This window comes from Monashia sp. NPDC004114 (assembly GCF_053603855.1).
In genome coordinates this window covers 140868-197850 of sequence record NZ_JBSGGK010000005.1, presented here as the reverse complement: position 1 = coordinate 197850, position 56983 = coordinate 140868, and the positions used below count along the sequence as shown (strand labels likewise).

The window sequence follows — 56983 nt, the reverse complement described above, 5'->3', positions numbered from 1 at the left end:
CTGCCGTTCCCGAAGCCGCCCGCGCCGGGGCCTGCGCCGCCGGGGCCACCGAAGCCACGGCCACCGGCCAGGCCGTTCGTCTCGCAGGTGCCGTTCGTCGCGGGGAAGATCTCGACCGTCGCGGCGGCCACGGTCGTGGCATCGGCAGAGCTGGCGCTCGGCGTGCTCGTGGGGGTCGAGCCAGCTGTTCCGGCCGGTCGGGCGGGTCGGGCCGACACGCAGTCACCCACGCGCAGGCTGGACGCGGTGGTCGCGGTCTGGGCGGTGAACTGGGTGCTCTTGGTCCACGTGACGGCGGTCTGTGACTGGGTGCTCTGCACCTGGGCCGTGTCGCCCGTGACGTCCGCGACGAGCCCGGACGTGCCGGGGAAGCCTCGCCCGCCCTGCCCGCCGCCGAACTGGCCCTGCCCACCGGCGGAACCACCTTGGGCGCTGCCCTGGGCCGGTGCGGTGGCAGCGCCGGCGGTTGGAGTGGCACCGCTGCCACACGCGGCGAGGGCGAGCACAGAGGCGAGCGTGGCAGCGGCGGCCAGGACGGGGCGGGTGCGTCGGTCGACGGCGTGGATCATCTCAGTACTCACTTCTGGTCAGGACGGGGTCGTCGGGTGGGTCTAGACGGGGACTGCGCGCGGTCATTCGCTGCGGAGTGCGTCGATGGGCGCGAGTCGGGCGGCTCGGTTGGCGGGGTAGACGCCGGCGGCCACCCCGATGACGAGAGAGACGAGCAGCGCGGCGGCCGCGGCCTCGATCGAGAGCGATACGGGCTGGCTGATGAGGCTGGGAAGCACGAGGGCTCCCACCAGCCCCAGAGCGAGCCCGAGCACACCGCCGACGAGCCCGAGCAGGCTTGCCTCGACAAGGAACTGGCGCAGGATCACCCTCGGCGTGGCGCCGAGCGCCTTGCGCAGACCGATCTCCCGGATCCGCTCGGTGACGGAGACGAGCATGATGTTCATGACGCCGATGCCGCCGACGAGCAGGGAGATGGCCGCGATACCGGCGAGCAGTACGGTGAGGATGTGCGCGGTGTTCGTGGCCGTCTGCACGAGCGACTCCTGGCTGCTCAGCGTGAAGTCCGCCGTGGCGGCGGTGACTCCGTGCGCGGTGAGCAGGGCGTTGTTCGCCTCCTGGTATGCCGCCGACAGGGTGTCCTGCCCCGCGGCCTCGAGGTAGATGGTCGAGACTGCCGTGCCTCCGCTCGAGAAGGAGTTGGCGTACGTCGTCGCGGGCACGACCACCTGGTCGTCCTGGTCGCCGCCGATGGTCGATCCGGCGGTGTTGAGCACGCCGACGACGGTGAGCTCGACTCCGCCGACCGTCATCGTCTCGCCCACCGGTGACCGGGGGCCCCAGAGCTCCTGGGCCGTGGTCGAGCCGATGACGGCGACCCGTCCAGCAGCTGACTGCTCGGCCTCGGTGAAGAACCGGCCGGTCTGCACGGTCCGCGCTCGTACGCCCAGCCACGACGGTGTCGTGCCGACGATGCTCGTGGTCCAGTTGGTGCCGTTGGCGACGACGGCCTGCTGCGAGGACGTCACGGGGGCCACCGCGGCGATGTCTGGGGCGACCGAGCGGTCTTCGAGCACGGCGACGTCGGCGCTCGTCAGCGTGGTCGCCGAGCCGAAGCCGCCCCGTATGCCGCTGGTGCTCGTCGAGCTGCCCGGCGAGACGATGAGCAGGTTCGAGCCGAGCGAGTTGATCTGGTTCGCGACCTGCGCCTGGGCGCCCTGCCCGAGGCCGACGGTGAGGATGACGGCGGCGATGCCGATGAGGATGCCGAGCACCGTCAGGGCCGAGCGCATCCGCCGGGTCCGGATCGCGTCGAGTGCGGTGCGCAGGGTCTCGACCCAGCTCATCGCAGCACCCCCCGGGCCGCCATGCGGGAGCTGTCGCCCGTGACCTGGCCGTCGAGGATGTCGAACCGCCGCTCGGCACGCTCGGCCACGTCGTGCTCGTGGGTGATGAGCATGATCGTGCGTCCCTGGGCGTGCAGCTCCTCGAACAGCATCAGGACGTCGGACGAGGACGCGGTGTCGAGGTTGCCCGTCGGCTCGTCGGCGAGGATGAGGTCCGGGTTCGTCACGAGGGCACGCGCGACGGAGACCCGCTGCTGCTGGCCGCCGCTGAGCTCGCCCGGCTTGTGGTCGACGCGCTTGGCGAGGCCGACGCGCCCGAGAGCCTCGAGCGCACGCGTACGGCGCTCGTCACGGGGCACACCGGCATACGTCAGCGGGAGCTCGACATTGCGCCAGGCGCTGAGCGTCGGCAGCAGGTTGAACTGCTGGAAGACGAAGCCGATTCGCCGGTTGCGCACGTCCGCGAGCTGGCGCTCGCCCATCGCGCTGACGTCCTCGCCCGCGAGGTGGTAGCTGCCAGAAGTGGGCACATCGAGGCAGCCCACGATGTGCATGAGCGTCGACTTGCCAGACCCGGACGGGCCCATGACCGCGACGTACTCACCCTCGTCCACCGAGAGCGAGACGCCGCGTAGCGCCTCGACGCTGATGCTGCCGGTGCTGTAGCTCTTGCGCACCTCGTGGAGCTCGATGATGCGTGGTCGTGTCATCACCGGCCCTGGCCACCTCCCGGAGCACCGCCCGGAGGTGCCCCGAAGCCGCCGCCGAAGCCGCCGCCGCCGAAGCCACCGCCGAGTCCGGTGCCGCCGAAGCCGCCGGTCCCGGTACGTCCCCCATTGGTGCCCGTACCGGTCCCGGCCCCCCGCTGGAAGGTGGCGACGTTCATCTCGACCTGGTCGCCCTCGGCCAGGCCCTTGGTGATCTGGGTCTGGGCGCCGAACACCTGGCCGACGGTGACCGGTGTCGTCACCGTGGCGCCGTTCTTCACGAGTGAGACGACGGTCTGCCCGTTCTCGGTGCGCACGGCGAGGGTGGGCACGGTGAGGACGTCGTTGAGCTGCTTGACGACGATCGACACGGACACCGACGTGCCCGCGTAGAGCCCGGTGGGCTTGCCGGTCACCGCGATGGTCACCGGGAACTGCGCGACGCCGCTCGAGCTCGATGACGCGACGATGCCGACGGTCTTGACCGTGCCGAACACGGGCGTCGCGGATCCGGTGGGGATGATCGTGGCCTGCAGGCCGGCCTTGATGCTCGGCAGGTCCGCGTTGGTGACCGAAGCCGTCACGATCCACGAGTTGGTCGAGATCACGGTGACTGCCGCTGTCGAGGAGGACTGGGAGCTCGAGCCGTTGGCGCCGCTGGAGCCGTTGCCCGCGCCGCCGTTGCCGCCCGAGCCTCCGGAACTACCTGTGCCGGAAGAGGATCCGCTGACACGATCGCCCACCTGGGTGTTCACGCTGGCGATCACCCCGTCGAACGGCGCGGTGAGGGTGGCGCCGGCCAGCGCCTCTTGCGCCGAAGAGAGCTTCGCCTTCGCCGAGGCGAGCTGTGCGTTGGCGGCGGCGATCTGAGCCGTGGTTCCTGAAGAGCTGTCGTCGACCTGGGTCTGCGCCTGGTCGACCTGGGACTGGGCGAGCTCGACCTGGCTCTGCAGCGACGTGTCGTCGATCGTCGCGAGGCGCTGACCCTTGGTCACCTTCTGCCCGACGGTCGCGTCGAGGGTGGTCACCGTCCCGGCTGCACTGAACGACAGGTCCGCCTCGTTCGAGGGCTCCAGAGTGCCCGTGGACGAGACGGTCTGCTGCAGCGTCGTGCGAGACGCCGTGACGGTCCGCGTCTGAGCGGCCGCGGCGTTCGGGTCCTGGCGCCGGCTCAGGGCGAACGCACCAGCAGCCCCTGCCACGAGTACGGCTACCGCGACGACGACCATCCATCGGCGCAGTCGCCGGCGCCCTCGCGGGCGCCGCCCGCTCGCGGCCGTCTCCGCCGCCTCGTCCATCTCGGCTGGGTCGGCGGCTGCTTCAGGCCCGGGTATCCCGGCCCCGCCTGGCTGGAGTGGCTCGTCCATGTGCGGCGGACGTTCGGGTGGGGCAGTCGTCACGGGTAGTCCTCCGAAAAGTCCCCTAGGTTGAGTTGTTCTCAGGACGCTAGAAACCGCGGCTTGAAACCAGCGATGGAATTGCTGTGCTGAGGCTGTGGGACCGGACACTTGGGGCGTTTGGCACCAAGCCCGAATCCCGTGTTGCGGAAGGGGACCCATCGTGCGGGCGAGCCTGCGCGCCCGGCCCGTCACGACAAGTCCGGACCTGTCCTCGAGAGTTTTCGAAACTCCTGCCGCGCGACTCGCGCGGGTCTACGTTGGCCTGGTCCGACAGGGTCAACGGCGACCCTCTCGGGGTCGCCCAGCCGAGGAGCGACATGAAGAGCACAGGAATGCGCGCGCGGCTGGTCTTGGCAGTGGTGGCCGTGGGGTCACTGCTGATCGGGGGGCAAGCCGCAGCAGCGCCGGGGGGAACAGGTTGGAACTCTGCCGGGGGTGACCGGCAGAACACGAGATACGCGGCGAACGAGTCGAAGATCTCGCCTGAGACAGTTCGGAACGGCGGCCTCACCGAAAAGTGGGAGGTCACGACCGGGGGTGACGTCTCGGCGACGCCGGCGGTCGACGGACAGCAGGTGTACTTCCCGGACTGGTCCGGCAACCTGTACGCCGTCAACCGCGCCAGCGGTGCGGTGGTGTGGCAGAAGAAGATGTCCGACTACACCGGGGTGCCCGGCGACAAGGCCCGGGCGACGCCCGCCCTGTCCGACACGGCCCTCGTCATCGGCAACCAGGGTCCCTTCGGCGGTGGAGGCGCCGTCGTCGCCGTCGACAAGGCGACGGGCGCCTTGCTGTGGAAGACCCAGCTCGAGAGCCACCCGACTGCGGTCATCACGCAGTCGGCGACGATCTTCGACGGCGTCGTCTACGTGGGGACGTCCTCGCAGGAGGAGGCGTACTCGGTGATCCAGGGCTATGTGTGCTGCACCTTCCGGGGCAGCATGGCAGCGCTCGACCTCCGGACCGGCAAGATCCTGTGGAAGACGTACATGACGCCTCCGGGCTACCCCGGCGGAGCGGTCTGGGGCAGCTCGCCGGCGGTCGACACGAAACGCGGGTCCGTCTACATCGCGACCGGCAACAACTACAACCTTCCTCAGAGCGTCCTGGACTGTGTCGCTGCGGCGCCCCCGGCGGACAAGAAGGCCTGTCTGCCCGCCAACGACTACTTCGACTCGATCCTCGCGCTCGACCTGCGCACCGGTGTGGTCAAGTGGGCGACCTCCGCGATCTCCTTCGATGCGTGGACGGCCGACTGCATCCCCGGCATTGGAGACGGGTCCAACTGCCCGGAGCCTCAGGGCCCTGACTACGACTTCGCCCAGGCGCCGGCGCTGTTCAAGACCACGACTGGGCGTGAGCTCGTCGGCGTGGGCCAGAAGAGCGGACAGTACTGGGCGCTCGACCCGAGCACAGGGCAGGTGGTCTGGATGACCGTGGCCGGACCGGGTGGCACGGCCGGCGGCCTCCAGTGGGGATCAGCCGTCGATGGCAAGCGGGTCTACACCGCCAACGCGAACAGCAACGTCAAGCCGTGGACGCTGCCCGATGGGTCGGTCACCACTACGGGTGTCTGGTCCGCGCTCGACGCAGCGACGGGACAGCTCCTGTGGCAGACCGTGCCAAAGCACGGCGGCGGTACGTCCGGACCAGTGACGACAGCCAACGGCGTCGTTTTCGGGTGCTCCCTCGACGATAACGGTTACATGTATGCCCTTGATGCGGCCACCGGGGCGCAACTCTGGGAGTTCGCCAGCGGTGGGTCGTGCCTGTCCGGCGCGGCGATCTCGAACGGCACGGTCTACTGGGGCTCGGGCTACAGCAACTTCGGCTTCGGGACGCCGAACAACAAGCTGTATGCCTTCAGTGTGAAGTGACTTCGAGCCGGGGCTCGGCTCAGGGGGGAGGGGAGGGATCGGCGACGCGGGGGGCGGCCCCGCGTCGCCGACCCTCGTTCGTGACGGTGGGTCGCGGCATACCTCAGCGAGGCTGGTGGCTCAGAAGACGATGGTGCGTCGACCCGAGAGGAACACGCGCGACTCCGCGTGGTCACGCACCGCCCGTGAGAGCACCCGCCGCTCGACATCACGGCCGATCGCGACGAGCCGCTCGGGCGACTCCGCGTGGGTCACGCGGACGACGTCCTGCTCGATGATCGGGCCCTCGTCCAGGTCCGCGGTGACGTAGTGGGCGGAGGCGCCGATCAGCTTCACGCCGCGGTCGTGCGCCTGGTGGTACGGCTTGGCGCCCTTGAAGCCCGGGAGGAACGAGTGGTGGATGTTGATGGCCCGACCCTCGAGATCCGCGCACAGGCTGTCGCTGAGGATCTGCATGTAGCGAGCTAGGACGACGAGGCCGACATCGTCGGCATCGACCATGCGCAGCAGCTCTGCCTCCGCTTCGGCCTTCGTGTCCGAGGTGACCGGGATGACCGTGAACGGCAGCCCGTAGTACTCGACGAGGCCCCGGCAGTCCTCGTGGTTGGACACGACGCCGACGATGTCGATCGGCAGGTCGCCCGACCTCCAGCGGTAGAGGAGGTCGAGCAGGCAGTGGTCGAACTTGCTGACGAGGATGATGGTCCGGCAGTGCTCGTCAGCGGGCCGGACGGCCAGGTGCTGGTGGGCGACGGCCGGGCTCTGCCGGATCGCCTCGAGCACCGCGTCGACATCGGCGGCATCGGCGTCGAACACGGTGCGCATGAAGAACAGGCCGGTGGCCTCGTCGGAGTACTGCTGGTTCTCGACGATGTTGGCCGAGACCGCAAGCAGGGCCGACGATACGGCCGCGACGATCCCCGGCCGGTCGTCGCACGTGAGCGTCATGATGTGCCTGGCCATTGGAGCAGTCTGGACCAGTCGCGCCCGGAGGCCGAAATCGGGACTGGCGCCGTCTCGTGCTGTGACCGCTCGGGGACCCGTCCGCCGTCGCCCCGCAGGTGGCGTCCACACCCCCTTGCCCGCGTATGCCGTTGTCCCCAGGTCGAGCTCGCGTGGCGGCGCGTGGGACGCCCCGTTCTTAACGTCGCCGTATGCCGTTCCGCCGCCTTCGCCCACCGACCGACCTGGAGCGCGTCGCGCGGATCCTTCGGGATCATCCGGTTGGTTCGGTCGCGGGTGAAGCAGCGGCAGTCGCTCGACCCGGCTCGGACATCGGCGGGCCTGTCGCACCCGGGCGAGACGGTGCTCCGGACGGGGGTGCTGCCGACGACGGCGACTCGGACCCGGCCTGGGTCGCCGACCTTCCAGAAGGGCCACGTGCCGCGCTCGCCGGCCGGCTGAGTCGCGCCATCGACGAGACCGGACCGAGGTCCGACGACGCCACCCGCCTCGACGCCGCCCTCAGACGGGCTCGGCGGCCAGCGTTCCTCACGGTGCCCGACAGCGTGCGCGACGGTCGCCGGTCGCTGTCGAGCACGGCGATCGTGGCCCTGGTCGCGCTCGCCGTCGCTGTCGGCTGTGCCTTCGTGCTCCGGGTGCTCTGGGCCGAGCGATCGGTCGGCCCGGCCGTCGCCCCCGGCGGCACCGGCTCCGTCGTCGTCGGAGGTACGCCGGTCGGTGCCGCGGCAGGTTCGAGCGCGCTCGGTCCCACGTCCGACGACATCCGTGCGACGGATCGCTTTGCGGTCAGTGCCTCGGCCCAGCCGTCGTCGTCCGGGCTGCCGTCGGCCGGTCCTGCCGGAGAGGTGGTGGTCGACGTCGTGGGGAGGGTTGCCCGCCCAGGTCTGGTCCGGCTGAGGCAGGGCGCTCGCGTTGCCGACGCGATCACGAGTGCTGGTGGCGCGAGCCGCGGGGCGGACCTCGGCGCGCTGAACCTGGCTCGTCTTCTGGTCGACGGCGAGCAGGTCCGGGTCCCGAAGGTCGGTGATGCCTCTGTGGCGGCCACCGGCTCAGCACCCGGTGGCTCGTCGCCGGGGCCCGGGGCCGCCGGGACCGCAGACGCGCCGGCCGTGAGCCTGAACTCCGCTGACCTGGCATCGCTCGACTCCCTGCCTGGAGTGGGTCCCGTTCTGGCGCAGCGCATCCTCGACTGGCGTGCAGCGCACGGTCGGTTCACGTCGATCGACGAGCTCGGCGAGGTCAGCGGGATCGGCGACAAGCTGATGGCACGGCTCCGGCCGCGGGTCACCCTGTGAGCAGCCGTCGCGCGATCCGCCGCTCCGTGGTCGAGCGCCGCTCCGTGGTCGAGCTGGCAGGTCGTGACCCCGTCCCGCGAGTGCGGCCGAAGGTCGACCGGAGGCTCGACCTTCGGCTGCTGCTCCCGGTCCTGGTCGCCTGGCCGGTACTTGGGTTCTGGGGTCTGCTCGCGCCGATCCCGCTCGTTGGCGCAGCGGGGCTGTGCGCGCTCGCGGCGGCATCGGCCATCCTGCTCACTGCCGGACGTGGAGTGCGGGGCGGTCGCTCAGGTCGTCGACGTCCACATGGTGCGGGTGCCGAACCGCAGGCGCGTCGACGGGTGGCCCGTATATCGGCCGTTGCGTCGTGGCTGCGTCCGGCCGCCGCGGTCCTCGCCGTCGTCGCCCTCCTGCTGGTGGCCGCGGTCGGCCACCGTTTGCTGCGATCCGTCGGCCCCGTGGAGGCGCTGGCGGAACAGCGGGCGGTGGTGACGATCGCCGCACACGTCGCTGGGCAGCCCCGGCCGGTCGCCCAGGGAGCCGGATCGGCCAGGCGGGCAACGTCGGTCGTCGTGCTCGAGGTCGAGCAGGTGCAGGGCCGCGGTGATCGCATGTCAGTCCAGACACCGGTGCTCGTCGTCGCCTCGGGCGAGCAGTGGGCCGCGCTCCGCTGGGACGAGCAGGTAGCGGCGGTCGTGCGGCTGGAGCCGGCCCAGCCGGGCGACGACGTCGTCGCGGTCGCACGACCGAAGGGAGCGATGCGAGTCACGAGCGCTCCGGGTGCTTTGTTCGCCGCGGCCGAGCTCGTCCGGAGCAGGTTCCTCGCCGCGACCGGCGCTGTCTGGTCCGACGCACGCGGCCTCGTCCCGGCTCTTGTCGTCGGTGACACGACGCGAACCCCTCCGGATCTGACCGAGGCGATGCAGGCGACCGGGCTCAGTCACCTCAGCGCCGTGTCTGGGAGCAACGTGACGCTCGTGCACGCGGCCGCGGTCGGGCTCTGTGGGCTCGTCGGGATCCGCAGGCGGTGGCGCGCACTCGTGTCTGTTGTCGTCCTGGCGGCCTTCGTCGTGCTGGCTCGCCCGGAGCCGAGCGTGGTGCGTGCCGCGGTGATGGGAGCCGTCGGCCTGGCCGGCCTGTCCATGTCCCGTCGACGGGCGGGCGTGCCCGCGCTGGCCGGGGCTGTGACCACCCTGCTCGTGTGGGATCCATGGCTGTCGCGGTCCTATGGCTTCGCACTCTCGAGCGTGGCGACGCTCGGGTTGCTCGTGTTCGCGAGGCCCTGGGGCCTGACGCTGGCCAGCTGGCTCCCGCGCCGTCTGGGCTGGCTGGGACCGGTGATCGCGGTGCCCGTGGCGGCGCAGGTGGTGTGTGCTCCGATCGTCGCGCCACTGCAGGGTTCGGTCTCGCTGGTCGCGATCATCGCGAACCTGCTGGCAGCGCCGTTCGTTGCGCCGGCCACGGTCCTCGGCGTCGCGGTCGCAGCCCTGTCCGTCGTCTCCGTCACCGCCGCCGGCTGGCTGGCGTGGGCCGCGGCCGCACCCGCCCAGGCCATCGCCGCCGTGGCGAGGTGGTGCGCGCAGGCGCCAGGCGGTGTCATCGGGTGGGGAGACTCCGCATGGGCCGCAGTCGCTCTCGCGCTCGTGACGACGGCGGTGATTGCGCTCGCACCCTGGGCCTGGCACCGCAGCCGGCACCGTCCGACCGTGGCGACCGCTGTCGTGCTCCTCACAGTCGGGTTCCTCGCGCCCACTGCTGCCATCGCCTGGCCGCCGCCCGGATGGGTGCTCATCGCGTGCGACGTCGGCCAGGGCGACGCACTGGTGGTGGACCTTGGGCAGGGACACGTCATCGTGGTCGACACCGGCCCCGAGCCCCGGCTCATCCGTGGATGTCTTGACCGAGTCGGGGCGACGTCGGTCGATCTCGTCGTCCTCACGCACTACCACGCCGATCATGCCGAGGGGTTTGCGGGCTTGCTGGATCGGCGTGTCGGCGAGGTCCTCGCATCACCGGTCCGCGACCCGCCCGCGGAAGCGGTGCACGTGGCGCGCCTCGCGGCCCAGGCACACGTGCGGGTCTCCGACCTCAGGGCTGGGCAGAGCTTCTCGGTCAGGGGAGTCACCGCCGACGTGTGGTGGCCCGCTCGTCGCATCGACGCCGGATCGGTGCCCAACAACGCGTCCATCGTGCTGACCATGCACGTCCGTGGTGTGACGCTGCTGCTCGCGGGTGACATCGAGCGAGAGGCGGCCGCGGAGGTTCTGCACGAGGTGGCGCTCGAGCCGGCCAGATGGGGGCATATCGATGTCCTCAAGGTCCCGCACCACGGGTCGAGCAACCGCGATGACCGGCTTCTCGACAGGGTGGAAGGCCGCCTGGCCCTCATCAGTGTCGGCAAGAACAACGACTACGGCCATCCGGCGCCGTCGACGCTGCACGCCCTCGAGTCACGGGGTTTCGAGGTTCACCGCACCGACCTCGAAGGCGACGTCGCTGTCGTCGAGGACGCCTCCGGCATACGTGCGCTGTCGCGGTGACGCACCGTGAACCGGCAGGCCGCACGCTCACCCCGCTCGACCGCGTTTGTGAGGGCGCTCACTCGACCGAGCGGGCTCGCTCTCCTGGTCGAGTGGGCGCTCCGTCCCACCCGGCCCAACCCGTCGGGCCGAGGTATGCCGCATGTCAGGGACCCCCGGCCCGCTCGCGTCGTGGAGGCCAGGGGACGAAACCGCTCGTCCGACGGACATAGTCGGCGTAACCGGGGCGCCGGTCGCCGATGTCCTTCTCCAGCAGCTTCTTCCCCGTCCCGCTGTAGAGGTTCCACGTCATGACGACGGGCGACAGGATCGTCAGCACGCCGGGCCAGGCGCTCGCGGCCACCAGGAAGAGTCCCGTCCACACGCAGGCGTCGCCGAAGTAGTTCGGGTGTCTCGTGTATCTCCACAGTCCCGTGTTCAGCACCGTGCCCGCCGTCGTCGGGTCGCCGCGGAATCGCGTGAGCTGAAGGTCGCCGATGGTCTCGAAGAGGAAGCCGACCACCCAGATCGCGACCCCGAGCCAGAGCACCCAACCGATCCCGCCCCGCTCGAACATGGCAACCTGCACCGGCATCGACACGAACCACATGACCGCACCTTGCGGCACATAGATGTGCCTGACGGCATAGGCCGTGCGGCCCTGCGGAGCGCGGGCCAGCATCGCCTCGTACCTCGGGTCCTCGCCTCGACCGCGCGAACGCAGCCAGACGTGCGCTGCCAGGCGCAGCCCCCAGACCGCGGTCAACAACAGGCTCGTCCACCGGCGCAGACCGTCGCCCGATCCCGACGACGTGCCGAAGGCGGTCACGGCGATGGCGACGAAGCCGAGCCCCCAGGCAACGTCGACGACGGCGTGCCGGCCGACCCGCAACGCGATGCCAAGGGTCACGCCCAGGACCACAGCCACAGCCAGCACCGTCAAGGGCAGCGTCCGACTGAACCCGCCCATATCGAACCCGGCACCGAGGCCCCCGCCATCGGCCGTGCTCAAGATGGCTCTGGGGACGGCGCCCGTACCGGCAGGAAAGGTCATCTGGACCGGACCATGGCCATGGCGCTGCGCCCGTCGCCGGTCGGGCGAATGGCGAGGATCTGGTCCACACCCATCCGACCCTCCTCGAAGGCCAGGGCGCCGCCGACGAGGTAGAGCCGCCAGACCCGCGCCACCTCGGGGCCCACGAGACTGACCACGCGGTCGAAGCAGCTCTCGAACGTCGCGTACCACGCCGAGACGGTCCGCACATAGTGCTCGCGCAGCGCATGCACGTCTCGCACCTCGAGGCCGGCGCGCTCGATCATCGCCACGGTGTCGCCGACCGGGCGCATCGACATGTCCGGGGCGATGAACGCCTCGATGAACGGACCGCCTCCCGGGCGGGTCGAACGCGACATCTGCTGCACCAGCACGCGACCGCCAGGACGCAACAGGCGACCGATCTGGCGTGAGAACTCGGGATAGTTGGCGTCGCCCACGTGCTCGCCCATCTCGATCGCGGACACGGTGTCGAACGGCCCGTCGGGCACTTCCCGGTAGTCCTGCAGGCGGATCTCCACCCGGCCTTCGAGCCCCCGCTCCCGGATGCGCCGGTCGGCGAACGCCTTCTGCTCGCTGGACACGGTCACCCCAACGACCGTCGCGCCGTAGCGTTCGGCCGCGTGCACGGCCAACGCCCCCCATCCGCAGCCGATGTCGAGGTGGCGGCTCCCGGGGCGCAGGTCGAGCTTGCGGCAGACCAGGTCGAGCTTGTCGTGCTGGGCGTCCACGAGCGTGTAGCCCGGGTCGTCGCTCGTCCAGTACGCGCACGAGTAGACGAGATCGGGGTCGAGGATGAGCGCGTAGAACTCGTTCGACAGGTTGTAGTGGTGCTCGATCGCCCTGCGGTCACGGGTGAGCGTGTGCAGGCGGCCCCGGAGACGTGCCTGTGACACCGGCGGTGGCGGAGGCCAGCCGAGGCCGCCGAGGTCGGCCGCTGTCCGCAGCGATCGCGCGACATCGGGCACCGACCTGGCGGCACGCGCCGCACGAGCGATCCCGCTCGCCGGGCGACGGCTCACGGGCGCAGACTCCCGCACGGCGCGACGGATCCGGCGGAAGCCGTCGAGCAGGTCTCCCTCGACGTCGAGCTCGCCGGTGACGTAGGCCTGCGCGATGCCCAGCTCCCCGGGGTGGCGCAGCACGCGCCGGAGCGCGGCCGGGTCTCGCACCACGACGGTCGGCGCGTCATCCGGCCCGGTGGCGCTGCCGTCCCAAGCACGGACGCGTACTGGCAGCGGATCGAGCCACGGGCTCACGAGCTCGGCGAGCCGCTCGGCGGCACTGGCTCGGTCGGCGGCAGCAGTGGACGCCCGGCCTTCGGTGGTGGTCATGGTTTCTCCGTCCGCAGTCCGACCACTCCGTCACGCCGACAAGCCGACTGCGGCCTCGCGGCGCGCATCGCCTGCGGCGACGAGTCCACGCTCCGCCAGCTCAGCCGCACCGACACCACCGAAATACATGTGCGGGCTCGGATAGACGTGTGAGACAAGGCCGCTCGCCTCGACGGCGGCTTCGAGCTCGTCCGACGGCTCGAGCTCGACTCGCGGCGAGCCGTCTTCGAGGAACCGCACATGGAGCCTCGGCGCGTCGACCGCTGCCTGAAGCGGTTCGCCCCGCAGCAGCACGCGAGCCAGCACCTGGAAGAGCGCGGTCGTGATCCGGTCCGCGCCCGGCGAGCCGATCGCGAGGGCGCCACCGGACGCGCTTCGAGCGGTCGTCGGCGCCATGTTCGACGCGAGTCGGGTCCCCGGCGGGACGGCGTGCAGGCCGAGGCGGTTGAGCTCCGGCTCACCGAGCGAGTTGTTGAGCAGGATGCCGGTACCGGGTATGACCATGCCGGCTCCGTACCCGCTCGACATCGTCACGGCACAGGCCGTGCCGTGTTCGTCGACCGCAGACACGTGGGCGGTCGATGCCGAGCTCGGCAGGCCAGCGAGTCCGTACCTCTCGACCGAGGTCAGCAGCGCGTGCCCGTCGGCGTGCAGGTCGCGCGACCGGTCATGCACGCCGAGGCGATAGGAGAGCACTCGCCGCTGGACGTCGATGACGTCCCTCCACGACCATTCGTCGCGCTTGGCCAGCTCGCCGAGCATGACCGCGAGCATGGGTCCACCTACCGACGGCGGAGGGTTGAAGGCCACGGTCCAGTCGCCGATGGCTCGCTTCGTCGGGGTGCGCAGGACCGCCTCGTATGCCGTCAGGTCGGCATGAGTGATCAGCCCCCCGTTCGCGGCCATGTCGTCAACGAGGACATGCGCCACGGCTCCGGTCGTGACGAGCGAGATCCCTTGTGCCGCAAGGAGGTCGAGAACGTCGGCGAGATCGATGTTGGTTGACGTCTCGCCGGGCTGGAGCGCACCGCCATCGGCTCCGGTCACGAGCGCGTGGGCCTCCGGGTCGTCGCCGAACAGGCTGTCGCGGACGATGCCGAGGTAGAGCGCTGCGGCGGCGCCGACCGGGTAACCCCGCCGGCATGCTCGGGCCGCGGGCTCCACCAAACGTCGCCAAGGAAGCCTCGCGTAGCGCTGGTGGGTGATCGAAAGGGCTTGCAGCGCACCCGAGTTCGCCACAGATCCGTGTCCGGCTCCAAGGTCGACACCGCCGCCGTAGTCGGTGTGGACCCGGCGTACACCGCGGCCGAAGGCGGCCTGATCCAGGCCGCGGCCGGGCATCTCGACGTTGCCGTCGATGACGACCGGGTCGGCGCCGGCCGGCCAGATGTTGACGAAGGCGCCACCCATGAGGCTGACGACACCGGGCTCGGTGCTCATCGCGGCGATGGCCGCCGCCACGGCGGCGTCCACGGCGTTGCCGCCCTCGGCAGCTGTCTCCAGCCCGGCCTCCAGCGCGACGGTTCCGGTGGCGGCGAGCGCGACCCGTGTCATGACGGCATTCTGGCCGAGATCGGCCCGCACGGCACGGACCGGCGGCGGGGACGGCATACGTCGTCGGAGCGAGCGCGACCTGCGGATCACCCGTCATCGGTCCCTGCGAGCGGCCCTACAGCGATCCGCCCCAGCCCTTGGGGGCGGCGGGCGAAACGCCCTCAGGCGCGCGCGGCGACGAGCTCGGCCGCCGAGACCCGCGGGTCGGCACCCGCGGCCTGGCAGAGCGCGTCGAGCGCGGCAGCGACGGCTGGCACCCGCTGCAGGTCCGGCGTGGTGACTGCGAGGATCTGCCGGCGGGAGGCGGGGGACAGGGGCAGCGTGGCGACGTGGTCGTGCTTGGCCGCGTTGAGGATGAGGTCGGGAACCAGCGCCACCCCGAGGCCGGCGGTCACGAGACCGAGCTGGGCGACGTAGTCCTCGGTCTCGAACGCGACGTTGGGTCGGAAACCCTCGTGGTCGGCCAGGGACAGGAGGTGGCCGCGGCATCGCGGACAGCCGGCGATCCACTCCTCGCCCGAGAAGTCGGAGAGCCGGGCTGTCCCAGCGTCCGCGAGCGGATGGGTCGCGGGGACGACGAGCCGCACCTCGTCGTCCATCAGACGGCGGGTGACGAGCAGAGACAGGTCCTCCTCGAGCTCGCCGAGGTCGGCGCCCTCGTAGGCGAACGCGACCGCGACGTCGCAGTCGCCGTTGCGCAGCGCCGCGAGCGACTCGGGCGGCTCAGCCTCGGTGAAGGTGACGGTGATGTCGGGGTGCTTGGCCTTGAGGATCGCCAGGGTCTTCGGCACGAGCGTGGCCGAGGAGCTGGGGAAGGCCTGGAGCCGCACGCGGCCGGCGCGCAGGCCGGCGATCGCGGTGATCTCCTCCTCGGCAGCGTCGAGCGCAGCGAGCACACCGACGGCGTGGCGGGCGAGGACCTGGCCGGCCTCGGTGAGTCGGACCTGCCGGCCGTAGCGCTCGACGAGCACGGTGCCCGTGCGCTGCTCGAGCCGGCGGACCATCTGCGAGATGGCGGGCTGGGTGAAGCCGAGCGCGTTGGCGGCGCTCGTGAAGCTTCCCTCGTCGGCAATGGCCTTCATGACCCTCAGGCCGGCAGCGTCGATCATGGACTCATCATAACCGATGATTATGCATTTCCCTGGTTCTCACACGTGGAGTGAGCGGAGACCGCGCCCTGAGGCGCGCTCAGTCCATCCGGAACCGCTCGGAGAGTGCGTAGCGGAGCAGGACGACGTCACCGATCTGGCGCACCTGGGCCAGGGTCGCCCGCCGGTCGGGGTTCCACGGGAAGCGCCCGTCGCCGACGAACCGACGGGCGCCCGAGTCGCCCACGAAGAAGGGCGCCACGACGAGCTGCAGCTCGTCCGCGAGGTCCGCGGTGAGCAGCTGCGTGTGCACCGTCCCGCCGCCCTCGACCATGAGCCGACGCACTCCACGGCGGTGCAGGTCCTCGCAGACATGCTTCATCCTTACGGGCTGTCCGCCGTCGACGACTGTTGCGACCGCCCCGAGGTCCTGCCGTGCCTCGGACAGTGAGCCCGTCGCGCAGTAGACCAGCCTGTCGACATCGCCTGCGGTGAAGAACCGTGCGGTGCATTCGAGACGCCCCGAGCCGGTGACGGTCACCTTGGTCGGCGAGGCCGGAAGCCCTCGCGCCACGCGGTCTGCCCGTCGGTCGGCCGACCGGACGAGCAGCCGAGGGTTGTCCTTCCGGATCGTCGTGGCGCCCACGAGGATCGCGTCGGACGCGGCCCGCTCGGCGTCGACCCGGTCGAAGTCCTCGTCGTTCGACAGCAGCAGACGCGTGGACGAGCACGTGTCGAGGTACCCGTCGATGGACATGCCACAGCTGAGCAGGGTGTAGGGGCGCTCAGCCATGCGCCGCCCTGGGGTGGTCGGGTGCTGCCGCGGCCTCGGAGGCCAGCGCGGGCACCCTGACCGCCTCGCGGCCTCGGCGTCTCCACCGGCCTGCAAGAAGCAGCCCGGCCCCCGGCAGGCTGGCCACGAGCACCATCACACCGTAGATCACCGCCACCGCGACGCCCTGGTTCACGCCCAGCCCGGCGGCACCGAACGCCCATGCCGTGGCCCCCTCACGGGGTCCCCAGCCGGCCAGGCTGAGCGGCACAGCCATCGCGAGCATGACCACAAGTCCGAGCGGCAGCAGGCGCGCCGGCGACACCGCGACCCCAGCGCTGTGCGCGGCGATCCCGAAGGTCATGACGTTCCCGGCCACTGCCCCGACCGACGCGAGGACAACGAGCACGGTATGCCGCCCGACCACCCCAGCGCGCAGGTCATCGACCACCGTGCGCACGATGCGCGAGAGCGCGGGGTGGCCCAGCTTGCTGCCGGCGAGCGCTGCGACCGCGAGCACGATCGCGGCCACGGCAAGGAGAAGGGCAGCGATCTGGACCGGGGCCCGCATGGGCGACGGCAGCCAGAGCACGGCGCCCAGGGCGACGATGACGAGGACGACCTGTCCGGCGGTCCGTTCCCAGACGACCGAGCGGAGCCCGCGCCCGAGATCGCCGGCGTCGCGGCCGTGGCGGACCCCTCGGCGAACGTCGCCGACGACGCCGCCGGGCAGCGTCACGTTGAGGAACTGGGAGCGGTAATACTCCGCGACGGCCGAGCGCAGGGGCAGGGACACGCCGAGCCCGCGGGCCACCAGCGCCCACCGCCAGGCGCAGCACAGGGTGGTCAGCGCTGCCAGGACGGCCGCCGCCGCCAGCGACCAGCCGTCCACGCGGCGCAGGGCATCGAGGAAGGGACCCGTGCCGATCCGCCAGGCCAGCACGCCGAGGATCGCGGCACCAGCCAGGGGCCGCAGCCACCACATCTCGCGACGCATGCTCCTCCGGCCTTCCGCTGTGGACGTCCCACCCGGAGGACGTCTACGACCCGCCACGGGTTCAGCACCCGCCGCGGGTTCAGCTGCGGCGGCGGCAGCCGCCACGCGCGCAGCCGCACACGTGTGCATCTCAGCCTGCCAGGCGCGCCAGGACGCTGGACACGCGATGAGCCGTGACGGTCCAGTCGGGCAGCATGCTTCGCCGCTCCCTGGCAGCCATGCGCAGCCGCTCTCGCAGAGCGGCGTCCGTCAACCACCACCGGACTCCGCGAGCGAGTGCTTCGGAGTCCTCCGGTCGCACGAGCAGTCCCGGCGTGGAGTCCGAGTCGGCGTGCGGGTCCGCGTGCGGGTTGACGTGGAGAGATCCCGGGCCACCGTCGAGCGGGGCGAGGTCCCGCCGCGCGCCGAGGGCCTCGGGCAGTCCACCCACGGCAGTTGCCAGCACAGGAAGCCCCCTCGCCAGCGCCTCGGTGACCACCATCCCGTATGTCTCGGCGCGCGAGGCGAGCACGACCAGGTCGGCGGCGGCATAGGCCCGGTCGAGGTCGACGCGGGAGAGGGGCCCGACGAGGCGCACTCGGTCGTCGAGGCCGAGTCTCGCTGCCTGCTGCCGAAGACCCGCGACGAAAAGCGGCTCGATCTCGAGCGAACCGGCGCACATGCAGCTCCAGGGCAGGTCGTCCACCCGGCCGAGTGCATCCACGAGCAGGTCGTGCCCCTTTCCCGGCGTGACGGCCGCGACGCAGAGCAGGCGACCGCCGCTGTCCGTGCCCGGCGCCACGTCGGCGCGGTCGACTCCGGGCACGGCGACATGCAGACGGTCGGCGTCGATCGCATAGAGCTCCTGCAGCCGCGCTCGGGTCCACTCGCTGGTGGTCACGATCCCCGCGGCCGTCGTGAGCACCTGACGCTCTCCGTCGTCGCTCGTGCCCTGCTGGCCGAACGGCATATGAACCAGGATCACGAGTCGTAGCCGATGTGCTTGCGGCACAAGCACATCCGAGCAACCTGACGCGACGAGGCCATCGACGAGGACAACTGCTCCCGTGGGCACCGCATCCAGCACACGGGCGAGCGCGGCGCGGGCCGCCTGGTCCGGGTGGGGCCACGTGCCCCCGACCAGGTGCTCTCGGACGGTCCAGCCGAGCGTGGCCAGCGCGTCACAGAGCCGACGGTCGTAGACGTTGCCGCCGCTGGGCCGGTCGGCGCGGTGGACCGTGTCCGGGAGGACGGCGTGAACGTCGGTCACAGCGGGCGGTCGTACGACGCCCACGCGACGTGCGACTCGTGGAGGGTCACGGCGATCTCGGTGACGTGATCCGCGGCCCGGCCCAGTCGGCCTCCGTGGACACGCTCTGCGAGCCGGTCGGCGACGAAGCGGGCCAGTGCCTCCGTCGTCGTGTTCGTGCCGGAGAGCTCGGGCAGCTCGTCGAGGTTGCGGTACGACAGGCCGGCCATGACCTCGTTCACCTGCTGGGTGGCAAGCCCGATGTCGACGAGGATGTTGTCGGGGTCGAGCTCGGAGCCGCGGAACGTCGCGTCGACGACGTATGTGGCGCCGTGGAGCTGTTGTGCGGGTCCGAAGACCTCCCCGCGGAAGCTGTGGGCGATCATCATGTGATCACGTACGGTCACGCTGAACATCCGTATTACCCCTGTTCGTAGCTGATGGTGTGACAGATCGCCGCCATGGAACCGTCCGCGAGGCCGGCCATCACCTCCGGCAGGTCCTCGAACCGTGACCGGCCGGTGAGGAGGGTGTCGAAGGCCGGGTCGCGGAGCAGGTCGAGTGCCAGTGCCAGCCGGTCGGCGGGCGTCCGCCGGACCCGCCGTGACGTGGCGACCATCCCGACCTGGCTGGCCCGGACGGCGAGGCGGGAAGAGTGGAACGATCCACCCAGGCGGAGCTGCACGGGCGAGTCCCCGTACCAGCTGAGGTCGATCACCTTGCCTTCCATACCCAGCAGGTCCAGGGAAAGCTGCAGCCCTGCCGACGACGCGCTTGTGTGCACCACGAGGTCGTGATCCGGCACCCAACCCGCTGCGTCGTCGGGCCGGGCGAAGTCGACCCCGAGCCGCCGTGCGACCTCCGCGCGGGATTCGTCGATGTCGACGAGGGTCACGCGCACCCCGGGATAGCGCGCAAGCAGCCTGGCGACGGAGCAGCCCACCATGCCGGCGCCGACAACGGCTACGCGGTCCCCCACGAGGGGTGCGGCGTCCCAGAGCGCGTTCACCGCCGTCTCGACCGTGCCCGCGAGGACCGCGCGTGCCGCGGGCACGTCGTCAGGGACGACGACGACCGACTCCGACCCGACGACGTATGCCGTCTGGTGTGGGTAGAGGCTGAACACCGTGCGCCCCGTGAGGTGGCTCGGGCCCTGCTCGACGATGCCCACGTTGAGGTACCCGTACTTCACCGGAGCGGGAAACTCGCCCTCCTGGTGCGGAGCTCGCATCGCGGCATACTGGCTCGGCGGTACCCGACCGAGGAAGACGAGCGACTCGGTGCCTCGGCTGATCCCCGTGAACAGAGTGCGAACGAGCACCTCACCCGGCGCCGGGTCGGGCAGGTCGGCCAGGCGGATCTCACCCCGGCCCGGCTCAGTGAGCCAGAACGCACGCGCACCCCTCGTCACGGGCCTAGCGTAGAGCCCGGGTGAACTCCGGCACCGGGCTCGTCGTCCTTGGTGCAAATCCCGAAGTGGCGGAGGCAGGATGCGTGCGGTAGTCCCCGGCGGGGCGGTGATCGGCTTCATCGGCGCCGCAGGCCTCCTCGGCACGCTCCACGCAACAGTGGGTCTCGGCACGGCGGGTTGGGCCGTAGGGCTCGCCTCCAGCGTCGCGCTGTGTCTCCTGCTGGCAGCCGGCCTCATGCGACGGGCCCAGCCTCGGCTGGGCCCGGCAGACCGCATCACGCTGACCCGCGCGGTGCTGGCGTGCGCCGTGGCTGCCCTCACCGCCGACTCGTTCGAAGGGCCGCCTCGTGTCGCGACTCTGGTCGGGCTCGCCGCGCTGGCACTCGTCCTCGATGTGGTGGACGGCCGAGTTGCCCGGCGCACCGGGACTGCGAGCCCACTCGGCGCGCGTTTCGACATGGAGTCGGACGCCTTCCTCATCCTCGTGCTGAGCGTTTTCGTGTCCCAGCAGCTCGGCTGGTGGGTGCTGATGGCCGGCGCGGCCAGGTACGCCCTGCTCGTCGCAGCGTGGCTGGCTCCGTGGCTGTCCCGGCCGATCCCCCCGAAGCACTGGCGCAAGGCCGTGGCAGGCGTCCAGGGTGTCGTCCTCACGGTCGCTGCTGCCGGGGTACTGGCTCCGAACGTCACAGCTCTGGTGCTCCTGACCGGACTCGGCCTCCTCGCTGCCTCGTTCGGCACCCAGGTCGCCACCCTGTGGCGCACGCGGTCGCACTACGCAGTCGACGATGTCCAGGTCGGGGCGCCGGACATCGTCCCGGGCGCCGCCCCGGACTTCGCCCTGGGCGCCGCCCCGCACGTCGCACCGCACGTCGCACCCGGCGCCGCGCTGGCGGCCGCCCAGGTGAAGGCCTCATGACGGACGTGACGTCAGCGGAAACCCCCGAGCCTGGCACCGCCGAGCCGGCCGCCCCAGCAGCCGGGCCGGCGCGCGCCAGGACCGTCGTGAGCTGGGTCGCGACGGTCCTCGCGGGCCTGCTCGTCTGGTTCGCGCTCGTCGCGCCTGAGGGTGGCAGGCCGCTGACTCCGTTGGCCTTCCTTCGTGTTCCCGTCGAGGCGATCGTGCTGATCGGACTCGCAGTCGTCCTGCCGCGCGCACCACGACGCTGGCTCGAAGTGGTCGCGGGTGTCGTCCTCGGGCTGCTCGTCCTGGTGCGGATCCTCGACCTGGCTTTCCTGGCCGCGCTCTACCGTCGCTTCAACCCCGTGACCGACTGGCGGTACGCCGGCTCCGCGAAAGACCTCCTCGGCGACTCGGCCGGCCCCGGCGTCGCGGTGCTCGCGACCGCGGGGATCGGCCTGCTTGTCCTCGCACTGCTCGTCCTCACGCCGCTGGCGATGGTGCGCCTCGGGACCGTCGTCGACCGCCATCGCGCCGGTGCTGTTCGCGTGGCGGCGGCCCTCACGGCCGTCTGGGTCGCGGCTGCGGTCCTGAGCCTCCACCTGGTTCCGAACTCGCCGGTGGCGTCCTCGAGCGCGGCGGCACTGGTCGCCGACGAGGTCGGCACGGTGCGGGCCAACCTGCATGACCGCGAGGTCTTTGCCCGGGCGATTCCGGTCGACCGCTTCCACGACGCCGCGGGCCCGGACCTGTTGACGGCCCTGCACGGCAAGGATGTCGTGTTCGTGTTCGTCGAGAGCTACGGCAAGGTGGCGGTCGACAGGTCGCCGGACGTGGCTGCTGCGCTCGACGCCGGGAACAGCGCGCTGAGAGGCGCGGGATACGCGTCGGCGAGCGCCTGGCTGACCTCGCCGACGTTCGGCGGCATCAGCTGGCTCGCGCACTCCACGTTCCAGTCCGGTCTGTGGGTCAGCAGCCAGCAGCGCTACGACCAGCTCCTCGACGCGCAGCGGTTCACCCTGAGCAGGGCCTTCGCCCGCGCCGGCTGGCGGACCGTCGACGTCATCCCTGCCAACCGCAGCGACTGGCCGGAGGGCAAGGCCTTCTACGGCTACGACCAGGTCTACGACTCGCGCACCCTCGGATATGCCGGGGAGGGCTGGGGCTACGCCCCGATGCCCGACCAGTTCACCCTCTCGGCGTTCGACCGCCTCGAGCTGGCCCGTCGGGACCGGCCGCCCGTCATGGCCGAGATCGACCTCGTGTCGAGCCACATCCCCTGGGCACCGCTGCCCCGGATGGTCGCCTGGAACGCCATCGGCGACGGCTCGATCTTCTGGCAGCAGGCCGGCAAGGCCACACCACGTGAGGTGGTCTGGCAGACCCCCGCCGGCGTGCGGACGGCATACGGGCAGAGCATCGCCTACTCGCTCGACAGCGTCGTGTCGTTCCTCGAGGGGACGCGTGACCGCAACCTCGTTGCCGTCGTCCTCGGCGACCATCAGCCCGTGAGCATCGTCTCGGGTGACGGAGCGAGCCACGACGTGCCGGTCTCGATCATCTCCCGCGACCCCTCCGTGCTCGACCGGATCTCCTCCTGGGGCTGGGCGGCGGGCGTGCGGCCCGGGCCGGACGCTCCGGTCTGGCCGATGGACCGGTTCCGTGACCGGTTCCTGACAACCTTCGGCCGCACCCCGCCCACCACCGTGGCGACGCCCGCCTCGAGCACACAACCGACCCCGGTCACTGAACCGTCGAGCCCCGCGGCTCGTCTTCCTCGGCAGGTGGTCCAACGCCGTGACGTCACACGTCGCCGCGGTGCGACCCGGACGATGGGAACATCATGAGAAGCCTCCGATATCTCGGTGCAGCAGCACTGCTCGTGTCCGCAGCGGTGCACCTGTACCTGTGGTTCAACGGTGTGCGCAACCAGTCGGTGGGGCCGATGTTCCTCATCAACGTCGTGGCGGGCGTCGTGATCGCGGTCCTGCTCGTGCGGTGGACGCACTGGATTCCGGCGTTCCTCACCCTCGGGTTCGGCGTGGCGACCCTGGGCGCATTCATCATCGCGGCGACCGTCGGGCTGCTCGGTGTGCACACGACGTGGCAGGGGTGGGACGTGTTCACCGCCGCGGCGGCGGAGGTCGTCTGCATCGTCGTCGGTGGTGTCCTGCTCGTCGGCGAGCTCGGCGGCGCCAGGGCGCCGGCGCAGGGGGCGCAGACGCGCGGGCGCCACGCGGGCTGACCCGCCCGGCCGGGGCCAGCCGCGGTCCGAGGACCCCAGGTCCGCGCGAGGCGCCACGTAGGCTGTCCGAGTGCGGTCGCTGAGTGTCAACCGGGTCCTCCCGGAGCCTGTCGACCTCGGGACGTTCGACGACCTCGTCGACCTCGTCTCGGGGGGCGGGGTCCTCGTCCTGTCCGGCGCGGGGCTCTCCACCGAGTCAGGGATCCCCGACTACCGCGGACCCGACGGCACGCGACGCGTCCAGCCGATGACTTTCGGGGAGTTCAAAGGGTCGAGCGAGGCCCGTCGTCGGTACTGGGCGCGCAGCTACATCGGATGGCAGCGCTTCAAGGCGGCGGAGCCCAACGACGGGCATCGGGTCGTGGCCGACCTCCAGCGGGCCGGCTACGTCGGTCCCGTCATCACCCAGAACGTCGACGGCCTGCACCAGGCTGCGGGTGCCCGGGACGTCGTCGAGCTGCACGGGTCGCTCGAGCGTGCGGTCTGTCTCATCTGCGGCGAGATCACGACCCGGCTGGGTCTCCATGAGCGGATGACCGAGGCCAACCCCGGCTTCATGGCACGCTTCGCCGAGGCCGCGGCTCGCGTCGGGTCCCAGTGGGGCGAGCAGGTGCGCCCCGACGGCGACATCGTGCTGGCCGACGAGCTGGTCGACTCCTTCCACACACCCCGATGCCTGGTCTGCGGCAACGACACCGTCAAGCCGGACGTCGTCTTCTTCGGGGAGTCCGTGCCAAAGGCGTTGGTGGACAGGTGTTTCCGACTCGTCGACGACGCGGGTGCCGTGTTGGTGCTCGGCTCTTCGTTGTCGGTCATGAGCGGCTACCGCTTCGTCCGGCATGCCCATCACCGCGGCATACCCGTGGCGATCGTCACGCGGTCGGCCACCCGTGGGGACGCCCAGGCCACCACGAGGGTCCACGCGCCGCTCGGACCGACGCTGCGCCGCCTCTGGAGTGCTCTTGAGCACTGACCCGCGGTGGTATGCCGCCCTGCCGGAGTCGGGCCCCGGCCCGTCCGAGCGATGGACGTCCGCCGACTTCGCGACCGAGCTGCACGCGTGGGTGGGCGGCGCGCTCGGATCTCTCGGGCACGAGCTCGTCGCTCTCGAGCCGGTGCACCAGCGACCCTGGTCGACGGTGTGGCGCGCCCGGGCCGGCGACGGCGGACTGTTCTGGGCCAAGCAGAACTGCGCACACCAGAGCTTCGAGGCGCACCTGCTCATCGTGCTCGACCGCCTGGCAGGGGATCGGGTGGTTCCGGTGGCCGCGGCGGACATCCACCGCGGTCTGCACCTCGTGCCCGACCAAGGGCCGGTCTATGCCGAAACGGTGCCGGCGGACGACATCGACGCATGGTGCACGGTCGCCGTCGAGGCGATGCACCTGCAGCGCGAGCTCTTGGGACGCGAGGCTGAGCTCGCCGCTGCCGGGCTCACGAGGATCCGCACAGCGGAGGTCGCCGAGTACGTGACCGCCCGGGCGTCGTCGCTCGCGGGCCTGCCGGCCGATGACCCTCGACGGATGCCTGCGGACGAAGCCGCCAAGGTGTGCGCACTCGATCCGGTGATCCGTGGCTGGGCGGCCCAGGTCGAGGCGCTCGACCTCCCGGACACGTTGGTGCACAACGACCTTCACGGGCACAACGTCTTTGCTACGGACGGGCAGATGCGCTTCTTCGACTTCGGAGACGCCGTGCTCGCGAACCCGCTCTGGTCACTGCTCATCCCCCTGCGGGTGATGTCGAGCCGGCTGGAGGCCGGGGTGGACGACCCACGGTTGCGTCGGGTGGCGGACGCCGCAACGGAGGTGTGGGGAGACCTTCGGCCCGTCGGTGAGCTCCGGGCCGCCCTGCCGGCGGCCCTGCAGCTGGCACGACTGGGCCGGGTGGAGGCGTGGCTTCGGGTCGTGGCGACGATGACGCCGTCCGAGCTGGCCGACTTCGGTGACTCGCCCAGCTGGTGGCTGGCGTCGCTGCAGGAGGAACCACCGCTCCGCTGAGCGGTGCCGGCTCAGACGCGGCGCAGGACGGCGGTGACCTTGCCGAGGATCGTCGCGTCGTCGCCGTCGATCGGCTCGAAAGCCTGGTTGTGGGGGAGCAGCCAGACGTGGCCGTCCTTGCGCTTGAACGTCTTGACCGTGGCTTCGTTGTCGAGCAGGGCCGCGACGATGTCGCCGTTGTCGGCTGTCTGCTGTCGTGACACCACCACCCAGTCGCCGTCGCAGATGGCGGCGTCGATCATCGAGTCCCCGACGACCTTGAGCAGGAAGAGCTCGCCCTCGCCGACGATCTGCTTCGGCAGCGGGAAGACGTCGTCGACGAGCTCCTCCGCAGTGATCGGCACTCCGGCGGCGATCCGACCCAGGACCGGGACGTATGCCGCCTGGGGACGCGAGTCGCCGCTGTCGGTCTCCAGGTCGTGCTGCTGCACGCCGAGGTCGATGTCGCCACGGCGCCGCGACGGGCGGGCGTCGGGCGAGACGACCTCGATCGCGCGCGGACGGTTGGGGTCGCGACGGAGGTAGCCCTTCGTCACGAGGGCGTTGAGCTGGTGCGAGACGCTGGACGGGCTGGCCAGGCCGACGGCGTCACCGATCTCACGCATGCTCGGCGGGTATCCACGCCGGTCCACAGAGTTGCGGATGACCTCGAGCACACGCCGCTGGCGCACGGTCAGGCCGTCGCCCTTGTCGCGGTCGGGAAACTCGGTCACGCCCATGATGTCCCCTTCGTCGTGCTCGTCAGACCCCGATGTCTGGCTTGCGGTGAGCGCCGCTCGGGCGCTCGTGAGGGCCAGTGTCAGTGGTGACTGGTGTGGTTGGTGGTGTGAGAACAGCGTACGAGGTTCGAACACAGTTGCCAAACACCTGTTCGATGCGTGTCTCGACTTCGTCGAACAGACGTGCTACAACTCGTACAGACGTTCTATCGAACACCTGTTCGTTCGGCCATCAGCAAGGGGAGGTCATCATGAGCGCCATCGTCGTCGAGGCAGCGCACCGGCAGCAGGCTCAGGGGGCCCCGTGCGACCCGCTCCCGGCCCCTCGCGGGCGTGGCCATCTCGTGCTCGTGCCCACCGGTCCGGATGCGCTCGGTCCGGCGTCGACGCCACGCCCACGTCTTCGTCTGACCCGGCGCGGGCGGCTCGTCGTCGCGCTCCTCGTCGCCGCCGTCGTTGCCGTGCTCGGCGTGGCAGCCGCCGTCCAGCGCGCCGGCGCCGTCAGCGAGCCGCGTGTCATCACCGTCCAGCCGGGCCAGACCCTGTGGGGCATCGCCTCGCGGGAGCTGCCGGACCTGCCGGTCACCAGCGGCATCGTCGAGCTCCAGCTCGCCAACAGCCTGTCGACCTCGCAGATCCACATCGGTCAGCGGCTCGTCATCCCGACGCCCTGACACCGCGCCGCCGGGCCCTCGTCTGGTGACGGGCCCGGCTCCATGGCAGCCGCGTTGGCTCCACCTTCAGCGGCTGGCGGTAGCGGCGCTTCGACCCCGCCGCTCTCGCCCGGACGCCGCACCCCAAGATCGGGGTGCGGCGTTCTGCCACGCCTGGGCGGTGTCGAGGGGCGCGCCGCCCCGCCTGTCACACGACGGGCCGGGCTGGTGCACGGGCCGTTGATCGGTGACGCGCGGGACGGAGCGCTCACTCGGCCGGAACTCAGCCCGACGGCATACCTCGCCGGCTGTGGTGCCTCGCCCTGTGGACGGCCTCCTGTGCCGTGCGCATCCCTGTGGATGACGCGATGCGACCGATCCCCTTGCCTCCATAGCCTGTTCGCTCCGACGAAGGGAGTGCAGGTATGCGGTATGCGGTGGACACGGACGCGCTGCACGACAGCGCCGACGCCGTGGACCTGGCGCTGTCGCGACTCGAACGGCTGGGCATCGTGCCAGTGATGGGCTCGGTCGCGACGGGTCTGCCCGGAGGCCGCGTGGCCGGTGCTGTGGCACGGCTCGCCTCGGTGTGGGAGTCGCGGGTGTCCGACACGAGGTGGATGCTGCGAAGCCTGGGAGGCGAGCTCGTCGCGGCCGCCGAGTCGTACGACGCGGTCGAGCGGGCTGTGGGGCGCGCCGTGGCCGACCGCGTTGTGGCCGACCCAGGAGCTGTGGACGACCAAGGAGCTGTGGTCGACCGGGGACGGGTTGCTGGCCCATGACGATCAGTGTGGGTGCCATCAGGTCCAGCCGGCCCGAGCAGCTCTCGGCCACGAGCCGCCGGCTGGAGGAGCAGCGCGAGCAGGTGCGCCAGATCATCCAGACGGTCCTGCTCGGCGGCCGACAAGAACGCCGTTGGTCCGGCCTTGCCTCGACCGCGGCCACCAACCGGTCAGCCCTGGTCGTCGGCAGGCTGGCCGGGCTCGCAGCCAGCATCGGGGCAAGCGGTCAGGCACTGAGCCATGCCGCGCTGCGGCTCGCGGCGGCGGCCGAGCTGGTCCACCAGGCCGACCGCCGAGCGGCGGCTGCGGGCGCCTGGGTGGACCACGACGGGCAGATCTTCCTGCCCGTGCGTGGCACGTCGGGCGATCCCGTGCTCGACGCCCACGTGGCGCGTGAGGACGAGCTGATGCGCGCGGAGGTCATGGCCGCCCTCGCCGAGGCGGTGCGCGTCGCGGCGCTGACCGACCTGGAGCTGGCGCTGGGCCTGCTGGCAGCAGCGCTGGAGAGCCCGGCGAGCACGCCGCGGACGCGACAGACACCACGGACGCAGGGCGGCCCCAACGGGGCGTCCGTGATGTCGGGCACCGGCGTGCTCTCGGTGGTGCCACCCCCGCCGCCGGGGCGCGACGCCAGGAGCGTCTACGCATCCTCGGCGTGGTGGCGGTCGCTGACGGACGAGGAGTCTGGTCGCGTCATCGCCGACCATCCCCAGTGGGTGGGTCCGCGAGACGGGATCCCAGCATCGGATCGACACGCCGCCAACCTGGTCCTGCTCGCCCGGGCGGAGCGAGATGCGCAGGATGGGGCGCGCCGAGCAGAGGGCGCCCCCCTGTGGGACGGGAGCGAGCGGACGCGCGCCCACGACCGGCTCGAGGATCTTCGGGCCATCAGAGAGGTGCTCAGCCGGCGCGACGGCGTGCAGCGCCGGCTGCTCCTCGTCGATGCGACCGACACCAACGTCAAGGTCGTGGTCGCGTTGGGTGACCCGGACCGGGCCCGCCACGTCGTCACCTACGTCGGTGGCCTTTCCACGACGGCCCGAGGGGATCTTCGCCGGTACGACGACGACCTCGAACGGCTGCGTGCGCAGGCGCTGACGGTCGCACGCGGGGATGACGTCGCCGCCGTGACCTGGATGGGGTACAACGCGCCCCAGGTCAGCGAGATCGTCACCTCGATCGACCGGAACGTCCTGAACGCCAAGCTTGCTCGCGACAATGCCGACGCGCTGGCCGACTTCGTAACCGGACTCGACGCGGCCCGGGACCGACCCGCCCACCAGGTCGTCTGGGCGCACTCGTACGATGCGGTGCTCGCCGGCTTCGCCGTGCTGCGCACGAGCGCCATCGACGACGTGGCGATCTTCGGTGCCCCTGGGCTGCCCTTCTCCAGCGTGGCAGAGACGGGCCTCAAGCCGGGCGCTCTCAACGTCCTGCACGCGATCGGCGACGATGTCGCCGACTACGGCTGGATCGTCCACGGCACCAAGGCCGCCGACGTGCTCGGGGCGACTCGACTCTCGACGTTCGCCCTCAAGAAGCCCGGCTCGGGGTGCAACCACTGGCTGCGGCCACGGTCCGACTTCGTCGACCTGCGGCGGACCGCGGTGGGCCATTCGGACTACATGCGCGACGGCACCGACAGCGCCCGCAACCTCGTGGCCGTCCTTGCAGGTCGGCCCGACCTGCTCTCCCCGGAGAGCAGCGACGAGCGGGCGTGCACCACGATCGGGCCCGGCTCGGGGCCGTTCGACCCGATGCGGTGGCCGGTGCTGGTCCCCGAACGCTGAGAGACCCCCCTTTGGGGCCATTGCCCTCCCGTTCGCGGGCTGCGAGGTCTACCGTCTGGGGCAGCGCCTCAACGTGGCGGACAGGAGGAGAGACGGATGAGTCTCAAGGAATCGCTCTGCGCGGTCGAGCTCTTCTGTGAGCTGCCCGACGACCTGGTCGACGAGATGATCGCGCGCGGCTCGACCGTCGAGGTTGGTCCCGGGGTCGAGATGGTCACCCAGGGAGACAACAGCACGGGGATGTACCTCATCATCGGCGGCAGCGCCGAGGTCAGCGTCGACGGCCATCAGGTGGGGCAGCTCGCGCGGGGGGACTACTTCGGCGAGATGTCGCTCATCGACGGCGCGACGCGGTCGGCCACGGTCACGAGCGGTCCCGAGGGTGCCACCGCCTTCCGGCTCTCGGCCGTCGCCTTCTCCGACCTGATCGAGGAGCATCCGCACACGGCCCTGCTTCTGCTCAAGGGCCTCGCGGGCCGGGTCCGCGCGCTCGAGGCGAACCTGCTCTGAGCCGTCGAGAAGCGCCCGGGCCGGCTGACGAGCCCGGGCGGTCCGCCATGCCCACGGAGGTCCGGCCCGGAACGCAGATGGGGGAGTCGGGCCGCAGTCTGACCCCCACATCTTGGGTTCGCGTCTCGCGACACGCCGAGACGAATGGGACTGGTGTGGCGTTTGTGCAGGTCAGCGGGGTGGCACGCCGTGGCCGCCGCAGGTGCTTGCGAGGGGACGACGACGTGCCTACAGTTACCCCTACATCTAGTAGTTACACGGATGTAAGACATCCACATGTAGTCCCCAGAACAACGGGGGTTACACACAGGTCATCCCCACGTCGTCCCCAGCGTCATCCCCAGGAGGCCGGTCCCCGGTCTTGGCCGGTCCACGAACCCGGCCGAGACCGGGCTCGCTCCACAGGGCCGGCGGACGGCATACGGGCGGCTTGGGCGATGTTGCACAACGGCACTGTGGGACAACCGGTAGGGAAGGGGGTGACGGCACGTGCACTGTCCGTTCTGCCGCCACACCGACTCACGGGTCATCGACTCGCGCACCACTGACGACGGCGCCTGCATCCGCCGCCGCCGGCAGTGCCCCGAGTGCAACCGCCGCTTCACGACCCTCGAGACCTCGAGCCTCAACGTGATCAAGCGGTCCGGTGCCTCGGAGCCGTTCAGCCGGGCCAAGGTGCTCTCGGGCGTGCGCAAGGCCTGCCAGGGCCGCCCCGTCACCGAGGACGACCTGGCCCTGCTCGCCCAGCGGGTCGAGGAGACCATCCGGTCGCAAGGAAACGCCGAGATCGAGGCGCACGAGGTCGGCATGGCCGTCCTCGAGCCGCTCCGCGAGCTCGACGAGGTCGCTTTCCTGAGGTTCGCCAGCGTCTACCAGGCGTGGGAGAGCCTCGAGGACTTCGAGGGAGCCATCGCGCTCCTTCGAGCCGAACGTGACGCGCTCGGGCAGGAGCCAGGTGCTCGGCCCGAGATCGGCGCGAAGCGGTAACCACCCCTCCACGAAGTCGCCGTCGCAAGGAACCTGGGCGAGCCCGGGCTGGCCGTGCGGCTGCGGGGACTGTCAGACCCCGGCGAGAGACTGGCAGAGAGCACAGAGACGAAGACGAACAGGTACGCGGCTCCGCGACGGGGCCACCACGGTCAGGGAGGCCGTACGACATGACGGAGATCGGTAACCGCACCTCGCGCTCGAGGGCTGGCGCCAAAGGCGTCAAGATCGAGCGCATCTACACCACGCCAGGCGTGCACCCGTACGACGAGGTGACGTGGGAGAAGCGCGACGTCGTCCAGACCAACTGGAAGACGGGCGAGACGATCTTCGAGCAGCACGGGGTCGAGTTCCCCGACTTCTGGTCGATCAACGCCAGCACGATCGTCACGACGAAGTACTTCCGCGGCGCGGTCGGCACCGACGCCCGTGAGTCGTCGTTGCGCCAGCTCGTCGACCGCGTCGTGCTGACCTACGTGGCGGCAGGCAAGCAGCACGGCTACTTCGCGACCCCGGCCGATGCGGAGGTCTTCGAGCACGAGCTGACCTGGGCCCTGGTGCACCAGGTGTTCTCGTTCAACTCGCCGGTGTGGTTCAACGTCGGCACCAAGTCACCGCAGCAGGTCTCGGCCTGCTTCATCCTCTCGGTCGACGACTCGATGGACTCCATCCTCAACTGGTACAAGGAGGAGGGGAAGATCTTCCAGGGCGGTTCCGGCGCGGGCCTCAACCTCTCGCGCATCCGGTCCTCCAAGGAGCTGCTCTCCTCCGGTGGAACGGCCTCCGGTCCGGTGTCCTTCATGCGGGGCGCCGACGCGTCTGCCGGCACGATCAAGTCCGGCGGAGCCACCCGCCGCGCCGCCAAGATGGTCGTCCTCGACGTCGATCACCCCGACATCGAGGAGTTCGTCGAGACCAAGGCGCGTGAGGAGGACAAGATCCGCGCGCTGCGCGACGCCGGCTTCGACATGGACCTCGGCGGCAAGGACATCGTGTCCGTGCAGTACCAGAACGCCAACAACTCGGTCCGGGTCACCGACGAGTTCATGCGTGCCGTCGAGGACGGCGCCGAGTTCGGCCTGCGCTCCCGACTCACCGGTGAGGTCATCGAGAAGGTCGAGGCCCGCACGCTCTTCGAGAAGATCGCCAAGGCCGCGTGGGAGTGTGCCGACCCGGGCCTGCAGTACGACGACACCATCAATGCCTGGCACACCAACCCCGAGACCGGTCGCATCACCGCGTCCAACCCCTGCTCGGAGTACATGTCGCTGGACAACAGCTCGTGCAACCTCGCCTCGCTCAACCTGCTGAAGTTCCTGCGCGATGACGACACGTTCGACGCTGTGACGTTCCAGAAGGTCGTCGAGCTCGTCATCACGGCGATGGACATCTCGATCTGCTTCGCGGACTTCCCGACCGAGCCGATCGGGGAGACCACCCGCAACTACCGCCAGCTCGGCATCGGCTACGCCAACCTCGGCGCGCTGCTCATGGCCACCGGTCACGGCTACGACTCGGAGGGCGGCCGGTCGCTCGCCGCGGCCATCACCTCGCTGCTCACCGGCGCGGCCTACAAGCGCTCAGCGGAGCTGGCTGCGGTCGTCGGGCCGTATGCCGGGTACGCGCGCAACGCCGACGCCCACAAGCGGGTCATGCGCAAGCACCAGGCGGCCAACGACAGCATCAAGACCCTGGACGCGATGGACCTGTCGGTCCACAAGCTCGCGACGAAGGCGTGGGACGACGTCGTCAAGCTCGGTGAGAAGAACGGGTACCGCAACGCGCAGGCTTCCGTGCTGGCACCCACCGGGACCATCGGCTTCATGATGGACTGCGACACCACGGGTATCGAGCCGGACTTCTCTCTGGTGAAGTTCAAGAAGCTCGTGGGCGGCGGCTCGATGCAGATCGTCAACCTCACGATCCCGCGGGCGCTGAAGAAGCTCGGGTACCAGCAGGAGCAGATCGAGGCGATCGTCGAGTACATCGCCGACAAGGGACACGTCATCGACGCCCCCGGGCTCAAGCCCGACCACTACGAGGTCTTCGACACCGCCATGGGCGCGCGCGCGATCTCCCCGATGGGCCACGTGCGGATGATGGCTGCGACGCAGCCGTTCCTCTCCGGCGCCATCAGCAAGACCGTCAACCTCCCCGAGTCGGCGACGGTCGAGGAGATCGAGGACGTCTACCTGCAGGGCTGGAAGCTCGGCCTCAAGGCGCTCGCGGTCTACCGCGACAACTGCAAGGTCGGCCAGCCGCTGTCCGATGCGGGGTCCACGGCCAAGGAGGCCAAGGCCTCGGGCGAGCCCGCCGCCGAGGTGAAGGTCGAGAAGGTCATCGAGTACCGTCCCGTCCGTCGGCGGCTGCCCAAGCGGCGCACCTCGCAGACGACGTCGTTCGCCGTCGGCGGTGCCGAGGGGTACCTCACGGCCGGCACGTACGACGACGGGCAGCTCGGCGAGATCTTCCTGAAGTTCGGCAAGCAGGGCTCGACCCTTGCCGGCGTGATGGACGCCTTCTCGATCGCAGTCTCCGTCGGTCTGCAGTACGGCGTGCCGCTCGAGACGTTCGTCGAGAAGTTCACGAACCTGCGGTTCGAGCCGGCCGGCATGACCGACGACCCGGACGTGCGGATGGCGCAGTCGCTCATGGACTACGTCTTCCGGCGGCTCGCTCTGGACTACCTCGACTTCGACACCCGATCGTTCATGGGCATCCACACCGCCGCCGAGCGGGCGCGCCAGGTCGAGACCGGCTCGTACGAGGCGATCGAGGCCGACGACTCCGACGACGACGAAGAGCTGGCGGAGGAGCTTGCCTCCCTGCAGCAGTCGACGCCGGTGGCGAAGAAGCCTGAGGCGAAGGCGGACCCGAAGCCCGAGGCCCGGTCGGAGCAGGCCGGACAGGTCGAGATCAAGTTCGGCGCGGGTGCCGCGTCGGCTCGCGAGGTGTCCGGCGAGGTCCACTCGTCGGCGGAACTCTTGGAGAAGTTCTCCGGCCAGTCAGCCGATGCACCGATCTGCCTGACCTGCGGGACGAAGATGCGCCCGGCCGGGTCGTGCTACGTCTGCGAGGGCTGCGGCAGCACGAGCGGCTGCAGCTGAAAGTCGTTGGGCGAAAGGTCATCACGGTCGGCGGGCTGACCTAGCGACGACTGGGGCGGCACCTGAGAAAGGTGCCGCCCCAGCGTGTGTTCCGGGAATGCGCACGGCGTCGCCCTGGTTGCGCCATGCATACCCTGTGGGGGTATGTTGGATGCGACTCAGGAGAGGACGCCATGTCACCGACCATCGAGCCCGGACACACTGAGACCTTCGCCGGCAACAACCAGCACGATCCCAGCAACGACGTCGAGCAGCACCACTACAGCGGCCACGAGGCGCATGGCGGTCACGAGCACCACGGCGGCCACCAGGCCCACGGCGCTCACGAGGCCCGTGGCGGTCACGAGGCCCATGGCGGTCACGAGGCCCACGCTCGACCTGGCGCCCATGGCGACCATGTCGACCATGGCGACCATGGCGACCATGTCGGTCAGTTCCGTCGGCTCTTCTGGCTGATGCTGGTGCTGGCGGTGCCGACGGTGGCCATGTCCGGCACGTTCGCGATGCTTCTCGGCTATGACCTGCCGCACGGTGGCTGGGTCGAGTGGGTGTCGCCGGTCCTGGGCACGGTCATGTACCTCTGGGGCGGCCGGCCGTTCCTCGCTGGAGCCGTGTCGGAGATCCGGTCCCGTCAACCGGGGATGATGCTGCTCATCGCGCTCGCGATCACCGTCGCGTTCGTCGCGTCGTGGGGCGCCAGCCTGGGTCTCCTGCACCATCAGCTCGACTTCTGGTGGGAGCTGGCCCTGCTCATCGTCATCATGCTGCTCGGTCACTGGATCGAGATGCGGTCGCTCGCCCAGACGACGTCCGCACTCGACTCCCTCGCCGCCCTCCTGCCCGACGAGGCGGAACGGATCGAGGCCGGCGCGGTGGTCACGGTCGCGCAGTCCGAGCTGCGCCGTGGGGATGTCGTCCTCGTCCGTCCGGGTGGCAGTGTCCCCGCGGACGGGCGTGTCGTCGACGGGCGTGCAGCGATGGACGAGTCGATGATCACGGGGGAGTCCCGCACCGTCACCCGGACCATCGGCGACTCGGTGACTGCGGGCACGGTGGCGACTGACTCGGGACTACGGGTCGAGGTGACCGCCACCGGTGACGACACCGCCCTCGCCGGCATCCAGCGCCTGGTCGCCGAGGCTCAGGCCTCGACCTCTCGGGCACAGCGGATCGCCGACGTCGCCGCGGGCTGGCTGTTCTGGTTCGCGCTCGGCTCGGGCCTGCTGACGGCGATCGTCTGGACCGTCATCGGACAGCCCGACGAGGCCGTCGTGCGGACCATCACCGTCCTGGTCATCGCGTGCCCCCACGCCCTGGGCCTCGCTATCCCGCTCGTGGTGTCGATCGCCACCGAGCGTGCCGCGCGCGGAGGGGTTCTCGTCAAGGACCGGCTCGCCCTGGAGCAGATGCGTGTGGTCGACGCCGTGCTCTTCGACAAGACCGGCACCCTGACCAAGGGCGAGCCGACCGTCGCTCACATCGCCACCGCCGACGGCGTCGCGACGGACCTCCTGCTCGCCGTAGCGGCAGCTGCGGAGGCCGACAGCGAGCACCCGCTCGCCCGGGCCGTCGTTCGCGCCGCGGCGAGCCGCGAGCTCACCGTGCCGACGGCATACGACTTCAGCTCGTCGCCCGCGGTTGGCGTCACGGCGACGGTCGACGGTGCCGAGGTGCACGTCGGAGGCCCTCGCCTGCTCGAGCACCTCGGCCTCGACGAGGTTCCCGAGGCCGAGCAGTGGCAGCGCGAGGGCGCGACCATCCTGCACGTCGTGCGTGACGGCCGCGTCCTCGGCGGCCTGGCCCTCGCCGACGAGGTCCGTCCCGAGTCGCGTGAGGCGGTCGCGGCCCTGCGGCGACTGGGCATCCAGGTCGTGATGATCACTGGCGACGCGGAAGCCGTGGCCGCCTCCGTGGCCGGCGAGCTGGGGATCGAACGGTACTTCGCGGGAGTTCGACCGGAGGACAAGGCCGCCCGGGTCCGCCAGCTGCAGCAGGAGGGGCTCACGGTCGCCATGGTCGGTGACGGCGTCAACGATGCGCCGGCCTTGGCGCAGGCGGATGTCGGACTGGCCATCGGGGCCGGCACGGATGTGGCCATTGCCTCGGCGGGGGTCATCCTCGTCAGCGACGACCCGCGCTCGGTGCTGTCGGTCATCCAGCTGTCGCGTGCGAGCTATCGCAAGATGAAGCAGAACCTGTGGTGGGCAGCGGGATACAACCTCATCTCGGTGCCGCTTGCTGCAGGTGTGCTCGCCCCGGTCGGGTTCGTCATGCCGATGTCGGTCGGCGCGATCCTCATGTCCCTGTCAACCGTTGTCGTCGCGCTCAACGCACAGCTGCTCCGCCGCCTCGACCTCGACCCCGCCACGAGCGCCCGAGCGGTCCTCGGTGGATGACCAGTCGCGCAACGCCCGCTCCAGCCCGGCGGGTCACTCGTCCGGCTGGGCGGTCACCCTCTCGGCTCGCCGTCGTCGCAGCTGCCAGATGACCAGTGCGACGACGGCCAGCCCGAGCACGATGATGGCAGCGTCCTTGCCGAGGGCCTGCTCGACAGCGGTGTAGGACGCACCGGCGATATACCCGGCGAGGACGACGGCGGTGCCCCAGATCACGCCGCCCGCGACGTTGAACGTCAGGAAGGTCCGGTACCTCATGTCGGACGTGCCCGCGAGAGCGGGCATGACCGCCCTGAAGAACGCGATCCAGCGGCCGAGCAGCACGGCCCAGCCACCCCTGCGGGTGAGGAACGCTCGAGCATCGTCGATGCGGCTCCCATGTCGTGCCAGCACGCGCAGACCCAGGATCCTCGGTCCCAGACGTCGGCCGACCTCGAAGCCGACCGAGTCTCCGACGACGGCCGCGACGATCACGACCGCCAGGACGGCGGGCAGCGGGACGTGGCCGCGGTTCGCGGCAACGCCGCCCAGGATGGCCACGGTCTCCCCGGGCAGGACGAAACCGACGAAGAGCGCGTCCTCGGCGAAGACGATCGCCCCGACGACAGCCAGCACCCACGGTGCGGGAGCGTTGAGGATCTTGTCCAGAAGGTCGCCGAGCATGGTGTTCAGACGCTGGGTCGGGGGTGTTCGGGGCGAGGTGCGCACCACGCGTCGATCTGCGGGACGCGCCGCAGCCTTGCGGTGAGCAGGGTGAGGGGCACGCGCAGTGCGTACCAGCCGAGGCCGGCCACGAGAGCACCGAAGAGGAGGCCGGCCACGACGTCCTGCGGATAGTGAGCGCCGACATACACGCGTGCGGCGGCCATGAGGACTGCTGCCACGGCTGCGATCACGCCGAGGCGTCGCGCCGCGATGAGCAGACCGACCGCGCACGCACCGGCCATGACGGAGTGGTCGGAGGGGAACGACCAGTCGGTGCTACGGGCGACGAGCACGAGGGCGTCGGGGTGGACCATGAAGGGGCGCCGCTCGGCCACGAGGGAGACGATGGGCTGGTTCAGCGCCACGGCGAGGAGGGTCGCGACGCCGGCCCAGGCCGCCGCGGCGAGCCGGGCGTGGGGGGCATGCCTGGCCCGCCACAGGGCGAGCAGGATCAGAGCCCCGAAGAGGACCACGCCGTACGTGGCGTAGGCGGTCACGACGCCCTGGAGCCACGGCGTCGCGCGGGCGAAGTCGTTGATCGAGGCGAAGAGGTTCTCGTTCAGGTCCATGGGGCTGGTCACCATTGTCCTTCGTCGTGGCGCAGCGGCGCCGGGCTGGAGGCTGCCTCGCGGATGGTGGTCGCTGAGTCGAAGGTCGAGGCGTCGGCGGAGACCGGTCTGGCCCCGGAGCTCTGCGTCGACCGGGTCGCCCGTGATGTGGGTACGCGGCCGCGGTGGCGTAGCCACTCGATGGCCACGGGGACCACGGACAGCACGACGAGTCCGACCACGACCAGGTCGATGCGGCTCTGAAGTCCGGGAAACACGCGGCCGAGATAGTAGCCGAGCAGCGTGAGAGCCGTGACCCAGATCGCCGCCCCGACGGCCGACCACGTCAGGAAGTGGCGCCGGCTCATCCGGCTGGCTCCGGCGACGACGGTGATGAAGGTGCGCACGATGGGCACGAAGCGGCCGAGCACCAGGGCCTTGCTGCCGTGGCGTTCGAAGAACGCATGTGACCGGTTCAGGTGCTCGGCGTTCACGAAGCGGCCCTCGCGGCGGTAGAGCGCAGGACCGGCGGCGCGGCCGATCTCGTACCCCGCTGCGTTGCCCGCGATCGCTGCCACGAACAGCACCGGCAGCACCACGCCGAGCGGCAGGTGCAGCTGTCCGTTCGCGACGAACAGGCCGATCGCGAACAGCAGCGAGTCCCCGGGCAGGAACGGGAACAGCAAGCCGCACTCGATGAAGACGAACGCGACGCTCACCCACAGGAAGGCGGTGCCGAACCGGGTGAGGAGCGTCGCCGGGTCGAGCCAGCTCGCAGCAGTGGCATGCATCGGGCGGGTCTCCTTCAGTGTGGGTGCGACCTGAGCCATGAGGTCGGGCTGGTCGCGGAGCACGGGATTGGGTCCAGCCCGCCCTTCACGTGCATGATGGTCGTGACGAGCTCTGACTACTATCATCTTTGTAGTAGTTATGACCACGGAAGGCAAGTTCATGGCAGTCGGTGACCGTGCGTCGCGTGCTCGCGGCGCACTGGAGCGAGACGTTCTCGCGGCCGTGGCCGCCTCGGCGACGCCGGTCTCGACGGGCGACGTGCACGGCGAGCTAGGCCCCGACCTCGCCTACACGACGGTGATGACGACCCTGGTGCGGCTGCACGACAAGGGCGTCCTGCGCCGCCACAAACGCGGCCGTGCCTTCGTCTACGAGCTGGCGACCCCGGTCGAGGACGTCGACGCCTCCATGGCCGCCCATCGCATGCACCGTCTTCTCGAGGGCGAGTCTGACCGCGCCGGGGTGCTGGCCCGCTTCGTCGCAGACCTGTCCACCGAGGACGGGGCACTGCTGGCCAGCCTGCTGACCGGTGGCGCCAACGACGCCGACGCAACCTCCTCAGGTCCCGGCATCCGCCCAACTCCGCCCCCGCCCGGCGATCGCCGGCAGGTCTGAGGGAGGGCGCGCGGTGACCACGTCGCTGCTCTGGCTGACCCCGCTGGTGGCCGGGGTCCTGCTGGCTCAGGTGTCGAAGCGTGTGGCGGGCCTGCTGCCACCCGCCGCCGCGGTGCCCATCCTGACGACCGCGGCGCTGCTCACCGCCATCGCCACCGGTTTCGCCCTCGCGGTCGCGGCCTTCGTCGCGGCCGCTGCCATCCCAGCCGTGTCACGAGCGGCCATGTGGTCGCCCGACGTGGGCGTGGGCGCGCCACCCCTGTGGCTCGGCGTCGCGGCGGCCGTCCTGGTCGGGTGGCTCGCGGTCGCCGCGCTGCGGCGCTTCGTGGTCGCCGGTCGGTCCATGGCCGACGCCGGACTGGCGTGCCACCGTCTGCCGGGTGCTGACCGCCTGGTCGTGCTGGACGACGAGCGGCCCGACGCCTTCGCCGTCCAGGGCCTGCCCGGCCTGCCGGGCCGAGCCGTGGTGTCGACGGGGATGCTGCGCGCTCTCACCCCTGCGCAGCGGCGCGTGCTGCTCGCCCATGAGGACGCCCACGTGAGGGGCCATCACCAGCTGTACATCCAGGCCACCGAGCTGGCGGCAGCCGCCAACCCGCTGCTTCGCCCAGCCGTGTCGACCGTGAGGGACACCGTCGAGCGGTGGGCCGACGAGTCCGCAGCTCGCGAGGTGGGCGACCGCACGCTGGTCGCGCAGGCGCTGGCGCACGCCGCCGCTGCCAAGTCCACGGTGCCGCTGCGGCCGGACAGTCGATGGACCGCGGTGCTCGAGATGAGCGGCGGACCCGTCGTCGCCCGGGCGCGGGCGATGCTGGCGCCGCCGCCGCGCGCGAGATGGCTGCTCGCGGCCGCACTGGCATGCCTGGCCCTGTCGCCTGCCCTGAGTGCGCTCGGGATCGGGCTCGCCGCGGAGGACCACTTCGAGCAGGCCCATGCCGAGTGCGTCGCTCTCGCGGTGTCGCCCTGCGGACCCCGGCCGTAGCCGGCGCGCTCCAACCGCGGCACTATTGCCACGACCTCGGACCCGGGTCTCGGACACAATGTGCCGGTGCTGCTCACATTGACTGCGACCTCGGCGCCCGGGTTTCCGGTGGCCTCGGACCTCGGCTTCCTGCTGCACAAGCATCCGGACCGAGTGCAGTCCTTCGAGTCCTCGGTCGGTGTGGCTCACGTGTTCTACCCGGAGTCGACGGCGCAGCGGTGCTCGGTCGCACTGCTCCTCGAGGTCGACCCGGTCGGCCTGGTGCGCAACAAGCGGTTCGGTGCGGACGGCTTCGCTCTCGCGCAGTACGTCAACGACAGGCCGTATGCCGCGTCCTCCCTGCTCGCTGTCGCGCTGGGTCGCGTGTTCGGCACGGCCATGAAGGGCCGGTGCGCGGCGCGTCCCGATCTCGAAGGGGCCCGCCTGACCCTGGAGGTGAGGGTGCCCGCGGTGCCGGCCCGCCGGGGCGGGCCCGACCTCGTCAGGCTGCTCTTCGAGCCGCTGGGGTGGGACGTCGAGGCGCGGCCGATCCCGCTCGACCGGGCCCGAGCCCAGTGGGGGCTGTCGGAGTACGTGGACCTGACCCTGCGAGGCGAGCAGGTGCTCGCCGACGCCCTCGGGCACCTGTACGTCCTGCTGCCCGTCCTCGACGGGGCGAAGCACTACTGGGTGAGCCCCGACGAGGTGGACAAGCTGGTCCGCACGGGTGGCGGTTGGCTGGGTGATCACCCGGAGCGCGATCTCATCGCTCACCGCTACCTGGCCCGCCAGAGCTCGCTGGCCCGCGAGGCCACCGAGCGTCTCGAGGAGATCGACGACCAGCCGGCCGGCGATGGTGCGCTCGTTGACCCGAGCCTCGACAGGCGAGCCGCCGACGGCTCGGACGATGGGTCAGGACTCGCCTTCGGCGGTGCCGAGGCGGACGCGCGGGCAGGTACCGTCGTCGCCGGTGTGCCGCTCGTGCGCCTTCGCCGCGAGGCGGTGCTGTCGGCGTTGCGGCGGCTCGGCGCGCGACGCGTGGTCGACCTCGGCTGTGGTGAGGGCGCCCTGCTGGCCGATCTCGTGGCCGATCCGTCCTTCTCCGATGTTCTCGGAGTCGACGTGTCGTCGCGAGCGCTCGCCAAGGCGGAGAAGCGCCTGCGGCTGGACCGACTGCCCGACAGCCAGCGGGCCAGGGTCCGGCTCCGCCTGTCGTCGGTCACCTATCGCGACCAGGAGATCGCGGGAGCCGACGCGGTCGTGCTCATGGAGGTCATCGAACACGTCGACCCGGACCGGCTGCCGGACGTCTCGAGGGCCGTCTTCGGGCACGCACGGCCCGCCCACGTCGTGCTGACGACGCCGAACGCCGACTACAACGTCCTGTTCACCGCGCTGCCCGCCGGAGACCTGCGCCACCCCGACCACCGCTTCGAGTGGTCCCGCGCCGAGCTCGCGGCGTGGGCGGGTCACGTCGGGGATGCGTTCGGGTATGCCGTCGAGCTGGGCGGCATCGGCCCAGAGCACCCGGACCACGGGTGTCCGACGCAGCTCGCGGTCTTCTCGCGGGCGGAGGTGACGGCCTCCAGCGCGCCGACGGACGCGCCCTCCGAGCCGGTCGGCAGCGCACCCCGTTCGGTTGCTGAGGGGGTGTCGACATGACGCGCCAGATCACGGTCCCGCAGCTGAGCCTCGTCGTCCTGGTCGGGGCGTCGGGCTCGGGCAAGTCCACCTTCGCGGCCCGGCACTTCGGCCGCTACGAGGTCGTATCGAGCGACGTCTGCCGCGGCATGGTCGCCGACGACGAGAACGACCAGTCAGCCTCGAAGGACGCGTTCGACGTCCTGGGCTACATCGTCGGGCGGCGGCTGGCGCGGGGGCGCCTGACCGTCGTCGACGCCACCAACGTGGCGCGCGACGCGCGCCGCCAGCTGCTCGACATCGCCAAGGAGCACGACGTGCTCCCCGTCGCGATCGTCCTGGACGTGCCCGTGGCGGTGGCCGTGGATCGGAACCGCTCGCGGCCCGACCGCGACTTCGGCGCCCGCGTGGTCCAGCGGCACCACGACCAGCTCCGCCGTTCGCTGCGCGGGCTGGAGCGCGAGGGTTTTCGCAAGGTGCACGTCCTGCGCGGTGTGGAGGACGTCGAGGTGGTCAGGGAGCGGCTCCTCAACGACCTCCGTCACGAGCACGGCCCGTTCGACGTCATCGGCGACGTGCACGGCTGCCTCGGTGAGCTGGTGCGGCTCCTCGAAGAGCTCGGGTACGCCGTTGCGCGAGACGGCCAAGGCCGGCCGGTCGACGCGGAGCACCCGCAGGGCCGACAGGTCGTGTTCGTGGGCGACCTGGTCGACCGCGGACCGGACACACCCGGTGTGCTGCGCCTCGCGATGGGGATGCATGCAGCCGGACATGCGCTTGCCGTGCCCGGCAACCACGAGCACAAGCTCGTCAGGGCGCTGCGTGGCAACAAGGTCACCGTGAGCCACGGCCTCGAGACCACGCTGGCCCAGCTCGCCGTCGAGTCGGAGGAGTTCCGGACCGAGGTCGAGAAGTGGTGTTACGACCTCGTCTCGCACCTCGTCCTCGACGACGGACGCCTCGTCGTGGCTCACGCCGGGCTGAAGGAGGCCTACCACGGCCGAACCTCCGGCCGGGTGCGCTCGTTCGCGCTCTACGGCGACACGACCGGGGAGACCGACGAGTTCGGCCTGCCCGTGCGGTACCCGTGGGCCCAGGACTACCGCGGCGCCGCGATGGTTCTCTACGGGCACACGCCGACACCCGACCCCGAGTGGGTCAACAACACGATGTGCCTGGATACCGGCTGCGTCTTCGGTGGTCATCTGACCGCGCTCCGCTACCCCGAGCGCGAGGTCGTCCAGGTCGCCGCCGAGCGGGTGTGGTACGAGCCGGTGAAGCCGTTTTCCGTCGCGGGGGCGGCGGACCCTGCGGCTGGCGGCGGGCTCACCCGCGCTGACGACGACCTGCACCTGTCCGATGTCCTTGGACGACGGGTCGTCGAGACCGCGCACCATGGCCGCATCAGCGTTCGCGGCGACCACGCCGCGGGCGCCCTCGAGGTCATGAGCCGGTTCGCGATGCACCCCCGGTGGCTGCCCTATCTGCCGCCGACGATGGCTCCCGTCGCGACCTCCACCGAGCCGGGGCTGCTCGAGCACCCGAGCGAGGCCTTCGCGGCATACATCGCGGCGGGCGTGGACCGTGTCGTCTGCGAGGAGAAGCACATGGGCTCGCGTGCCGTCCTCGTGCTGACGCGCGACACCGCGATGGCGGCAAGCCGTTTCGGGGCGGGGCCGGGGGAGACCGGCGCCGTGTACTCACGTACCGGCCGTGCGCTGTTCGACCGGCCGACCACCGAGGTGCTGCTGTCCCGCATGGGGCGGGCGATGGACGCGGCAGGCGTCTGGGACGAGCTCGGCACGCCCTGGGTCGTGATCGACGCCGAGGTGCTGCCGTGGTCGCTCAAGGCCGGTGCGCTGCTCCGGCAGCAGTATGCCGCTGTCGGCGCGGCTGCCGGATCGTCGCTGCCCGTCGCACTCGAGGCTCTGGGTGGTGCCGCCCGCCGCGGCCTACAGGTCGTGGAGCTGCTCGACCGTACCCGTCGACGTGAGGACGACGTGCGGCGATACGTCGAGGCGTACGGTCGCTATGTCTGGCCGACCCAGGGCCTCGAGGGCGTCTCGTTCGCCCCGTTCCAGATCCTCGCCTGGGAGGGCGGAGTCGGTGTCGAGCACGACCACATCTGGCATCTGGACCTGGCCGACCGGCTCGTGGCAGCAGATCCTGACCTCTGGCGCTCGACTCGTCGGGTGGTCGTCGACCTCGCCGACGAAGGCTCCCGCACCGACGGGACCCGTTGGTGGCAGGACCTGACCGACGCCGGCGGGGAGGGCATGGTCGTCAAGCCGCTCGCGAACCTCGTCCGCACCGCCAAGGGCCTGGCCCAGCCCGGGCTCAAGGTCCGCGGCCGCGAGTACCTGCGCATCATCTACGGCCCCGAGTACACCGAACCGGGCAACCTGGAGCGCCTCCGTGAGCGCAACCTCGGGCTGAAACGGTCGCTCGCCCTACGGGAGTACGCGCTCGGTCTCGAGTCGCTCGACCGGTTCGTGCGTGGCGAGCCCCTGTGGCGCGTCCATGAGGCCGTCTTCGCGGTGCTCGCGATGGAGTCGGAGCCCGCCGACCCACGGCTGTAGGCAGGCCGGTGGGCATACTCCGTCGGTGCGGTCAGGCGGCCGCGCGCCCGCCAGGTCCGGCGCGGCGGACCACCGTATCGTCGGCGATCATCAGGTCGCCGTCGAGGACGACCCGGTCCCAGATGCGCGCGCGTGCGCCCACCTTGGTCCGGGGCCCGATCTTCGCACCACGCCCGACCACCGCTTCCGGCCCGATGTGGGCACAGGTGCCGATCACGGCGTGCTCGTGCACGACGGCGTCGCGGTCGACCCACGCACCGCTGCCGACTCGCACTCCGGCGCCGATGTGGGCGCCGCCGTCGACGTATGCCGACTTGTCGACGAATGCCGTGGGGTCGACGGAGGCCGACCGTTCGACGAGCCCGTCGCCGTTCTCGTGGTGGAAGTACCGCAGGACACTCCCGTTGTCTTCCTCGATCTCCACGTACTTCTTCCGCTTCTGCATGACGTTCCACCTTCTCTCCGCATTGAAGGCGCACGGCCAAGACGCGGCCGCGCGCACTCACTACAACGTTCGAGTGAACTTGAGGATTCCGCAGGTCCCACCTGGTTCCCGCTGGCCAGCCGGGTCACCGGGTGAGGCTGACCTCGCGAAGCTGCTCCTTGGCCTGCTCCAGCATGTCGGCGAACGAGCCGTGACGCCGGGCGGCCGAGCTCGCCTGGGCCTCGAATGCGCGCACGATGGTCGCCGCGTCGTCATCGCCCAGACCCGCGGCAAGGCGCGGGAGCTCCTGCTCCTCCTCGGCCGACGCATGCCTGGCGATCGACTCCTCGATGAGCCCGAACTGGGTGCGGAAGACCTCGGACTGTGGCCCCAGCTCCTCGAGCCGCTTGATCTGCTCGCCCACGCTGGTCTCCTCGGTCATCCTGGCCTGCCCGACCGGTCCGTTGTCGTCGAACCCGGCCCGCGGGTGGAGCAGCTCCTCCTCCACGGCCTCGTGACCGGCGAGATACGCCAACAAGCTCTGGAGCGCAGCTCCGCGTTCATCGGTCGGGGCCAGACCCACGGCACGAACCAGCTGGGTGATCTGGGCGTGCTGGGCCGTCACGACAGCGACGACGTCCGTCGCCGTCGCGTGCGGCGACGGTGACGAGGCAGTGCGACGTGCCGCTCCGACATCGTGCTGACGGGATCCTCCCGGCTCGGGGTAGTCCTCGAATGCCGGATGACGGCTAGACACCTTTCGCACGCTGGCCATGTGCCCGCCGAGATAGCTGGCGACTCCGGTCAGGCCGACACCAGCAAACCCGAGGGCTGCCCCGAAGCCCGTCCGGCCACGGCGTCTGGCGGCCCATGAGCAGCCCATCAGGGCCAACGCTGCCACGTTGAGGCCAGCATGCACGACGCCGACCCGTTGGACGGGCCGGTCTGCGCCATGCCATTCCGTCCACCCAGAGGCGGCCGTGGGCAGTGCCGCCAGTAGCCCCAACCCCACCAACCGCCGCGACGCCGTGCGTGATGCCGAACCGCCTACCAGGTCGAGCACCGAGGCCGATGTCCAGAATCCGAGAGGGATGTCGGTCAGCGGCGGATGCAGCGCGTGCCCCATCCACTCGCCGCTCAGGGTCCGTGCGAGTGCACTCTGACCCAGAGGAGCAGTGATGCGGCCAGCGAGCGTGATGGTGCTGTCCAGTCCCTCTCCCTGCTCGAGCGAGACGGCGGCCCGCGCGGGCAGCGGCAGCGGGCCGGCTTCCTGGAGGCGAGTGCTTGTCGCGTTCATGAGGGCCCCATACCCCCCGTCGCAGAATTCCCTCAGTGCGGCGGTCATCGCCGCCCTGCCGTCGGGGCCTGGGCGTCCGACGTGCTGCGTTGGCGAACCCGAGATTGCCGGCATCGAAGGCGAAGACCGTGAGGTCTCCTGAGACCCCGCCGCGCGCGGTGGCCGTGGCCCAGAAGGGCTCCAGCACGAGGTATGCCGTGAACGCCACGATCGCCGCATGTGAGGGGCTGGCCCGACCAGGACACCGAGCAATTCCCGCAACCATCGCGCGGCCGGCCCTAGCATCAGGCACATGGGCGCATCCGACGTCCTCGCACCCGCGCCACGGCCCGAGTCGCATGGAGCGCTCCAGCGCCTGCTCGAGCGGCTCTCGACCATCGGCGCTCGCGAGGGGCGCACCGATGACGAAGGCCTGCGCCAGGGCACGCTGATCCTCGCCTCGGTGCTCATCGCGCTGCTGTCATTCGTGTGGGTCGGCACGTACCTGGCGTTCGGGTACCCGCAGTCCGCCGCGATCCCGGCCGCGTACCAGCTGATCACCCTGGTGGGGCTGCTCGTCCTGTCGCGGACGGGCAACTTCGCGGTCTTCAGGACCACCCAGTTCGTCACCTTCCTCGTGCTCCCTGCGCTCCTGCAGGCATCGCTCGGCGGGTTCGTCGCCTCCAGCGGGATCGTGCTGTGGTCGCTCGTCGTCCCCTTGGCAGCGCTCGCGCTGGTCGGCCTGCGGCGCTCGCTGCTCTCCCTTGCGGCCTTCTTCGTCGTGGTCCTGGCCCTTGCACTGCTCGACCCGTACCTGTCGCAGCACGCCGCACGACTGCCGACCGGCGTGATCATCGCGTTCTTCGTGCTCAACGTCATCGGCGTCACGGTGAGCGCCTACATGATGCTGGGCTACTTCGTGGAGGAGCGCGAGAAGGCGCTGGCCGCGCTCCAGGTCGAGCAGGCGCGGTCCGAGCGGCTGCTGCTCAACGTCCTGCCGGAGCCGATCGCCCGCCGGCTCAAGACGAGCGACGGGGTCATCGCCGAGCACTACGACTCTGTCAGCGTGCTCTTCGCCGATCTCGTCGGCTTCACCGAGCAGTCCCAGGTCATGGCGCCCGGCGAGCTCGTCGAGCTGCTCGACCGCATCTTCTCCGCCTTCGACCGGCACGCCGACGCCGAGGGCATCGAGAAGATCAAGACGATCGGCGACTCCTACATGGTCGCCGGCGGGCTGCCTGAGCCGAGGCCGGACCATCTCGCGGCCGTCGCCCGGACGGCGCTGGCGATGCGGCACGAGATCGCCGACATCGCGAGCGAGCCGGGCTGTGAGTGGCTCGCGGTGCGGATCGGCATCGACACAGGGCCGGCAGTGGCGGGCGTCATCGGGCGGCGCAAGTTCATCTACGACCTGTGGGGCGACACCGTCAACACGGCGAGCCGGATGGAGTCCCATGGTGTGCCAGGGCAGATCCAGGTGACCGAGCGGGTAGCGGCTGCGCTCGATGACTCCTTCGCGGTCCGTCCCCGCGGGACGATCGAGGTCAAGGGCAAGGGCCCCATGACGACGTTCCTGCTCGACGGCTGAGACAGCGGGCGTCCGCTGACCGGGCCGATGGGGCCGCCTCGGCGACGCGGCATACGGTGGTGGTCATGAACTTCCGATACCTCGGCAACAGTGGACTCAAGATCTCCGAGATCACGTACGGCAACTGGCTGACCCACGGCTCGCAGGTGGAGAACGACGTTGCGGCCCAGTGCGTCCGTGCGGCCCTCGACGCCGGCATCAGCACGTTCGACACGGCTGACGTCTACGCGAACACTGCCGCGGAGACCGTCCTCGGCGAGGCCCTCAAGGGCGAGCGCCGCGAGGGGCTGGAGATCTTCACGAAGGTCTACTGGCCCACCGGACCCGGCGGCAAGAACGACACGGGCCTGTCGCGCAAGCACATCATGGAGTCGATCAACGGCTCGCTCCAGCGCCTCCAGACCGACTACGTCGACCTCTACCAGGCGCACCGCTACGACACCGAGACCCCGCTCGAGGAGACGATGCAGGCGTTCGCCGACATCGTCCGCCAAGGCAAGGCGCTCTACATCGGCGTGAGCGAATGGACGGCCGACCAGATCCGCGACGGCCACAAGCTCGCGAAAGACCTTGGCTTCCAGCTGATCTCGAGCCAGCCGCAGTACTCCATGCTGTGGCGGGTCATCGAGGGCGAGGTCGTCCCCACCTGTGAGGAGCTCGGCATCAGCCAGATCGTGTGGAGCCCGGTCGCGCAGGGCGTGCTCACGGGCAAGTACCTCCCGGGCCAGCCGCTGCCCGAGGGCTCGCGCGCGACCGACGAGAAGGGCGGCGCCAGCTTCATCAGCCGGTTCCTCAACGACGACGTGCTCACGCGCGTGCAGGCGCTCAAGCCGGTCGCCGACGAGGCCGGCCTGACGATGGCGCAGCTCGCGGTCGCCTGGGTCCTGCAGAACGACAACGTGGCCGCGGCCCTGGTCGGGGCCTCGCGCCCGGAGCAGGTCGCCGAGAACGTCAAGGCTGCGGGCGTGAAGCTGGAGGCGGAGCTCATGGCAACGATCGACGAGGTCCTCGGCGACATCGTGGTGCGCGACCCCGGCAAGACCGCCGAGACCGCACCCAAGACGCGTGTCGCCTGACGGCGTGGGTGCACCGGGTGGCGGCTGGAGCTGCCGTCACCCGGTCCCCTCACCCGGTTGCGCTTTTCAGGTCTTCGGGGCTCAGGCCCCTTCCTGCACCTGGTAGATGCGGTCGGCGACGAGGCCGTGCGCCTCGCGGTGCACGGTGTTCGCAGCCTCTGCATCCGGTGCCTCGACGAGGCAGAAGATCTGCCCCTGGTCCTCGTCGACCCAGTAGCGCAGGTAGTTGACGTCGTGTGAGCCCTGGGTCGCCAGGTCGGCCTGGTGCGCCTTGGCGACGTCGTTCATCGTGACCCCGTCGCCCAGCGAGTGGACGTCCATGAACAGTGGCATTTCTGGTCCTTCCGTGAAGTCGTTGACGGGTAAAGCGTCCGTCGCCGGCAGCACGTCGTCATGGGTGGCCGCTACCCATTCGTCGTCGCCAGGCCACCCATCTCGACCAGCTCGCGCCGGCTGCGGGCGCCGAGCTTGGCCAGGATCGAGGCCACATGGTGCTCGGCGGTGCGGCGGGAGATGACCAACCGCTCGGCGATGCCTGCGTCCGACAGACCACGGCGGACCAGGTCGAGCACCTCCGCCTCCCGGGCCGTGAGGCCGTTCGGGTGATCGCGCGTTGTCGGGCGTGGCAACCTGGGGGCCGGCCAGCCCCGGGCGCGCAGCTGCGCCCGGGCGCGCGCCGCGGCTGCATGAGCGCCGATGCCCTCGAAGACCGCCACCGCTTCCGTGAGCGACTCTCGGTCGTCGCTGCGCGCGAGGGCGAGGCCCTGGTCGAAGGGGGAGTCGAGTGCAGCCCACAGCGTCGCGGCCTCGCGCCACCGCCCGGCGAGCTCGGCGGCATACGGCGGCGCGATGTGGTCCACCTCCGCGCTGTCCGCGGGCCCCAGCCACCGAGCGATCATGCCGCGGTTCCATGGGCAGTCTGACACCTGCGCGATCGGCCACGCCTCGGCTGCATGTCTCGCTGGCGAGTCGAGATCGCCTGCAAGCCAATCGATCTCGCAGCGGGCTGCGACGACCGGGGCAACACGCTGTACCTCGCGCATCCCCTCGGCGAGGGCTGCGGCCCGATCCAGGAAGGCCTCGGAGCCGGGCTCTCCTGCCCGTGCGCGGGTCTGCGCCTGCGTGACAAGTGGCTCGACCGCCCCAACCGAGGCGACGTCGGCGTGCTGGAGCACCGTCTCGGCCGCCATGGTCGCCTCCGCATGCTCGCCTCGGTCGAGGTGGAACCGTGACCGCCATCCATGCAGGTATAGCGTCCAAGAGTCGAGGTCGCGATCGGTGCAGTAGTCGATGCCCTCGTCGAGGTAGTGCCGTGCGTCGGCGTTCCGGTGCTGGAGGACGGCACTCGACGCGAGGTTGCAGTAGGCACGGGCGGCATGCTCGTGCAGGTCGGTTGCCCGTGCCTGGGCCAGGCTCTGGGTCAGCAGGTCCGTGCCCGCCACGTAGTCGCCCGCGCTGATCTCCATGGTGCCGAGGTTGTTCAGCGCGTGGACGCGCACCTCCGTCCTGCCTGGGCTGTCGGGCAGCCGCTCGACGAGCTCGAGGGTGCGGTCCCCCCATTCGCGGGTTCCGGCCAGGTCTGCCGAGAGCATGCGCAGCTGCGTCGCGTTGCTGTAGGCGTAGGCGAGCTCGACGGTGGGGGAGCCGGGTTCCAGGACATCGATCGCGAGGCGTGACTGCTCGACGGCGGCGTCGTTGTCGCCCGCGAACCACTGGAGCCGCGACAGGCAGCGCCAGGCGTCCCCGACCCGCACGGTCTCGCCGAGCCCCTCCCAGATGGTCCGGGCCGCCTCCACCGCCTCGATGGCGCCCTCGATCGCGTCGGTCAGGTACAGCTCGTAGCCGAGGGCCCACAGCAGGTCGGCGCGCCGCGTCTCGGGGACGGCGCCGGGCGGCATACCGTCCGCGAACCGGAGGGCGCGGCGGTACTGCTCGACCGCTTCGCGGTGCGCGCCGAGTGCAGCGGCACGGGCTCCCGCCTCGGGCGCGAACTCCAGCACGGACTCGGCGTCGCCCGCGGCCTCGGCGTGGTGGGCGAGCCTGGCCGGATCCGCACTGCGCTGTCGCAACGCCTTGAGCAGCCTGCGGTGCACATGGATCCGGCGCCCCGCCGGCACCTCGTCCGCGACGGCAAGACGCCCTAGCTCGTGCCGGAAGGTGATGTCGCCATCGCTCTGGTGGAGGAGTCCCCGGCCGAGCGGCTCGTCGAGCGTCAGCAGCCCGTCGTGGAGCAGCTCGTCCAACAGGTCTGTCTCGGCCCGGGACCCTGCGAGAGCCACGACCTCGAGGGCGCGCTGGGCGGGCTCGCTCAGGCGGGCGACGCGTGCGAGCACCGCGTCACGGACCGTCGGCGGGACCACGGCGGCCCCGCCGGAAAGGACCTCGGTGACGAAGAATGCGTTCCCACCCGTCACGGCGTGCAGACGCGCTGCGTCTACGGGCGCATCGGCCGGGAACTCGTGGGCGTGCTCGAGGGTCATGGCCGCGACGGCCTTGGGGGTCAACGCGGGCAGGTCGATCCGGCGCGTGCCGTTCGCGGAGGCGGTGTCCCCGAGCACCATCCGCAGCCCGCTCCCGGTGCCGAGGTCCTCGGGCCGGTAGGTGACCACGACCAGCGTGCTGCAGCCGTGGATGCGGCGGGCCAGGTGTCGCACGAGGTCGAGCGTCGCCTCGTCCGCCCAGTGCGCGTCCTCGACGACGAGCAGATACGGCTCGCTCCCCGGTGGGGTGCGCAGCGCTTCGACCAGCCGTCCGAACACCTCGTGCCGCGAGGAGTCGCCCTGCCACACCCCGGCAGGCAGGCGCGGAAGCATCTCGACGAGAGGCCCGAGCGGGGCCGGGGTCGCCGATCCGTCACAGGTGCCGACCGCCACCCGCGCCCGGTCGGCCGCGTCGATGGCCACCTGGGCGACGAAGGTCGACTTGCCGATTCCCGCCTCACCTGACACATAGACGAGCCGTCCACGGCCCGCGGCCGCATCGTCTAGGTACCCAGCCATCGCGCGCAGCTGCTCGGCGCGCTCGTGGAGCGTCACCCGTCGATGCTACGAGCGGTCCCTGTATGCCGCCCGCGACTTCGCCCGGACGGCAACGGTCGGCGACGCCATTCCTTCACTGCGGGGCCCAGGTCCCAGCGCGTGGGCGCGCGAACCTCGGACCGCAAAACGGGACGAAGGCTGCATGTCTCCTCGGGGCTTTCGACGATGGTCTTCCTCGTGCCTGCGGTCGGGTCTACGTTCGGCAGCATGACCGCCAATGGGGACGGTCAGTCGACGGAGCGCGTCGCGCGCGACCGTCGTGGAAGTGAGGATCAATGTCCGTCTTTGCTTCTCGGGGAAGAACTCGGATGCTCGTCGCCGCGGCCGCCATCACGGCCGGAGCTCTTGCCCTCGCAGGCGTCGGCCCCACCACGGGTGCGTCGGCTGCGGACACGTCCCAGACCGGGACCGCCACCTACGTCGTCGTCTACCAGACAGGGGTATCGACGTCCGGCGCCGCCCAGGCCGTCGGCGCAGCCGGTGGCCAGGTAGTCGCCAACTACTCACAGATCGGCGTCGTCATCGCCAGGTCGTCCAACGCGAGCTTCGCGAGCACCATGCGCGCGACGACCGGCGTCGAAGGGGCCTCTGCCACAGCGAAGTTCGCCACGCGCGTCGATGACGGAAGTACCGACTCCGGCGCCGCCGACACGCCGGTCGGCAACGCGCCCGCGACCGACAACGACACGTTCTCGGGCCTTCAGTGGGACATGACACAGATCCACGTCCCCGAGGCCCACCAGATCTCCGGTGGGAGCCCGAACGTCGTCGTCGCCGACATCGACACCGGCCTCGACTTCACCCACCCCGACCTCGCGCCCAACTACGACGCGGCCGCAAGCGCCAACTGCACGAGCGGGACACCGACGGCGCTCGGTCCCACCAACGACGACAACGGCCACGGCACCCACACGGCCGGCACGATCGCCGCCGCGGCCAACGGCATCGGCATCGTCGGCGTGGCCCCCAACGTGAAGATCGCGGGCGTCAAGGCCGGCGACGCGGCCGGGTTCTTCTTCCCGGAGGCCGTCATCTGCTCGTACATGTGGGTGGCCGAGCACGGTGTGGCCCTCACGAACAACAGCTACTTCGCCGACCCGTGGCTGTTCAACTGCAAGAACGACCCCGACCAGCGCGCGATCTGGCTGGCCGAGCAGCGGGCCCTCCAGCACGCCCAGTCCAAGGGCGTCGTCTTCGTTGCCGCCGAAGGCAACCAGGCCGACGACCTTTCGCACCCCACGCAGGACGTCACGAGTCCCGACGACACGACGCCGGTGACCCGAGCTGTCACCAACGCGTGTGCGGTCATGCCGGTCGAGGTGTCGGGTGTCGTGGGCGTCTCGGCCACGGGCAACCTGGGACTCAAGTCGTTCTACTCGTCGTACGGCTCGTCCAGCGTCGATGTGGCCGCACCCGGGGGCGACTCGATCCTGCAGCGCACGGCCGCCGCACCGAATGGTCGTGTGCTGTCTGCCTGGCCGATGCAGGACATCAACAACTGCCTGCAGGCGCGACGTCTGTTCGACAGCTCCACCAACCCGCCGACGCTCTACTGCTACCAGCAGGGCACCTCGATGGCCTCGCCGCATGCCGTGGGCGTCGGAGCACTCATCGCGAGCGTCAGCGGCAAGCGGGGCGCCGCCCTCGCGGCGGCACTCCAGAACGCCGTGGACCCGATCGCGTGCCCGTCGGACACGTCGGCCTACGACTTCTTCCCGGCCGTCGACAACGGCGCGCCGCAGACCTGTCAGGGCGGCATCGGACACAACAGCTGGTACGGCGCAGGGCAGGTGAACGCCCTCACGGCCGTTGGCGGCTGACCCTCTGACGACCACTAGCGCGTATGGCGTCCGGCGGGCTCACGAGCCCACCGGACGGCATACGCCGGCTCGCTCTTGTCAGCCGTCGGCGCCTGGATCGTCGTCGACGACGTCACCGCGGTGGTACTCGTCGTCCATCTCGAGGTCGTCGATCTCGACCGGCCTCTCTGCCGGAGGCGCGGGCGGGGGCGCGTCCTGCTCGGCCTGGTCCCGGCGGTCGTCATCGATGAGGGGCACTCGAGTGTCGTCCGTCTGGTCAGTCATGCATCCAGGCCTACCCAACGTCCGGGTGCGGCACAACCCCCTGAGCCCGCCACCGAGTGCGAGCGGGATCACCCGCAGGGAATGACCTGTCGTCCGCCGGTCAGGGGCACGATGATCGTGAGGGATCGCTCCAATGGCGCCCGCACAGGAGGAGGACTCACACATGGACGGCAAGGACGGCACCCGAACGATCGTCGTCGGCTTCGACGGCTCGCCGGGCTCTGGGCAGGCTCTGGACTGGGCGGCCATGACGGCCAAGGACCTCGGTGCGAAGCTCACGATCGTCCACGCGGTCAACCTCGGGATGATCCCGGGGTTCTCGATGTTCGACGGGAACGAGTACGAGAACACCGTCGACGACGCGTCGAAGTCGGTCCTCGACGACGCTCGCGCTCGTGCGGGGCAGCATCTCGACGACGCCGCGATCTCGACGTCCAACGACATGGGCTCGCCCGCCGGGGCCCTGGTGGAGCTCTCCGCGACGGCAGACCTTGTCGTCACGGGCACGCGTGCCCGCGGTCGCCTCGCCGGCGGCCTGCTTGGCTCGACGTCGTATTCAGTTGCGGCACATGCGAAGTGCCCGGTTGTCGTGGTCCGCGCGGTGCACGGTGACGACGCTGCGCCGCCGCGGCCCGGTCCCGACCGCGCCGTCGTCGTGGGAGTCGACGACTCCGACCCCGCCAGCCGCGCGGTCGTCGCCGCCGCCGAGGTCGCCGCCGTGTCCGGGGCGCCGCTTCGGATCGCGTACGTCGCCCACGCACCCTCGATGGAGAGCTGGGCGTACGTCGAGACCTCGAAGGCCGGCAGTGACGCGACCCACCGGGTGCGCCAGCACGCCGACACCACGCTGGAGGCGGCCGCCGACCACGCCAAGGCCGCGAACCCCGACCTCGACGTGTCGACGGAGGTCCTCTACGGCGAACCGGGGCCGGTCCTGGCCGAGCTTGCGTCGACCGCGGGCCTGGTCGTCGTCGGCTCGCGCGGGCGTGGCGGCTTCGCGGGGATGCTGCTGGGCTCGACGAGCCACCGGCTCATCCACGACGCCACCTGCCCGGTCATGGTCGTGCGCTGACCGCACCACCCCGAGGGTGGCGGATGCCGTCAGGGACGCGTGTGCAGCTCGGCCGCGATCGCCTCGGCGGCAGCCTGCAGAGGCTCGACCGCGGTCTCGATCACGGCGTCGCCCATCCGCGGCAGCGGGCCGGACATCGAGATGGCCAGCCGGTCCTCGCCCGGCACGGCGACGGCGACGCAGCGCACGCCGAGCTCCTGCTCCTCGTTGTCGAGGGCGTAGCCGCGCCCGCGGGTGCGCTCGAGCTCGGCGATGAACTCATCAGGCGTGGTGATGGTGTGGGTGGTTCGTGTCGCCATGCCCGTGCGCGACAGCAGGGCCCGCACTGCGGCGTCGTCGGTCTTGGCCAGAATCGCCTTGCCGACCGCCGTCGTGTGCGGGTCGACACGACGGCCCACCTCGGTGAACATCCGCATGGAGTTCTGGGACGGCATGACCTGGCCGACGTAGACGACCTGGTCGCCGTCGAGCATCGCCAGGTTCACCGACTCGCCGAGCCGCGAGACAACCTGCGACAGGTGCGGCCGCGCCCACGTCGCGAGTCGGCGAGAGGTCGTCTCGCCGAGACGGATCAGGCGCGGGCCCAGAGAGTACTGTCGCGAGGGCTCCTGCCGGACGTAGCCGAGGTCGACGAGCGTGCGCACGAGCCGATGGATCGTCGGCAGCGGCAGCCCGGTGTCATGGGCGAGCTGGGAAAGGCTGATGACCCCACCCGCGTCGGCGATCGTCTCGAGGATCGTGAACGCCCGGTCGAGCGACTGGACCCCGCCGGCGCCCTTGGCACCGTCGGTGCCGTCGCCGGAGCGACCACCGGACGCGGCACTCGAGCGCGCACTGGACCGTGCGCTCGACTGGGCGCTCGACTGGGCGCTCGAGCCGCCACTCGACGTCGCTCTGCCGGTCGAGGTGCGTGCGGGCATCGGTCCTGCCTCTCCTGGTCGGCCTCACCGAGAAGACTCTCTCGTTTGTGAGAAGTATTTTCCGTATGATGAAATCATACTCACGCGGGGCCGTGCGCACAGCCTCGTGACGCAAGTCTTGCAGGCCGACCGGCGCCGTCGCCGACGCGACGTGCGCGTGTCCAGTCCCATCCGAGTCGCGAAGGAGCGAGCATGGCTGCCACCGGGTCCATCACCGTCCACGGCCCCACCGTCGAACGACAGGACGAGATCCTCACCCCGGAGGCGCTCGACCTCGTCGCCGACCTCCAGCTCCGGTTCGGCGCGCGCCGCGACGAGCTGCTCGCAGCCCGGGTGGCGCGGCGGGCGGCGCTCGCAGGCGGGAAGACACTCGACTTCCTGCCCGAGACGCGGGAGGTGCGTGAGGGCGACTGGAAGGTGCCGCCGCCCCCCGACGCGCTGAAGGACCGCCGGGTCGAGATCACTGGCCCGACCGACCGCAAGATGGCGATCAACGCGCTCAACTCGGGGGCGAAGGTCTGGCTGGCCGATCTCGAGGACGCCAACACCCCCCACTGGCGCAACGTCGTCGGCGGTCAGGTGAGCCTCTACGACGCCGTCCGGGGGACGATCACGTTCACCAGCGTCGACGGCAAGGAGTACGCCGTGCGCGACCCCGGCTCGACGCCGGTGATCCTCCCGCGTCCGCGGGGTTGGCACTTCAACGAGGACCACCTGCGCATCGACGGCCGTCCAGTGGTGGCGGCGTTCGTCGACTTCGGGCTCTTCATGGCGCACAACGCCCAGGTGCTCGCGCGCCAGGGGCGGGGCCCCTACTTCTACCTGCCGAAGATGGAGTCCCATCTCGAGGCGCGCCTCTGGAACGACGTCTTCACGCACGCGGAGCAGGTGCTGGGTCTGGAGTCAGGCACGGTTCGGGCCACGGTGCTCATCGAGACGATCACGGCCGCCTTCGAGATGGACGAGATCCTCTGGGAGCTGCGGGAGCACGCGGCCGGGCTCAACGCCGGCCGCTGGGACTACCTCTTCTCGATCATCAAGAACTTCCGCGACGCGGGGCCGGCCTTCACCCTGCCCGACCGCAACGACGTGACGATGAACGCGCCGATGATGAAGGCATACAGCGACCTGCTCGTGGCCACCTGCCACCGCCGTGGCGCCATGGCGATCGGAGGGATGGCGGCGTTCATTCCCAGCCGCCGTGACCCGGAGGTCAACGAGCGGGCGTTCGCCAAGGTGCGCGAGGACAAGACTCGCGAGGTGACGGCGGGCTTCGACGGCTCGTGGGTCGCTCATCCCGACCTGGTGCCGTTGTGTGCGGAGGTGTTCACCGCGACGCTGGGCGAGCGGCCCAACCAGCTCGAGCGGCAGCGTGACGACGTGTCCGTCGCCGGTGCCGACCTGCTTGCCGTGGACAAGACGCCGGGCGCGCGGACGATCGAAGGCCTGCGGGGCAACGTCGCCGTCGGGATCCAGTACGTCCACGCCTGGCTCTCGGGCAATGGCGCCGCCGGCATCAACAACCTCATGGAGGACGCCGCCA

48 protein-coding genes (2 of these 48 only partly in view) are annotated in these 56983 nt (G+C 70.7%); 24 read left to right on the top strand and 24 right to left on the bottom strand.

The annotated features are described in order from the left end of the window. From ACWEOW_RS09135 to ACWEOW_RS09120, 4 genes are all read right to left on the bottom strand, one after another. Nucleotides 1–569 carry the 5' portion of a DUF5666 domain-containing protein gene (locus ACWEOW_RS09135; RefSeq protein WP_452268872.1) on the bottom strand. Its footprint begins 421 nt before the window's first position, so only the first 569 of its 990 coding nucleotides appear in the window; it begins with the start codon at nt 567–569; its stop codon lies beyond the left edge, outside the window. A gap of 63 nt (nt 570–632) precedes the next feature. Continuing rightward, on the bottom strand, nt 633–1856 hold the full coding sequence (locus tag ACWEOW_RS09130) for an ABC transporter permease (protein ID WP_452268871.1): 1224 nt from the start codon (nt 1854–1856) through the stop codon (nt 633–635). Next, the gene (locus ACWEOW_RS09125) at nt 1853–2566 is read right to left on the bottom strand and encodes an ABC transporter ATP-binding protein (protein WP_452268870.1); all 714 of its coding nucleotides are present in this window, start codon (nt 2564–2566) and stop codon (nt 1853–1855) included. Before ACWEOW_RS09125 ends, ACWEOW_RS09130 begins: the two co-directional genes overlap by 4 nt. After that, nucleotides 2566–3930: an efflux RND transporter periplasmic adaptor subunit gene (locus ACWEOW_RS09120; protein ID WP_452268869.1), complete on the bottom strand. Its 1365-nt coding sequence runs from the start codon at nt 3928–3930 to the stop codon at nt 2566–2568. Before ACWEOW_RS09120 ends, ACWEOW_RS09125 begins: the two co-directional genes overlap by 1 nt. Before the next feature lie 350 nt (nt 3931–4280). Between ACWEOW_RS09120 and ACWEOW_RS09115 the strand changes: the two genes are divergently transcribed. Further along, the gene (locus ACWEOW_RS09115; protein ID WP_452268868.1) at nt 4281–5840 is read left to right on the top strand and encodes an outer membrane protein assembly factor BamB family protein; all 1560 of its coding nucleotides are present in this window, start codon (nt 4281–4283) and stop codon (nt 5838–5840) included. Between the two features lie 120 nt (nt 5841–5960). Here ACWEOW_RS09115 and purU read toward each other — a convergent pair whose 3' ends face one another. Then, nucleotides 5961–6803, bottom strand: coding sequence for a formyltetrahydrofolate deformylase (purU, locus tag ACWEOW_RS09110; RefSeq protein WP_452268867.1), 843 nt, complete (start codon nt 6801–6803; stop codon nt 5961–5963). A 191-nt stretch (nt 6804–6994) separates the two neighbouring features. Here purU and ACWEOW_RS09105 point away from each other — a divergent pair, with 191 nt between their 5' ends. Together ACWEOW_RS09105 and ACWEOW_RS09100 are read left to right on the top strand one after the other, a co-directional pair. Beyond that, nucleotides 6995–8098, top strand: a complete 1104-nt coding sequence (locus ACWEOW_RS09105; protein ID WP_452268866.1) for a helix-hairpin-helix domain-containing protein — start codon at nt 6995–6997, stop codon at nt 8096–8098. After that, nucleotides 8095–10617 (top strand): DNA internalization-related competence protein ComEC/Rec2, encoded by a 2523-nt coding sequence (locus tag ACWEOW_RS09100; RefSeq protein WP_452268865.1) that lies wholly within the window; start codon nt 8095–8097, stop codon nt 10615–10617. The genes ACWEOW_RS09105 and ACWEOW_RS09100 overlap by 4 nt, the downstream gene beginning before the upstream one ends. Nucleotides 10618–10762: 145 nt before the next feature. On the opposite strand, the gene ACWEOW_RS09095 is transcribed toward ACWEOW_RS09100, so the two are convergent. From ACWEOW_RS09095 to ACWEOW_RS09055, 9 genes are all read right to left on the bottom strand, one after another. After that, nucleotides 10763–11524: a DUF1295 domain-containing protein gene (locus ACWEOW_RS09095; protein ID WP_452268864.1), complete on the bottom strand. Its 762-nt coding sequence runs from the start codon at nt 11522–11524 to the stop codon at nt 10763–10765. Between the two features lie 122 nt (nt 11525–11646). Continuing rightward, on the bottom strand, nt 11647–12984 hold the full coding sequence (locus ACWEOW_RS09090; RefSeq protein WP_452268863.1) for a class I SAM-dependent methyltransferase: 1338 nt from the start codon (nt 12982–12984) through the stop codon (nt 11647–11649). 30 nt (nt 12985–13014) lie between these two features. Further along, the gene (locus ACWEOW_RS09085; RefSeq protein WP_452268862.1) at nt 13015–14538 is read right to left on the bottom strand and encodes a gamma-glutamyltransferase; all 1524 of its coding nucleotides are present in this window, start codon (nt 14536–14538) and stop codon (nt 13015–13017) included. A 161-nt stretch (nt 14539–14699) separates the two neighbouring features. Next, a complete protein-coding gene (locus tag ACWEOW_RS09080) occupies nt 14700–15647 on the bottom strand; it encodes a LysR family transcriptional regulator (protein ID WP_452268861.1) in 948 nt (315 codons plus the stop codon). Nucleotides 15648–15726: 79 nt separating this feature from the next. Further along, on the bottom strand, nt 15727–16419 hold the full coding sequence (locus ACWEOW_RS09075) for a RibD family protein (RefSeq protein WP_452268860.1): 693 nt from the start codon (nt 16417–16419) through the stop codon (nt 15727–15729). Continuing rightward, nucleotides 16412–17395 carry a lysylphosphatidylglycerol synthase transmembrane domain-containing protein gene (locus ACWEOW_RS09070; RefSeq protein ID WP_452268859.1) on the bottom strand — a complete coding sequence of 328 codons (984 nt, stop codon included), beginning with the start codon at nt 17393–17395 and terminating at the stop codon, nt 16412–16414. Before ACWEOW_RS09070 ends, ACWEOW_RS09075 begins: the two co-directional genes overlap by 8 nt. 130 nt (nt 17396–17525) lie before the next feature. Then, nucleotides 17526–18644, bottom strand: a complete 1119-nt coding sequence (locus tag ACWEOW_RS09065) for a glycosyltransferase family 4 protein (RefSeq protein ID WP_452268858.1) — start codon at nt 18642–18644, stop codon at nt 17526–17528. Then, a complete protein-coding gene (locus ACWEOW_RS09060; RefSeq protein ID WP_452268857.1) occupies nt 18641–19039 on the bottom strand; it encodes a 6-pyruvoyl trahydropterin synthase family protein in 399 nt (132 codons plus the stop codon). Before ACWEOW_RS09060 ends, ACWEOW_RS09065 begins: the two co-directional genes overlap by 4 nt. Before the next feature lie 5 nt (nt 19040–19044). Beyond that, nucleotides 19045–20034 carry a zinc-dependent alcohol dehydrogenase gene (locus ACWEOW_RS09055; RefSeq protein WP_452268856.1) on the bottom strand — a complete coding sequence of 330 codons (990 nt, stop codon included), beginning with the start codon at nt 20032–20034 and terminating at the stop codon, nt 19045–19047. Nucleotides 20035–20113: 79 nt separating this feature from the next. Between ACWEOW_RS09055 and ACWEOW_RS09050 the strand changes: the two genes are divergently transcribed. The 5 genes from ACWEOW_RS09050 to ACWEOW_RS09030 all read left to right on the top strand — a co-directional run bounded on the left by ACWEOW_RS09050 (nt 20114) and on the right by ACWEOW_RS09030 (nt 25177). Beyond that, a complete protein-coding gene (locus ACWEOW_RS09050) occupies nt 20114–20950 on the top strand; it encodes a CDP-alcohol phosphatidyltransferase family protein (protein ID WP_452268855.1) in 837 nt (278 codons plus the stop codon). Then, complete coding sequence (locus ACWEOW_RS09045) at nt 20947–22779, top strand: CDP-alcohol phosphatidyltransferase (protein ID WP_452268854.1); 1833 nt, start codon at nt 20947–20949, stop codon at nt 22777–22779. Before ACWEOW_RS09050 ends, ACWEOW_RS09045 begins: the two co-directional genes overlap by 4 nt. Beyond that, entirely contained in the window at nt 22776–23177 is a 402-nt protein-coding gene (locus ACWEOW_RS09040; protein ID WP_452268853.1) for a hypothetical protein, read from the top strand. The genes ACWEOW_RS09045 and ACWEOW_RS09040 overlap by 4 nt, the downstream gene beginning before the upstream one ends. 70 nt (nt 23178–23247) lie before the next feature. Then, complete coding sequence (locus ACWEOW_RS09035) at nt 23248–24150, top strand: Sir2 family NAD-dependent protein deacetylase (RefSeq protein ID WP_452268852.1); 903 nt, start codon at nt 23248–23250, stop codon at nt 24148–24150. After that, complete coding sequence (locus ACWEOW_RS09030) at nt 24140–25177, top strand: phosphotransferase (protein WP_452268851.1); 1038 nt, start codon at nt 24140–24142, stop codon at nt 25175–25177. Before ACWEOW_RS09035 ends, ACWEOW_RS09030 begins: the two co-directional genes overlap by 11 nt. An 11-nt stretch (nt 25178–25188) precedes the next feature. Here the strand turns inward: ACWEOW_RS09030 and lexA are convergent, their stop codons facing one another. Further along, nucleotides 25189–25896, bottom strand: a complete 708-nt coding sequence (lexA, locus tag ACWEOW_RS09025) for a transcriptional repressor LexA (protein WP_452268850.1) — start codon at nt 25894–25896, stop codon at nt 25189–25191. Nucleotides 25897–26147: 251 nt separating this feature from the next. On the opposite strand from lexA, the gene ACWEOW_RS09020 reads away from it, so the two are divergent. From ACWEOW_RS09020 to ACWEOW_RS08990, 7 genes are all read left to right on the top strand, one after another. Beyond that, nucleotides 26148–26570 (top strand): LysM peptidoglycan-binding domain-containing protein, encoded by a 423-nt coding sequence (locus ACWEOW_RS09020; protein WP_452268849.1) that lies wholly within the window; start codon nt 26148–26150, stop codon nt 26568–26570. A 404-nt stretch (nt 26571–26974) separates the two neighbouring features. Next, nucleotides 26975–27331, top strand: coding sequence for a hypothetical protein (locus tag ACWEOW_RS09015; RefSeq protein ID WP_452268848.1), 357 nt, complete (start codon nt 26975–26977; stop codon nt 27329–27331). Next, the gene (locus tag ACWEOW_RS09010; RefSeq protein WP_452268847.1) at nt 27328–29121 is read left to right on the top strand and encodes an alpha/beta hydrolase; all 1794 of its coding nucleotides are present in this window, start codon (nt 27328–27330) and stop codon (nt 29119–29121) included. Before ACWEOW_RS09015 ends, ACWEOW_RS09010 begins: the two co-directional genes overlap by 4 nt. A gap of 96 nt (nt 29122–29217) precedes the next feature. After that, nucleotides 29218–29631: a cyclic nucleotide-binding domain-containing protein gene (locus ACWEOW_RS09005; protein ID WP_452268846.1), complete on the top strand. Its 414-nt coding sequence runs from the start codon at nt 29218–29220 to the stop codon at nt 29629–29631. Between the two features lie 489 nt (nt 29632–30120). Then, complete coding sequence (nrdR, locus tag ACWEOW_RS09000; RefSeq protein WP_452268845.1) at nt 30121–30618, top strand: transcriptional regulator NrdR; 498 nt, start codon at nt 30121–30123, stop codon at nt 30616–30618. A gap of 170 nt (nt 30619–30788) precedes the next feature. Beyond that, nucleotides 30789–33725: a vitamin B12-dependent ribonucleotide reductase gene (locus tag ACWEOW_RS08995; RefSeq protein ID WP_452268844.1), complete on the top strand. Its 2937-nt coding sequence runs from the start codon at nt 30789–30791 to the stop codon at nt 33723–33725. 173 nt (nt 33726–33898) lie between these two features. After that, nucleotides 33899–36121 (top strand): heavy metal translocating P-type ATPase, encoded by a 2223-nt coding sequence (locus ACWEOW_RS08990; protein ID WP_452268843.1) that lies wholly within the window; start codon nt 33899–33901, stop codon nt 36119–36121. 33 nt (nt 36122–36154) lie between these two features. Here ACWEOW_RS08990 and ACWEOW_RS08985 read toward each other — a convergent pair whose 3' ends face one another. The 3 genes from ACWEOW_RS08985 to ACWEOW_RS08975 are packed head-to-tail and all read right to left on the bottom strand — an operon-like array spanning nt 36155 to nt 38165. Next, nucleotides 36155–36784, bottom strand: a complete 630-nt coding sequence (locus tag ACWEOW_RS08985; protein WP_452268842.1) for a DedA family protein — start codon at nt 36782–36784, stop codon at nt 36155–36157. A 5-nt stretch (nt 36785–36789) separates the two neighbouring features. Then, a complete protein-coding gene (locus tag ACWEOW_RS08980; RefSeq protein ID WP_452268841.1) occupies nt 36790–37395 on the bottom strand; it encodes a phosphatase PAP2 family protein in 606 nt (201 codons plus the stop codon). A gap of 8 nt (nt 37396–37403) precedes the next feature. Further along, nucleotides 37404–38165 carry a DedA family protein gene (locus tag ACWEOW_RS08975; RefSeq protein WP_452268840.1) on the bottom strand — a complete coding sequence of 254 codons (762 nt, stop codon included), beginning with the start codon at nt 38163–38165 and terminating at the stop codon, nt 37404–37406. Between the two features lie 139 nt (nt 38166–38304). Here ACWEOW_RS08975 and ACWEOW_RS08970 point away from each other — a divergent pair, with 139 nt between their 5' ends. The 4 genes from ACWEOW_RS08970 to ACWEOW_RS08955 all read left to right on the top strand — a co-directional run bounded on the left by ACWEOW_RS08970 (nt 38305) and on the right by ACWEOW_RS08955 (nt 43962). Further along, complete coding sequence (locus ACWEOW_RS08970; protein ID WP_452268839.1) at nt 38305–38781, top strand: BlaI/MecI/CopY family transcriptional regulator; 477 nt, start codon at nt 38305–38307, stop codon at nt 38779–38781. Nucleotides 38782–38794: 13 nt separating this feature from the next. Beyond that, nucleotides 38795–39763: a M56 family metallopeptidase gene (locus tag ACWEOW_RS08965; protein ID WP_452268838.1), complete on the top strand. Its 969-nt coding sequence runs from the start codon at nt 38795–38797 to the stop codon at nt 39761–39763. A 66-nt stretch (nt 39764–39829) separates the two neighbouring features. Further along, complete coding sequence (locus ACWEOW_RS08960) at nt 39830–41404, top strand: 3' terminal RNA ribose 2'-O-methyltransferase Hen1 (protein WP_452268837.1); 1575 nt, start codon at nt 39830–39832, stop codon at nt 41402–41404. After that, nucleotides 41401–43962, top strand: a complete 2562-nt coding sequence (locus tag ACWEOW_RS08955; protein WP_452268836.1) for a polynucleotide kinase-phosphatase — start codon at nt 41401–41403, stop codon at nt 43960–43962. The genes ACWEOW_RS08960 and ACWEOW_RS08955 overlap by 4 nt, the downstream gene beginning before the upstream one ends. A gap of 31 nt (nt 43963–43993) precedes the next feature. Here ACWEOW_RS08955 and ACWEOW_RS08950 read toward each other — a convergent pair whose 3' ends face one another. Then, nucleotides 43994–44407, bottom strand: coding sequence for a transferase (locus ACWEOW_RS08950; RefSeq protein WP_452268835.1), 414 nt, complete (start codon nt 44405–44407; stop codon nt 43994–43996). A 124-nt stretch (nt 44408–44531) separates the two neighbouring features. Next, complete coding sequence (locus tag ACWEOW_RS08945; RefSeq protein WP_452268834.1) at nt 44532–45683, bottom strand: DUF2231 domain-containing protein; 1152 nt, start codon at nt 45681–45683, stop codon at nt 44532–44534. A gap of 292 nt (nt 45684–45975) precedes the next feature. Between ACWEOW_RS08945 and ACWEOW_RS08940 the strand changes: the two genes are divergently transcribed. Beyond that, complete coding sequence (locus ACWEOW_RS08940) at nt 45976–47250, top strand: adenylate/guanylate cyclase domain-containing protein (RefSeq protein ID WP_452268833.1); 1275 nt, start codon at nt 45976–45978, stop codon at nt 47248–47250. Between the two features lie 65 nt (nt 47251–47315). Next, nucleotides 47316–48326 (top strand): aldo/keto reductase family protein, encoded by a 1011-nt coding sequence (locus ACWEOW_RS08935; protein WP_452268832.1) that lies wholly within the window; start codon nt 47316–47318, stop codon nt 48324–48326. An 81-nt stretch (nt 48327–48407) separates the two neighbouring features. Here ACWEOW_RS08935 and ACWEOW_RS08930 read toward each other — a convergent pair whose 3' ends face one another. Together ACWEOW_RS08930 and ACWEOW_RS08925 are read right to left on the bottom strand one after the other, a co-directional pair. Continuing rightward, nucleotides 48408–48659, bottom strand: coding sequence for a DUF4242 domain-containing protein (locus ACWEOW_RS08930; RefSeq protein WP_452268831.1), 252 nt, complete (start codon nt 48657–48659; stop codon nt 48408–48410). A 71-nt stretch (nt 48660–48730) separates the two neighbouring features. Continuing rightward, entirely contained in the window at nt 48731–51361 is a 2631-nt protein-coding gene (locus ACWEOW_RS08925; RefSeq protein ID WP_452268830.1) for an ATP-binding protein, read from the bottom strand. 311 nt (nt 51362–51672) lie between these two features. On the opposite strand from ACWEOW_RS08925, the gene ACWEOW_RS08920 reads away from it, so the two are divergent. Continuing rightward, nucleotides 51673–53184: a S8 family serine peptidase gene (locus ACWEOW_RS08920; protein WP_452268829.1), complete on the top strand. Its 1512-nt coding sequence runs from the start codon at nt 51673–51675 to the stop codon at nt 53182–53184. A gap of 78 nt (nt 53185–53262) precedes the next feature. Here ACWEOW_RS08920 and ACWEOW_RS08915 read toward each other — a convergent pair whose 3' ends face one another. After that, nucleotides 53263–53448: a hypothetical protein gene (locus tag ACWEOW_RS08915; RefSeq protein WP_452268828.1), complete on the bottom strand. Its 186-nt coding sequence runs from the start codon at nt 53446–53448 to the stop codon at nt 53263–53265. 133 nt (nt 53449–53581) lie between these two features. On the opposite strand from ACWEOW_RS08915, the gene ACWEOW_RS08910 reads away from it, so the two are divergent. Continuing rightward, nucleotides 53582–54520: a universal stress protein gene (locus ACWEOW_RS08910; RefSeq protein ID WP_452268827.1), complete on the top strand. Its 939-nt coding sequence runs from the start codon at nt 53582–53584 to the stop codon at nt 54518–54520. Nucleotides 54521–54549: 29 nt separating this feature from the next. Here ACWEOW_RS08910 and ACWEOW_RS08905 read toward each other — a convergent pair whose 3' ends face one another. Next, the gene (locus ACWEOW_RS08905; protein WP_452268826.1) at nt 54550–55440 is read right to left on the bottom strand and encodes an IclR family transcriptional regulator; all 891 of its coding nucleotides are present in this window, start codon (nt 55438–55440) and stop codon (nt 54550–54552) included. 192 nt (nt 55441–55632) lie between these two features. Between ACWEOW_RS08905 and aceB the strand changes: the two genes are divergently transcribed. Further along, nucleotides 55633–56983, top strand: the 5' portion of a protein-coding gene (gene aceB / locus ACWEOW_RS08900) for a malate synthase A (RefSeq protein WP_452268825.1). It continues 269 nt past the right edge of the window; 1351 of the gene's 1620 nt are visible here — the first part of the coding sequence; its start codon is at nt 55633–55635; its stop codon lies beyond the right edge, outside the window.

Excerpts from the sequence above, each read along its gene's own strand:
- ACWEOW_RS09105 (WP_452268866.1), top strand. The coding sequence starts at position 6,995 with ATGCCGTTCCGCCGCCTTCGCCCACCGACCGACCTGGAGCGCGTCGCG.
- ACWEOW_RS09050 (WP_452268855.1), top strand. The coding sequence starts at position 20,114 with ATGCGTGCGGTAGTCCCCGGCGGGGCGGTGATCGGCTTCATCGGCGCC.
- ACWEOW_RS09010 (WP_452268847.1), top strand. The coding sequence starts at position 27,328 with ATGACGATCAGTGTGGGTGCCATCAGGTCCAGCCGGCCCGAGCAGCTC.
- ACWEOW_RS09015 (WP_452268848.1), top strand. The coding sequence starts at position 26,975 with ATGCGGTATGCGGTGGACACGGACGCGCTGCACGACAGCGCCGACGCC.
- ACWEOW_RS08930 (WP_452268831.1), bottom strand. The coding sequence starts at position 48,659 with ATGCCACTGTTCATGGACGTCCACTCGCTGGGCGACGGGGTCACGATG.
- ACWEOW_RS09040 (WP_452268853.1), top strand. The coding sequence starts at position 22,776 with ATGAGAAGCCTCCGATATCTCGGTGCAGCAGCACTGCTCGTGTCCGCA.
- ACWEOW_RS09020 (WP_452268849.1), top strand. The coding sequence starts at position 26,148 with ATGAGCGCCATCGTCGTCGAGGCAGCGCACCGGCAGCAGGCTCAGGGG.
- ACWEOW_RS08935 (WP_452268832.1), top strand. The coding sequence starts at position 47,316 with ATGAACTTCCGATACCTCGGCAACAGTGGACTCAAGATCTCCGAGATC.
- ACWEOW_RS08980 (WP_452268841.1), bottom strand. The coding sequence starts at position 37,395 with ATGGACCTGAACGAGAACCTCTTCGCCTCGATCAACGACTTCGCCCGC.
- ACWEOW_RS08940 (WP_452268833.1), top strand. The coding sequence starts at position 45,976 with ATGGGCGCATCCGACGTCCTCGCACCCGCGCCACGGCCCGAGTCGCAT.
- ACWEOW_RS08945 (WP_452268834.1), bottom strand. The coding sequence starts at position 45,683 with ATGAACGCGACAAGCACTCGCCTCCAGGAAGCCGGCCCGCTGCCGCTG.
- ACWEOW_RS09125 (WP_452268870.1), bottom strand. The coding sequence starts at position 2,566 with ATGACACGACCACGCATCATCGAGCTCCACGAGGTGCGCAAGAGCTAC.
- ACWEOW_RS08915 (WP_452268828.1), bottom strand. The coding sequence starts at position 53,448 with ATGACTGACCAGACGGACGACACTCGAGTGCCCCTCATCGATGACGAC.
- ACWEOW_RS09090 (WP_452268863.1), bottom strand. The coding sequence starts at position 12,984 with ATGACCACCACCGAAGGCCGGGCGTCCACTGCTGCCGCCGACCGAGCC.
- ACWEOW_RS09045 (WP_452268854.1), top strand. The coding sequence starts at position 20,947 with ATGACGGACGTGACGTCAGCGGAAACCCCCGAGCCTGGCACCGCCGAG.
- ACWEOW_RS09075 (WP_452268860.1), bottom strand. The coding sequence starts at position 16,419 with ATGGCTGAGCGCCCCTACACCCTGCTCAGCTGTGGCATGTCCATCGAC.
- ACWEOW_RS09060 (WP_452268857.1), bottom strand. The coding sequence starts at position 19,039 with ATGTTCAGCGTGACCGTACGTGATCACATGATGATCGCCCACAGCTTC.
- ACWEOW_RS09115 (WP_452268868.1), top strand. The coding sequence starts at position 4,281 with ATGAAGAGCACAGGAATGCGCGCGCGGCTGGTCTTGGCAGTGGTGGCC.
- ACWEOW_RS09120 (WP_452268869.1), bottom strand. The coding sequence starts at position 3,930 with ATGGACGAGCCACTCCAGCCAGGCGGGGCCGGGATACCCGGGCCTGAA.
- ACWEOW_RS08910 (WP_452268827.1), top strand. The coding sequence starts at position 53,582 with ATGGCGCCCGCACAGGAGGAGGACTCACACATGGACGGCAAGGACGGC.
- ACWEOW_RS08955 (WP_452268836.1), top strand. The coding sequence starts at position 41,401 with ATGACGCGCCAGATCACGGTCCCGCAGCTGAGCCTCGTCGTCCTGGTC.
- ACWEOW_RS08920 (WP_452268829.1), top strand. The coding sequence starts at position 51,673 with ATGCTCGTCGCCGCGGCCGCCATCACGGCCGGAGCTCTTGCCCTCGCA.
- ACWEOW_RS09070 (WP_452268859.1), bottom strand. The coding sequence starts at position 17,395 with ATGCGTCGCGAGATGTGGTGGCTGCGGCCCCTGGCTGGTGCCGCGATC.
- ACWEOW_RS08905 (WP_452268826.1), bottom strand. The coding sequence starts at position 55,440 with ATGCCCGCACGCACCTCGACCGGCAGAGCGACGTCGAGTGGCGGCTCG.
- purU (WP_452268867.1), bottom strand. The coding sequence starts at position 6,803 with ATGGCCAGGCACATCATGACGCTCACGTGCGACGACCGGCCGGGGATC.
- ACWEOW_RS08950 (WP_452268835.1), bottom strand. The coding sequence starts at position 44,407 with ATGCAGAAGCGGAAGAAGTACGTGGAGATCGAGGAAGACAACGGGAGT.
- ACWEOW_RS09130 (WP_452268871.1), bottom strand. The coding sequence starts at position 1,856 with ATGAGCTGGGTCGAGACCCTGCGCACCGCACTCGACGCGATCCGGACC.
- ACWEOW_RS09085 (WP_452268862.1), bottom strand. The coding sequence starts at position 14,538 with ATGACACGGGTCGCGCTCGCCGCCACCGGAACCGTCGCGCTGGAGGCC.
- ACWEOW_RS09005 (WP_452268846.1), top strand. The coding sequence starts at position 29,218 with ATGAGTCTCAAGGAATCGCTCTGCGCGGTCGAGCTCTTCTGTGAGCTG.
- ACWEOW_RS08970 (WP_452268839.1), top strand. The coding sequence starts at position 38,305 with ATGACCACGGAAGGCAAGTTCATGGCAGTCGGTGACCGTGCGTCGCGT.
- ACWEOW_RS08995 (WP_452268844.1), top strand. The coding sequence starts at position 30,789 with ATGACGGAGATCGGTAACCGCACCTCGCGCTCGAGGGCTGGCGCCAAA.
- lexA (WP_452268850.1), bottom strand. The coding sequence starts at position 25,896 with ATGGGCGTGACCGAGTTTCCCGACCGCGACAAGGGCGACGGCCTGACC.
- ACWEOW_RS09080 (WP_452268861.1), bottom strand. The coding sequence starts at position 15,647 with ATGATCGACGCTGCCGGCCTGAGGGTCATGAAGGCCATTGCCGACGAG.
- ACWEOW_RS08975 (WP_452268840.1), bottom strand. The coding sequence starts at position 38,165 with ATGCATGCCACTGCTGCGAGCTGGCTCGACCCGGCGACGCTCCTCACC.
- ACWEOW_RS08990 (WP_452268843.1), top strand. The coding sequence starts at position 33,899 with ATGTCACCGACCATCGAGCCCGGACACACTGAGACCTTCGCCGGCAAC.
- ACWEOW_RS08985 (WP_452268842.1), bottom strand. The coding sequence starts at position 36,784 with ATGCTCGGCGACCTTCTGGACAAGATCCTCAACGCTCCCGCACCGTGG.